The sequence below is a fragment of the Bdellovibrionales bacterium genome, assembly GCA_018266295.1.
GTDB lineage: Bacteria > Bdellovibrionota > Bdellovibrionia > Bdellovibrionales > Bdellovibrionaceae > JACMRP01.
The window spans coordinates 513989-571659 of the sequence record JAFEAQ010000011.1; the positions used below are offsets into that span (position 1 = coordinate 513989).

General features: G+C 48.1%; 54 protein-coding genes, 1 tRNA gene, 1 pseudogene and 1 riboswitch (2 of these 57 running past the window's edge). Of the genes and pseudogenes, 23 read left to right on the plus strand and 33 right to left on the minus strand.

Annotated features, from left to right (window positions below; all coding sequences use genetic code 11):
* Positions 1-712 carry the 5' portion of a TolC family protein gene (locus JSU04_11205; protein ID MBS1970869.1) on the minus strand. Its footprint begins 647 nt before the window's first position, so 712 of the gene's 1359 nt are visible here — the first part of the coding sequence; it begins with the start codon at positions 710-712; its stop codon lies off the left edge, out of view.
* Positions 713-844: 132 nt separating this feature from the next.
* Here JSU04_11205 and JSU04_11210 point away from each other — a divergent pair, with 132 nt between their 5' ends.
* Genes JSU04_11210 through JSU04_11225 form a run of 4 tightly spaced genes read left to right on the plus strand, consistent with a single transcriptional unit; the run spans position 845 to position 4708 of the window.
* Positions 845-2158: a TolC family protein gene (locus JSU04_11210; GenBank protein ID MBS1970870.1), complete on the plus strand. Its 1314-nt coding sequence runs from the start codon at positions 845-847 to the stop codon at positions 2156-2158.
* Positions 2155-2871: a hypothetical protein gene (locus JSU04_11215; protein MBS1970871.1), complete on the plus strand. Its 717-nt coding sequence runs from the start codon at positions 2155-2157 to the stop codon at positions 2869-2871. The genes JSU04_11210 and JSU04_11215 overlap by 4 nt, the downstream gene beginning before the upstream one ends.
* Before the next feature lie 24 nt (positions 2872-2895).
* Complete coding sequence (locus JSU04_11220) at positions 2896-4266, plus strand: hypothetical protein (protein ID MBS1970872.1); 1371 nt, start codon at positions 2896-2898, stop codon at positions 4264-4266.
* Complete coding sequence (locus tag JSU04_11225) at positions 4238-4708, plus strand: MarR family transcriptional regulator (GenBank protein MBS1970873.1); 471 nt, start codon at positions 4238-4240, stop codon at positions 4706-4708. Before JSU04_11220 ends, JSU04_11225 begins: the two co-directional genes overlap by 29 nt.
* Before the next feature lie 22 nt (positions 4709-4730).
* On the opposite strand, the gene JSU04_11230 is transcribed toward JSU04_11225, so the two are convergent.
* Positions 4731-7442: a pyruvate, phosphate dikinase gene (locus tag JSU04_11230; protein ID MBS1970874.1), complete on the minus strand. Its 2712-nt coding sequence runs from the start codon at positions 7440-7442 to the stop codon at positions 4731-4733.
* Between the two features lie 254 nt (positions 7443-7696).
* Here JSU04_11230 and JSU04_11235 point away from each other — a divergent pair, with 254 nt between their 5' ends.
* On the plus strand, positions 7697-8002 hold the full coding sequence (locus JSU04_11235) for a hypothetical protein (GenBank protein ID MBS1970875.1): 306 nt from the start codon (positions 7697-7699) through the stop codon (positions 8000-8002).
* A gap of 24 nt (positions 8003-8026) precedes the next feature.
* On the opposite strand, the gene JSU04_11240 is transcribed toward JSU04_11235, so the two are convergent.
* Positions 8027-9370 (minus strand): glycine--tRNA ligase, encoded by a 1344-nt coding sequence (locus tag JSU04_11240; protein MBS1970876.1) that lies wholly within the window; start codon positions 9368-9370, stop codon positions 8027-8029.
* A gap of 127 nt (positions 9371-9497) precedes the next feature.
* Between JSU04_11240 and JSU04_11245 the strand changes: the two genes are divergently transcribed.
* Positions 9498-9866: a hypothetical protein gene (locus tag JSU04_11245; protein ID MBS1970877.1), complete on the plus strand. Its 369-nt coding sequence runs from the start codon at positions 9498-9500 to the stop codon at positions 9864-9866.
* Here the strand turns inward: JSU04_11245 and JSU04_11250 are convergent, their stop codons facing one another.
* The 4 genes from JSU04_11250 to JSU04_11265 all read right to left on the minus strand — a co-directional run bounded on the left by JSU04_11250 (position 9867) and on the right by JSU04_11265 (position 12973).
* Positions 9867-10841 carry a hypothetical protein gene (locus tag JSU04_11250; protein ID MBS1970878.1) on the minus strand — a complete coding sequence of 325 codons (975 nt, stop codon included), beginning with the start codon at positions 10839-10841 and terminating at the stop codon, positions 9867-9869.
* Positions 10822-11727, minus strand: coding sequence for a hypothetical protein (locus JSU04_11255; GenBank protein MBS1970879.1), 906 nt, complete (start codon positions 11725-11727; stop codon positions 10822-10824). The genes JSU04_11250 and JSU04_11255 overlap by 20 nt, the downstream gene beginning before the upstream one ends.
* Positions 11727-12551: a hypothetical protein gene (locus tag JSU04_11260; GenBank protein ID MBS1970880.1), complete on the minus strand. Its 825-nt coding sequence runs from the start codon at positions 12549-12551 to the stop codon at positions 11727-11729. The genes JSU04_11255 and JSU04_11260 overlap by 1 nt, the downstream gene beginning before the upstream one ends.
* Positions 12552-12652: 101 nt before the next feature.
* Positions 12653-12973, minus strand: a complete 321-nt coding sequence (locus tag JSU04_11265; protein MBS1970881.1) for a J domain-containing protein — start codon at positions 12971-12973, stop codon at positions 12653-12655.
* Between the two features lie 159 nt (positions 12974-13132).
* On the opposite strand from JSU04_11265, the gene JSU04_11270 reads away from it, so the two are divergent.
* A complete protein-coding gene (locus JSU04_11270) occupies positions 13133-13927 on the plus strand; it encodes an Mrp/NBP35 family ATP-binding protein (GenBank protein MBS1970882.1) in 795 nt (264 codons plus the stop codon).
* 661 nt (positions 13928-14588) lie between these two features.
* Positions 14589-14681: riboswitch (cyclic di-GMP riboswitch) on the plus strand.
* A 141-nt stretch (positions 14682-14822) separates the two neighbouring features.
* On the opposite strand, the gene JSU04_11275 is transcribed toward JSU04_11270, so the two are convergent.
* From JSU04_11275 to nirK, 3 genes are read right to left on the minus strand one after another with little or no spacing between them, the layout of a single operon-like run.
* Entirely contained in the window at positions 14823-15377 is a 555-nt protein-coding gene (locus JSU04_11275) for an SCO family protein (GenBank protein MBS1970883.1), read from the minus strand.
* Positions 15374-16123 carry a formylglycine-generating enzyme family protein gene (locus JSU04_11280; protein ID MBS1970884.1) on the minus strand — a complete coding sequence of 250 codons (750 nt, stop codon included), beginning with the start codon at positions 16121-16123 and terminating at the stop codon, positions 15374-15376. Before JSU04_11280 ends, JSU04_11275 begins: the two co-directional genes overlap by 4 nt.
* A gap of 3 nt (positions 16124-16126) precedes the next feature.
* Positions 16127-17545 carry a nitrite reductase, copper-containing gene (gene nirK / locus JSU04_11285; GenBank protein ID MBS1970885.1) on the minus strand — a complete coding sequence of 473 codons (1419 nt, stop codon included), beginning with the start codon at positions 17543-17545 and terminating at the stop codon, positions 16127-16129.
* A gap of 106 nt (positions 17546-17651) precedes the next feature.
* Here nirK and JSU04_11290 point away from each other — a divergent pair, with 106 nt between their 5' ends.
* The 5 genes and pseudogenes from JSU04_11290 (at position 17652) to JSU04_11310 (ending at position 23155) form a co-directional block, all read left to right on the plus strand.
* Complete coding sequence (locus JSU04_11290; protein MBS1970886.1) at positions 17652-18326, plus strand: Crp/Fnr family transcriptional regulator; 675 nt, start codon at positions 17652-17654, stop codon at positions 18324-18326.
* 101 nt (positions 18327-18427) lie between these two features.
* Positions 18428-18898: pseudogene (nrdG, locus tag JSU04_11295) on the plus strand (anaerobic ribonucleoside-triphosphate reductase activating protein).
* Positions 18898-20805, plus strand: coding sequence for an anaerobic ribonucleoside-triphosphate reductase (gene nrdD, locus JSU04_11300; GenBank protein MBS1970887.1), 1908 nt, complete (start codon positions 18898-18900; stop codon positions 20803-20805). Before nrdG ends, nrdD begins: the two are co-directional and overlap by 1 nt.
* A gap of 1074 nt (positions 20806-21879) precedes the next feature.
* Positions 21880-22707 (plus strand): Crp/Fnr family transcriptional regulator, encoded by an 828-nt coding sequence (locus tag JSU04_11305; GenBank protein MBS1970888.1) that lies wholly within the window; start codon positions 21880-21882, stop codon positions 22705-22707.
* The gene (locus tag JSU04_11310) at positions 22640-23155 is read left to right on the plus strand and encodes a hypothetical protein (protein ID MBS1970889.1); all 516 of its coding nucleotides are present in this window, start codon (positions 22640-22642) and stop codon (positions 23153-23155) included. The genes JSU04_11305 and JSU04_11310 overlap by 68 nt, the downstream gene beginning before the upstream one ends.
* A 7-nt stretch (positions 23156-23162) precedes the next feature.
* On the opposite strand, the gene JSU04_11315 is transcribed toward JSU04_11310, so the two are convergent.
* From JSU04_11315 to JSU04_11340, 6 genes are all read right to left on the minus strand, one after another.
* On the minus strand, positions 23163-23423 hold the full coding sequence (locus JSU04_11315; GenBank protein ID MBS1970890.1) for a DUF2249 domain-containing protein: 261 nt from the start codon (positions 23421-23423) through the stop codon (positions 23163-23165).
* A 124-nt stretch (positions 23424-23547) separates the two neighbouring features.
* Positions 23548-23937, minus strand: coding sequence for a high-potential iron-sulfur protein (locus JSU04_11320; GenBank protein MBS1970891.1), 390 nt, complete (start codon positions 23935-23937; stop codon positions 23548-23550).
* Positions 23938-24092: 155 nt separating this feature from the next.
* Complete coding sequence (locus JSU04_11325; protein ID MBS1970892.1) at positions 24093-25718, minus strand: LysM peptidoglycan-binding domain-containing protein; 1626 nt, start codon at positions 25716-25718, stop codon at positions 24093-24095.
* A 56-nt stretch (positions 25719-25774) separates the two neighbouring features.
* Entirely contained in the window at positions 25775-28039 is a 2265-nt protein-coding gene (locus tag JSU04_11330) for a transglycosylase SLT domain-containing protein (GenBank protein MBS1970893.1), read from the minus strand.
* A gap of 6 nt (positions 28040-28045) precedes the next feature.
* The gene (locus JSU04_11335; GenBank protein MBS1970894.1) at positions 28046-29728 is read right to left on the minus strand and encodes a hypothetical protein; all 1683 of its coding nucleotides are present in this window, start codon (positions 29726-29728) and stop codon (positions 28046-28048) included.
* Positions 29725-31266: a glycosyltransferase family 39 protein gene (locus JSU04_11340; GenBank protein MBS1970895.1), complete on the minus strand. Its 1542-nt coding sequence runs from the start codon at positions 31264-31266 to the stop codon at positions 29725-29727. The genes JSU04_11335 and JSU04_11340 overlap by 4 nt, the downstream gene beginning before the upstream one ends.
* 42 nt (positions 31267-31308) lie before the next feature.
* Between JSU04_11340 and JSU04_11345 the strand changes: the two genes are divergently transcribed.
* A complete protein-coding gene (locus JSU04_11345; protein ID MBS1970896.1) occupies positions 31309-32013 on the plus strand; it encodes a glycosyltransferase in 705 nt (234 codons plus the stop codon).
* On the opposite strand, the gene JSU04_11350 is transcribed toward JSU04_11345, so the two are convergent.
* From JSU04_11350 to JSU04_11380, 7 genes are read right to left on the minus strand one after another with little or no spacing between them, the layout of a single operon-like run.
* A complete protein-coding gene (locus JSU04_11350) occupies positions 31984-34038 on the minus strand; it encodes a protein BatD (GenBank protein ID MBS1970897.1) in 2055 nt (684 codons plus the stop codon). The two genes, JSU04_11345 and JSU04_11350, sit on opposite strands and share 30 nt — an antisense overlap.
* Entirely contained in the window at positions 34022-34822 is an 801-nt protein-coding gene (locus tag JSU04_11355; GenBank protein MBS1970898.1) for a tetratricopeptide repeat protein, read from the minus strand. Before JSU04_11355 ends, JSU04_11350 begins: the two co-directional genes overlap by 17 nt.
* A 32-nt stretch (positions 34823-34854) precedes the next feature.
* Positions 34855-35919: a VWA domain-containing protein gene (locus JSU04_11360; GenBank protein ID MBS1970899.1), complete on the minus strand. Its 1065-nt coding sequence runs from the start codon at positions 35917-35919 to the stop codon at positions 34855-34857.
* On the minus strand, positions 35916-36929 hold the full coding sequence (locus JSU04_11365) for a VWA domain-containing protein (GenBank protein ID MBS1970900.1): 1014 nt from the start codon (positions 36927-36929) through the stop codon (positions 35916-35918). The genes JSU04_11360 and JSU04_11365 overlap by 4 nt, the downstream gene beginning before the upstream one ends.
* Positions 36926-37861 (minus strand): hypothetical protein, encoded by a 936-nt coding sequence (locus JSU04_11370; GenBank protein ID MBS1970901.1) that lies wholly within the window; start codon positions 37859-37861, stop codon positions 36926-36928. The genes JSU04_11365 and JSU04_11370 overlap by 4 nt, the downstream gene beginning before the upstream one ends.
* A gap of 18 nt (positions 37862-37879) precedes the next feature.
* On the minus strand, positions 37880-38746 hold the full coding sequence (locus tag JSU04_11375) for a DUF58 domain-containing protein (GenBank protein MBS1970902.1): 867 nt from the start codon (positions 38744-38746) through the stop codon (positions 37880-37882).
* 1 nt (position 38747) lies between these two features.
* Positions 38748-39740, minus strand: a complete 993-nt coding sequence (locus JSU04_11380; GenBank protein MBS1970903.1) for a MoxR family ATPase — start codon at positions 39738-39740, stop codon at positions 38748-38750.
* Positions 39741-39867: 127 nt separating this feature from the next.
* Here JSU04_11380 and JSU04_11385 point away from each other — a divergent pair, with 127 nt between their 5' ends.
* The 5 genes from JSU04_11385 (at position 39868) to JSU04_11405 (ending at position 43198) form a co-directional block, all read left to right on the plus strand.
* Complete coding sequence (locus tag JSU04_11385) at positions 39868-40701, plus strand: M48 family metalloprotease (GenBank protein ID MBS1970904.1); 834 nt, start codon at positions 39868-39870, stop codon at positions 40699-40701.
* 12 nt (positions 40702-40713) lie between these two features.
* Positions 40714-40962, plus strand: a complete 249-nt coding sequence (locus JSU04_11390; protein MBS1970905.1) for a DUF1844 domain-containing protein — start codon at positions 40714-40716, stop codon at positions 40960-40962.
* A 25-nt stretch (positions 40963-40987) separates the two neighbouring features.
* Positions 40988-42433: a trypsin-like peptidase domain-containing protein gene (locus JSU04_11395; protein ID MBS1970906.1), complete on the plus strand. Its 1446-nt coding sequence runs from the start codon at positions 40988-40990 to the stop codon at positions 42431-42433.
* A gap of 245 nt (positions 42434-42678) precedes the next feature.
* Positions 42679-43002 (plus strand): septation regulator SpoVG, encoded by a 324-nt coding sequence (gene spoVG, locus JSU04_11400; protein ID MBS1970907.1) that lies wholly within the window; start codon positions 42679-42681, stop codon positions 43000-43002.
* Positions 43003-43122: 120 nt separating this feature from the next.
* Positions 43123-43198, plus strand: a tRNA-Gln gene (locus tag JSU04_11405).
* A 979-nt stretch (positions 43199-44177) separates the two neighbouring features.
* Here JSU04_11405 and JSU04_11410 read toward each other — a convergent pair.
* A complete protein-coding gene (locus JSU04_11410; GenBank protein MBS1970908.1) occupies positions 44178-44780 on the minus strand; it encodes a hypothetical protein in 603 nt (200 codons plus the stop codon).
* Positions 44781-44898: 118 nt separating this feature from the next.
* Here JSU04_11410 and JSU04_11415 point away from each other — a divergent pair, with 118 nt between their 5' ends.
* Complete coding sequence (locus JSU04_11415) at positions 44899-45669, plus strand: hypothetical protein (GenBank protein MBS1970909.1); 771 nt, start codon at positions 44899-44901, stop codon at positions 45667-45669.
* Positions 45670-45796: 127 nt separating this feature from the next.
* On the opposite strand, the gene JSU04_11420 is transcribed toward JSU04_11415, so the two are convergent.
* The 3 genes from JSU04_11420 to JSU04_11430 form a co-directional block, all read right to left on the minus strand.
* The gene (locus JSU04_11420; GenBank protein ID MBS1970910.1) at positions 45797-46867 is read right to left on the minus strand and encodes an alkene reductase; all 1071 of its coding nucleotides are present in this window, start codon (positions 46865-46867) and stop codon (positions 45797-45799) included.
* A 303-nt stretch (positions 46868-47170) separates the two neighbouring features.
* Positions 47171-48646 carry a hypothetical protein gene (locus tag JSU04_11425; GenBank protein ID MBS1970911.1) on the minus strand — a complete coding sequence of 492 codons (1476 nt, stop codon included), beginning with the start codon at positions 48644-48646 and terminating at the stop codon, positions 47171-47173.
* A 259-nt stretch (positions 48647-48905) separates the two neighbouring features.
* A complete protein-coding gene (locus JSU04_11430; GenBank protein MBS1970912.1) occupies positions 48906-49430 on the minus strand; it encodes a hypothetical protein in 525 nt (174 codons plus the stop codon).
* A gap of 211 nt (positions 49431-49641) precedes the next feature.
* Here JSU04_11430 and JSU04_11435 point away from each other — a divergent pair, with 211 nt between their 5' ends.
* The 3 genes from JSU04_11435 to JSU04_11445 all read left to right on the plus strand — a co-directional run bounded on the left by JSU04_11435 (position 49642) and on the right by JSU04_11445 (position 52110).
* Positions 49642-50424 carry a TIGR02147 family protein gene (locus JSU04_11435; GenBank protein MBS1970913.1) on the plus strand — a complete coding sequence of 261 codons (783 nt, stop codon included), beginning with the start codon at positions 49642-49644 and terminating at the stop codon, positions 50422-50424.
* A 3-nt stretch (positions 50425-50427) separates the two neighbouring features.
* Positions 50428-51087 carry a hypothetical protein gene (locus JSU04_11440; GenBank protein ID MBS1970914.1) on the plus strand — a complete coding sequence of 220 codons (660 nt, stop codon included), beginning with the start codon at positions 50428-50430 and terminating at the stop codon, positions 51085-51087.
* Between the two features lie 84 nt (positions 51088-51171).
* On the plus strand, positions 51172-52110 hold the full coding sequence (locus tag JSU04_11445; GenBank protein ID MBS1970915.1) for a hypothetical protein: 939 nt from the start codon (positions 51172-51174) through the stop codon (positions 52108-52110).
* On the opposite strand, the gene JSU04_11450 is transcribed toward JSU04_11445, so the two are convergent.
* Genes JSU04_11450 through JSU04_11465 form a run of 4 tightly spaced genes read right to left on the minus strand, consistent with a single transcriptional unit; the run spans position 52094 to position 55369 of the window.
* Positions 52094-52912 carry a metal ABC transporter permease gene (locus JSU04_11450; protein ID MBS1970916.1) on the minus strand — a complete coding sequence of 273 codons (819 nt, stop codon included), beginning with the start codon at positions 52910-52912 and terminating at the stop codon, positions 52094-52096. The genes JSU04_11445 and JSU04_11450 overlap by 17 nt on opposite strands.
* The gene (locus tag JSU04_11455; protein ID MBS1970917.1) at positions 52913-53812 is read right to left on the minus strand and encodes a zinc ABC transporter substrate-binding protein; all 900 of its coding nucleotides are present in this window, start codon (positions 53810-53812) and stop codon (positions 52913-52915) included.
* A gap of 12 nt (positions 53813-53824) precedes the next feature.
* On the minus strand, positions 53825-54940 hold the full coding sequence (locus tag JSU04_11460) for a hypothetical protein (protein MBS1970918.1): 1116 nt from the start codon (positions 54938-54940) through the stop codon (positions 53825-53827).
* Positions 54941-54997: 57 nt separating this feature from the next.
* Positions 54998-55369: a hypothetical protein gene (locus JSU04_11465; GenBank protein MBS1970919.1), complete on the minus strand. Its 372-nt coding sequence runs from the start codon at positions 55367-55369 to the stop codon at positions 54998-55000.
* Between the two features lie 414 nt (positions 55370-55783).
* Between JSU04_11465 and JSU04_11470 the strand changes: the two genes are divergently transcribed.
* Positions 55784-56218 carry a hypothetical protein gene (locus JSU04_11470; GenBank protein MBS1970920.1) on the plus strand — a complete coding sequence of 145 codons (435 nt, stop codon included), beginning with the start codon at positions 55784-55786 and terminating at the stop codon, positions 56216-56218.
* A gap of 134 nt (positions 56219-56352) precedes the next feature.
* On the opposite strand, the gene JSU04_11475 is transcribed toward JSU04_11470, so the two are convergent.
* Together JSU04_11475 and JSU04_11480 are read right to left on the minus strand one after the other, a co-directional pair.
* Positions 56353-57114 (minus strand): thioredoxin domain-containing protein, encoded by a 762-nt coding sequence (locus JSU04_11475; GenBank protein ID MBS1970921.1) that lies wholly within the window; start codon positions 57112-57114, stop codon positions 56353-56355.
* A 10-nt stretch (positions 57115-57124) separates the two neighbouring features.
* Positions 57125-57671, minus strand: partial view of a M56 family metallopeptidase gene (locus JSU04_11480; GenBank protein MBS1970922.1) — the 3' portion only. It continues 461 nt past the right edge of the window; 547 of the gene's 1008 nt are visible here — the last part of the coding sequence; the start codon falls outside the window, past its right edge — the gene reads right to left on this strand; it ends in the stop codon at positions 57125-57127.

Consider the following 57671-nt stretch of genomic DNA (forward strand, 5'->3'; position numbering starts at 1 on the left):
TTTCTGCGTCGGCATTCTCGTAGCCATCAACCCGGTCCGGATGAAGAAGATCAAAACGGATATCAACACTCAGATCAAGTCCCAGCATTTGCCGGATAGAGGCTCGCTCCTGCGCGATCAACTCTTCAAACTGGCCGACTTGAGTTTTCATCATCGAAGTCTGTGCTTGAGCAGAATAGAGATCCGTGGTCGGACGAAGTCCCAGCTTCACCGCGAGATCGACATTGTTTTGAATATCTAAGAGATTCTTATACTGAGAATACAAAACGTCTCGCAAAGCAAAGTCGCCAACGATGGTCATATAGAGTGAATAGGCCGAGGCATATTCATTGAGTTGCAAAATATAGTAGGATTTTACTTCGGCATTTAGAAGGTGCTGGCTTTCACGCAGATTGATCCAATTGCTGGGTAACAAGAACGGCAACAGGAACACCGCAGAGGCTAGAGAAAAACCGCCGCCGCTCACTCCTATACCGAGATTCAACGAAGGCAATAACTGTGCTCTGGCAAGATCAACATTCACTTTTGCTTTGTAAACATTGTTGAGCTCTTGAAGAAGATTATTGTTCTGCGCCAGAAGTAGAGTTTGTAAAGATTGAGGATTGACCCGCACTGTCTTCACCGCCATCGGCCCTACATCGTCTCCTGCGAAAGCGGATTGCACTCCCAAACTCAAAGTCAGCACACACGGAATGATTCTTCGTCTAAACATGTCGCCCCCGCGTTGGAGATTGGGACGACTTTTCCCCACTGTCAAATCCGGGTTGTATCCTGAAAACGCGAAGAAATAGTTGCGCCTTGCAATTACAAAGTTGTGCTAGCGTGAGGTCACAAGGACATTATTATGAAAAGGTTTTTCGTCTTAAGCATGCTTTTTCTATCGGTGGCTCATGCCCAAGCGCCGGTACAAGACCTGAGCATTCACGATGCTGTCCAGCTTGCTATAGAAAATAATCCGTCTTTCCGTCAGTCCCTCGAAAAAATCACGCAGACTGAAACTGAAGTTCCTTTGGCCCGAGCTCTGATTTTTCCAACCCTCACTGCGGTGGGTGATGCTCAGCGGGTTAAAGATGCCAATCTCAATCAAGCTCCGCGCTTTGACGGCAAGCCTTTTAATCAATACGACGCGTCCTTAAGGTTGACACAAATTGTTTTTCAAATGGGAACCTTGTCGGGCATCAGTGCGGCACAAAAAGACGTGGGCATTAGCAAACTCAATGCCCAAATCTCGGCCCGCAATCTGATGAGTGCGACCATTCAAGCCTACTATCAAGTAGTGCTCAGCTCCCGCAACATTGAAACTCTGCTTCGCCAACAACGTATCGTAAAAGAATCTTTAGGTGTGGCTCAGCACAGAGAGCGTAACGGCCGTGGCCAGCTCTTAGATGTTTTACAAGTAAAGACACAGCTAGCTCTGCTTGACGGCCAGATCGCAACAGCCCGCAATCAACTAGCTATTGCCGTTGCAAATCTTGCCAATACCATCGGAGGAACAACGAAGAATTTGATCCGTGTAAAAGATCACTTAGAGGCCCCGGATATTACTGAAGTCGATCAGGATGTGGATCTTAAAAACTATACGATCCCGGAAATCGAATCGGATCTCCTTTCGATCCAGCGTATTGATGATCAACGTCAGGTCATGTGGGGGCAAAACCTGCCTAATATAAGCCTTTTTGGTAATTATAATTTTACCAACTACAAACAGTCCGATCTTTTTGATGATAGTGCGAATTCTTGGAACTTTGGCTTACAGCTCACGATTCCTCTGTTCTCGGGTCTCTCGACGATTTATCAGAACCGTTCTTTACTGTCGCAGCGTCTGCAATTGGAGTTCGATAAGAAAAACGTCGAGAACCAAGTGGCCTATCAACAGATCACCAGCCGCAAAAACCTCGAGACTGCCAAAGACTCCATTGTCACCGGTATCGACGCCCTTAAATTGGCGGAGGCTTCTTCAAATGAAGCTCGCCGCAATTTTCGTAATGCAACCATCGACTTCGTTCAGCTCCTTACGGTGGAACAATCCTTCGTTCAAGCCGAGCAAACCCTCAACGCCTCTCGCTATAATTACATTACGGCATTGGCAAACTATTATGCGGCCTCTGGGCAGGACATGGCCAAGCTTGTGGCGCTGTTAGAAAGGACCAACAAATGACGCGCATGAAGTCCTTACTGATATTCTTGCTATGGATCGCGGGTTCGACCGTCCTAGCCGCCGCGAAGACTCCGACAGACATTGTCGTGCCTATTCCGCAAAGCGAGATCGTCTATCCAGAAAGTCTGACAACGCCGCCGCCGCCGATCTCGAACTATTTTTTTCAGCTTCAAGTCTCGTCATGGGCTCCGAACCAGATTCTCCAGCCCAGTTACTTGCCAAACACAACGGGCTTCAAAAGCATTTCACCGCAGTTTTCTCTGCTGATGGGAAGCCCCTTGAGTGAAGGCGAAATCGTTCGCTGGACCACCCTCATGGGAGTTTCCTATGTCGAAATGCAACGCTCAGGAACCCTTGGCTATGACGTGAATGCGTTTACGGTGTCGCAGAATCTCAACCTGTATCAATTGCAGCTCGGAGTTGAAGCGACTTTTAAAAAAATATTTAAAGATCAACTGCATCCTCTGATCGGACTGAGTTTAAACCCCACTTGGAGCCAAGCCCCGGCTTCAGAATTTAACGATGGCATCAGTCAAGTGGACTGGCTCGTGCGTATGACGGCCGGTATCTCTTGGAGCTTTCCTAAGTTTGCCGCTTCCATCGGCCTTGCTGACACATCTCTTTTGTTAGGAGCGGAGGCTACGAAAAACATCAGCGCCGAGGATTACTCCGGATCCGGGTTGTGGATCGCGACCCGGGTGAATTGGCACTAAAGAATTAATTATAAGGAGCTTTTTATGAAAACCCTTCTCTTCCTTCTTCTCGCCTCAATGCTCGGGCTACTGGCTTGTAGCAAAGATCAATCTTTGGATGATTACAAACAAACGCGCCTTAATCAGAACTTAGCTCAGCTCCAAGCCGTTCAGGGACGTTATTCAGGGATCATGACTTCAAAGCGCAATGGAAAAACTCTGGGTGCTTTGCAGTTAACCTTGAAAGCCACCACTCAAGTTCAGCCGAGTCCCGATGAATCGAAAGCCACAGCTCAGCCGGTGCTTGTTGCCAACGTCGACTTTCAAGGCGCCTCTCGCATTTCAGTCGTCGCACAGAATAGTTATTTTGATCCCAACAGTGGTAAGTTTCAGGCAAATATCCCGGTTCAAGAAACCGATGCCTCTGGCCAAACTCAAACTGAAAACATCAGCATCACCGCCGCTATTCAAAACGGCGCAATCTCAGGAACTCTCGAGGCCGCCGGCTATTCCGATTATGGCAGCACCTTTCTGCTAACCAGAGACGGCCGGGATATTGGAGCCCTCGCCGGGGAATCCGATATCGATCCAAGCACCGTGTTTACGCAAAAAAACTACGTGGGTACGACCCAGTTTGCCGATGGAACATCGAAAGCGGTGGTGATGATTTTATTAAAGCCGCCGACGACTTCGGAAATTGATTTTTTAAGCCTGCTAACGCCTGAGCGCGCCCTTCAGATCAATCTCAACTATGGTAATGGCGCCCATATTATTTTTAACAATGGCACCTGGGATCAGCGCACCGGAAGTCTGACTGGTCAAACACCTCTGTCACGCACCCTGATTCCTGGAGACAATACCAGCACTCAGACAATCACCTTATACCTGAACCCTTGTCAGGTGTCCCAAGACACGACTCGCATTGATTGCTCGATCTCAACCAGCAGTTCGCAAGGTCCCGTCGCGCACCTGCAATTGCAAGCAAGTTCCAGTTCAAACCAAGAACCACCGCAAGATAAAAACAGCCAAGTTGATGCCGTCATTCGCGTCTATAATGGCTCGGCGCAGTTAACTCCGGGGGCGTCGTGGATTCCAGCGACGATGAATGTGGTCGATCCGGCGCAAACTCGCATGCAAGAGATTACGGATCTGCTTTTCCCTCCTTCAGAGAAAATCCTGCAAGTGTCTATTTCTTTTCCGGGCGCACAAGTCGGTATCAGTTTTCCGACCACAAAATGGGATGTGAACCGGCAGACCTTAGATGCGAATCAGACCATGGTTGTCGACAATCAATCCAACAATCTTTCGCTGTCCTGTCAGAACTTTGGCTTCTCGGCCACTAAGTATTCATTTACTTGTACGTACATAAGCAGTCTCAGGAGCACTTATGTCCAATTTAAGTTTGTTTCCAAATGAGGAAGCCGGATTTGATATTTCAGCACTAATGATCGAGATCATCCCGCGCACGATGCGCGAGATCCGTCGTCATAGCTCTTTCCAAGAAGCTTCTTTAAGCGTTGTTCAGTTTCGCGTGCTTGCGAGACTCTGGCATGGAACCTATACCAATAAAGAACTGGCCGATGATATTGGGCTGAGTGTGGCAGCGATGTCCCGGCTGATCACTGGCCTAGTTCGCCGTGAACTGCTCATTCGCACCGAAAACCCTGACAATCGCCGTGAAATGAAAATTAATCTGACAGAACACGGGCAAAAACTATTTCAAGATATCCGCGGAACCACCAGCCGAAGACTCGGCGAGCGGCTGCAGATGCTTTCGCCCGCAGAGCGCAGCGATTTACGCCGCGCTCTTATGCTGATTTCAAGGACCCTTTTAAGTTCATCAAAGCGAGATGTATGAACATCTCGCAGAACCTGGCACCTTAGTGCAATTTCTTGCTCATCAAAGTTGCGCGAGCCGCTGCCAAACGAGCAATCGGTACGCGGAATGGAGAACAAGAAACGTAGTCCAAACCGACAGAGTTAAAGAACTCGATAGAATCTGGATCACCACCGTGCTCACCGCACACGCCGACTTTCAAGTGCGGCTTAGAGCGACGGCCCAATTCAGTAGCCGTGCGAACCAAAGAACCTACGCCGACCTTATCGATCGTCACGAATGGATCTTTGGCGAAGATCCCGTTGCTCACGTAAGAGCCCAAGAATCTGCCGGCATCGTCACGAGACAAGCCGAGCGCTGTTTGCGTCAGGTCATTCGTACCGAAGCTGAAGAAGTCTGCACAGTCTGCAATCGCATCCGCAGTCACAGCCGCACGTGGAAGCTCGATCATTGTACCAACGAGGTAGTCGAACTTCACACCCTTCTCTCTTTGCACTTTTTCTACTTCAGCCACAGTCAAACCACGAAGCATTTCGAGTTCTTTGTCTGTCGCAATGAGTGGAATCATGATTTCTGGAACAAGCTTCTTACCCGCCTTCACCATTTCAGCTGCAGCTTCAGCAATCGCACGAACCTGCATTTGATAGATTTCAGGGTAAGTGATCGCCAAACGGCAACCACGGTGACCCAACATTGGATTGAACTCGTGCAAAGATTTAACTTTCGCGCGGAGTTTATCAACGTCATAGCCAATGCGACCTGCAAGCTCGATCATTTCTTTATCTGTGTGAGGAACAAACTCGTGCAATGGTGGATCCAAGAGACGGATTGTCACTGGCAAGCCATCCATGATTTTGAAAAGCTCGTGGAAGTCTGAACGCTGCATTGGCAAAAGTTTCGCCAAAGCTTTTTCGCGCTCTTGCTTACTTTCAGCCAAGATCATTTCACGAACAGAATCGATACGATCAGCGCCGAAGAACATGTGCTCAGTACGGCAAAGACCGATACCTTCAGCCCCGAACGTACGAGCTGTTTGCGCGTCTTTCGGAGTGTCTGCGTTCGTGCGAACTTTCAAGCGGCGAGTTTTATCAGCGATTTTCATGATGCGTTCAAAGTCTGCATCAAGTTTTGGCTCGATGGTTTTTACTTCGCCCAAGAACACTTCACCCGTACCGCCATCCAAAGTGATCACGTCGCCCTTTTTAAGAACGTAACCTTTCACTTTCATGGTTTCAGAGTTGTAATCGACTTCGACTTCACCGCAACCGGCAACGCAGCACTTACCCATACCGCGAGCAACAACCGCCGCGTGCGATGTCATACCACCGCGAGTAGTAAAGATCCCTTGAGCTGCCACCATCCCGGCGATGTCTTCCGGAGAAGTTTCAATACGCACGAGGATCACTTTTTTGCCTTGCTCTTTCCACTCAACCGCATCTTCCGGAGTGAACACGATTTGACCGTGAACACCGCCCGGGCTTGCTGGAAGACCTTTAGCCAAAATAGTTTTTTGCGCTTTAGGATCCAGTGTCGGATGCAGCAACTGATCCAAAGAAGAAGGATCCAAACGCAAGATCGCATCTTCTTCGCTGATGAGTTTTTCATCGATCATGTCGCAAGCAATTTTCAATGCAGCTTTCGCCGTCCGTTTACCGTTACGAGTTTGCAACATCCAGAGTTTGTCTTTTTCAATCGTGAACTCAATATCCTGCATATCGCGGTAGTGAGCTTCAAGTTTTTTGTAGATCGCAACGAGCTGAGCGTAAGCTTCAGGCATTGCTTCTTCGAGAGATTTTGCGCCCGACTTCGCAGCTGCCGCAATCGTGATCGGCTGCGGAGTACGGATACCAGCAACCACGTCTTCACCTTGAGCATTGATCAAGAATTCGCCGTAGAAAGCTTTGTCACCCGTGCTTGGATCGCGCGTGAACGCCACACCCGTTGCAGAGTCATCGCCCATGTTGCCGAAGACCATCGACTGGATATTCACAGCCGTGCCCCAAGCCGCCGGGATGTCATGAAGTTCACGGTAAGTGATCGCGCGCGGAGTATTCCAAGAATGGAAAACCGCCGAGATCGATCCCCAGAGCTGCTCGTAAGGATCCGCCGGGAACGTACGACCTGTCATTTGGTGAACGAGGTCTTTGAATTTTTTAACCAAGTGTTTGAGGTCATCGACTTGAAGTTCTGTATCGAGTTTATAACCTTTTTCGTCTTTCAGGTCCTCGAGAGTCACTTCAAGCAATGAAGAGTTCATACCCATCACAACATCAGAGTACATCTGAATGAAACGACGGTAAGAATCCCAAGCAAAGCGAGGGTTGTTAGAAGATTTAGCAAGGCCCTCAACCGTTTGATCGTTCAGGCCAAGATTTAAGATTGTATCCATCATGCCCGGCATAGAAGCACGCGCACCCGAACGAACAGAAACCAACAACGGATTGGTAACATCGCCGAATTTTTTGCCGATTTTAGCTTCGACTTTTTTCATCGCTTCCAGAACAGCGGGACGAACCCACTCAGGAAGTTTTCCGCCGGCTTCATAGAAGTGCGCACAGATTTCAGTTGAAATCGTGAAGCCCGGAGGAACCGGAATACCCAACGAAGTCATCTCAGCGAGGTTCGCACCTTTGCCGCCAAGGATGTTCTTCATACCAGCGTTTCCTTCAGAATCGCCAGCTGCAAAAAAATAAACGAACTTTTGTGGCACGGCTGTTTTCGCGCCAGAGCCAGTGGTCGTTGTTTGTGTGTGCATTTTTGTCTCCTGTTATGCGCTCTCACAAGACCATAGGAGATGCTGCGCTATCAAGGATTTTCGTGAACACTTCCGGTCATTTAGCACCTTGTTCCCTAGAGCATTTGCTAAAACACTTGCCACCAAAGCGAGCATCTTTTCCTAGGTGCTTGAATTCACGTGTTTTTAGGGAGCATAAGCGATGGTGACCCCTTGTCAAAATCTCAGCGGCTCGCTTAAAATGAGGGACGCACCCACTGACAAGGATGAACGCCATGAAAATCACGCTCCTACTGATTGCAGCCTTCTTTGCAGCCCCGGCAAGCTTCGCCGCCGAATGCGATTTGACGATTGATAGAACACCCTGTGCCGGTAAAGAGTCCGAGGCTTTAAAACCTTACGAAGGTAAAAATCCCACCGTTGAAAAAGCCCCGGCCAATGATGCTGAAACCTGCCTTAAGAAAGCTGAAAGAGCCGCTAAAATCATCCGCAAGGGCACTCTGACCCAAAAGACAGTCAGTGCAAAATTTGAAGGAAAAGATCTCGGCAAATCCTTCACCGACAAAGCCGCCTGCAAATAGTTTCAAAAAATTCCGGGCATAAAATTACTTCGCGTAGAAATTTTTAAGTCTCTTCGCGATGTATTCGTTAAGACCTTCCATGGGAACGCGTTCCTGCAACATCGTATCGCGATGGCGAACAGTCACGGCTTTGTCGTTCAAAGTATCAAAGTCGACAGTCACGCAGAACGGAGTCCCGATCTCATCCTGACGACGATAACGTTTACCGATCGACGCCGCTTCATCGTATGTGACATCAAAATCCGCTGCGAGCTGATCACGCAACTGATTTGCCGGCACGGCGAGCTCTTCTTTTTTAGAAAGCGGCAACACCGCCACTTTCATTGGCGCGATATCTGGGTGGAAGCCCATCACCACACGAACGTCTTCACTGCCCTTTTCGTCCGACGTGATTTCTTCGCGGTAAGCATCGCACATGAACGCCAAGATCAAACGATCACAACCAACGGCAGTCTCAATGACGTAAGGAATGAACTTTTCTTTGGTCGCTTCATCGAAGTACTCAAGGGACTTACCAGAGAACTTCATATGTTGAGACAAGTCGAAATCAGAACGGTTATGAATACCTTCCAACTCGCTAAAGCCCATTGGGAATTTGTATTCAACGTCCACAGCTGCTTTCGCGTAGTGAGCGAGCTTTTCGTGTGGCTTGAAGTTCAGGTTTTCTTTTTTGATACCGTACTTCAAGTAGAACGCCATACGCGTTTCTTTCCATTGATCAAAGAAACCAGCGTCTGTGCCCGGTTTTACGAAATATTGCATTTCCATTTGTTCAAACTCACGCGTACGGAAAATAAAATTACCTGGCGTGATTTCGTTACGGAATGATTTACCGATGGCTGCAATACCGAATGGCACTTTGTAACGAGAGCTCTGTTGGCAGTTCAAGAAATTCACGAAGTGACCTTGAGCTGTCTCAGGACGCAAGTAAATGACGCTACCAGAATCCTCGACAGGGCCCATATGAGTTTTGAACATCAAGTTGAAGCTGCGCTCTTCAGACAAGTTTTTGCTACCGCAGTTCGGGCATTTCTTTTCATTGATGTAAGACTCTGTGTTGTCAGCGCGGAAGCGAGTTTTACAGTCTTTACAATCGACCAAAGGATCCGAGAAACCATCAACGTGACCCGAGGCCTTCCACACCATGGGGTGCATAAGGATCGCAGCATCAAGACCGACGATGTCGTTTCTGCGAGTCATCGCATTCCACCAAATACGCTTTACGTTTTGCTTCAGGATTGAGCCCAAAGGACCATAGTCCCAGCACGAAGCCAAGCCCCCGTAGATCTCACTACTTGGAAATACAAAACCACGACGTTTGGATAGTGAAACGAGAGTACTTAAGTCCTCGAGATGCTTGATTTTCATGAAATCCCCTATGGCAGAAAAAAGGCCTTCTATTTGGGTAACATTGAGCCCTGGACCAGTCAAGAAATCAGACTTGTGTGGCGAGAGGGGTTCACTGAAAATAGAGGAAGTAATTCCAGGATGGAAAATGAAGAATAACGCAACATATTACAAATCCCTCGTCGTCTTCGGTGCCGCGATTTTCATCATCATGATGATCCTTTCTCCGAAGGGCTACACTGAATCTGCGAGCAAAATCAAAACCAGTGAAGACAAAGTTCGCCAAGACATGATCGTGATCTCTCGGCAGCTCGGAGTGACCTGTTCGGAGTGCCACAACGTTCAGAATTTCACATCGGATGAAAAGAAAAGTTTTAAAGTCGCTAAAGACCATATGCGCATCGTAGAAACTCTGCGCACCAGCGGCTTTGATGGCAAAAAAGGCCCCGAAGCCAGCTGCTACATGTGCCACCAGGGCGAGCTTCGCCCCGACTACAAAGAAACTGTCGAAAAATAATTAATAGCTGGTCGGTTTGACCACGAATTCATAGGTTGTGGTCTCAGACTTTTTTAGGCCCGAGGACTCAGCCCACGCAGTGATGCGGTAACGCCCCGGCTTCATGGCTTTGTCTAAAATCACTTCCTTGGCATTCTTCGAAGTGAATTTATCAACCGGAATCCATTCATCACCAAAAAAGTATCGATACTCGAGAGTTCCGACGGTATCCGCCACCGCCGAAGCATCTTTCCAGCGAAGGGTCGGCACCCCTTTGGTTTGCGGCAAGCGCTGGGTTTTTAATTTTGGATCAGCAACGTCCGGTACTTCTTCAAACGCAAAGACCGGTTTTTCCAGTTGCACGGTTTCGATCACAACTTTTCCCGGCAATGTCACAGGGTCAGACTCGATGCCGTCGGCACCGATCGAGGTCAGCGTCGTTGTATAAACGCCGGCGGCAAGCTGAGTTTTGTACGAAAACCCCTTCACGATTTCATCACGCACAACTTTTTCATTGTGGTCGATGACCTTCACGCGGAACTGCGTCGCCCCTGCGGCCTCTCCCCAGTGCCATACCACTTCCGAGGTGAGCGTCTTTGGATCGATCACACCTTTGGTCGCCACGGGCTTTTCCGGGAGCTTCACAGGTTTTGGTTGCACTGTAAACTCAGTCAATGCGGACCAGTCACCGAAGACCTTGCGTGCATCCGCCACACGGCTGCGAACTTTGTACTTTCCGACTTTGAATTTAAATTTGAAAGTATGATTCGGAGATTTAAAGACAGCGAGGGTTTTCCCGTCGAAGTTCTGAAATTCGGTTTCATAAACTTTGGCCCCAGAGATTTCTTCCCACTCCAGCTCCACGGGAACTTTCTCGCTCTCTACAGCAAGATGAACGCCTTTCAGCACCGGGCCCGGTGCCGCCGGTGGGTCTTCAGCAAGGGCGGCTGAAGACATCAATAGCATAAAAAGGATGCTATTTCTTTGCAGGCTCATCGATATCTTCTTTGCCCGGCGTCCGCAGGGATTGCTTTGCTAAACGCAGAGCAAGGTTCATGGCATTGGTGTGATCAATCGTGATCTTACTTGAGCTCAGTGCGTATTCCATCGCCGCCTGAAAGTTCTCAGGAGCTTTCGGCCCGTAGGCAAAAACCTTTGGCACCAAATTAAGTGAATCAATCACCGAAAGTCCCATGCGTTTATCGGCACGTAAAAAAGTATAAAATTTTTCAAAAGAATTAAACAGCCCACCCGGAAACTTCGGAGTATGATCAACGATCTTCAGCGCCAGCTCTGCACACTGACGCAGTGGCAATGCTGCTTTATCGTTGTTTGTGCAGAATTTAACTAGCTTAATGAAGTCTTCCCGCACGTCCTGGGCTTTGCCTTCGTAATCGCGCGACAGTTGAAAACTCACTTTGTAAGCTGTGGCGAAATCAAAATCGAGAATGCTTTCAAGATACATCTTGGCGAAGACTTCGTTAAAGTTTTTCAGGCGCTCATCATCCAGGCCCGAGAAATCCAACCCGACTTCGACCGCTTTTGTCAGAGCCACGCCGGTTTTTTTCATCATCTCGTAAGCCTTAAAGAACCTTGCCGAAGAACCGTTGCAGCCTTTGCTGATTCTTAGAGCCAAGCGCGCGGATTTTTCTTCACCGAGAGAAAGATCTTCGTCTTTCATCAAGGCTTCATAAGCACTTTGAAATTCTTTGAAGCTTTCACAAGGTTTACTTTTCTCGGCTTCTTTAGCGGCGGCCTGAGCCTGCGCTATCGGACCGTCTGGATAGGTGTTTTCTCGCTCTTGCGGAGTTTTCACCTCGGCATGTGTACGCAGCAGAAAGAGCAGGCTGATAAGATAGAGGGCCGTTCTAAGGGACTTCATTAGAAGCTCCAGTTAGCGCTCAACTGCGGAGTGAACTCACGAGTGTCTTTGTGGTATTGCCAGTCAAAACCGATGAACGGCGTGTAGATTTTGCGTTTGTATTCAAGCTGCTTATTCCAATTATCAACATAACGATTGCTGAACATCCATGGTAAGAACGAGGACACCAACCCCACCGCCGCATAAGCACGGACGTCGCCGTTGGCCTGAGAAGCCACGGCAACGTTGGCTAATGCATTCAAAGTCACAGACACGGTCGTGAGCATATTGATCAGATGTGCGGGCTTTTCCAAAGCCTCTTCCGACATGCGCTCACGCAGAAGCTCACTACGTTTATCAGTGACCTTCATAGTTTTGATGCGTTTGTAAGAGTCCCCATAAAGATCACTCTTAATCAGATAGACCGAAAGCCCGATACCGCCGATACCGATCGCCATGGCGGTCATACCGATGTTGTCGCTATCTTTCTTTTGCTGATCAGTGACCACATCGTCTTTGTAGTTGCCGCGCAGGCGATTCCCGGCAAGCAAAGTTGCAATCGAGGAAACTTGGTAAGGCCAGAACGCCACCCAACCGTATTCTTTTTCGTTCTGCGTTTCCATCGCCAGGCGATCCGACGCGCGCGGAACGACCTGCAGTTCCGGATAGTCGAGGCCTTTCAAAATGTCTTCTTCTTTGCTTTCACGCGGTGGAATCACCACGCTTTTTGCAGCCTCTCTTGCAGCTTCTTTCGCGGCAGCGGCTTCTTTTTTCTCTTGCGCCCAAATTGGCTGAGTAGAAAGGAACAACGACAGTACAACACCAAAAGACACAACTCTTTTCATACACTTCCCCTACGCGTGTGAGCGTTTTGCTTTTCTAGAATAGATGAGGAATGCTTGAGTGTGTACTGGACCGGAGACCAAACGTGGCTTTGGTAAGAGCTCTATTTTCTCGAAAGAATTGTTTTGAACGCGGTCTCTAAAAACTCATGTGAATCTGGTTCAGAAGTTTTCAGCATGCCCTGATAGGCTTTGGTAACATCCACGAGACTTGCCCCCGCCGGCAGGCCAAGGACCTCGTAGGCGTCCCAGGTGTGACCGTTATAATTAAACAAAATATTGAGATCTTTACTTTGATTGCTCGGAAGTGGAGCCTCTTCAAGATACTTCTGATAGCGTGGGTGACTGTAGCGACCGCTCTGGGTTCGGACCCCGTTCTCGGTCTTTTGCAATACACCGCCAGGGGTCTGATTCCCCTCCCTCATTTTCAGCTGAGTGGTCTTTTTAGACGATCCTCGCCGCCCAGCGAGAAACCAGATGATGAAGAACGACAAAATAGCGATGTTGATAAGCAAAAACTGTTGGCTATTCACTTAATTTTTATTATTGGTGTTGAGCGCTTATTTAGCAAGTAGGAGTTCTCGATGGCAGCCCCCAATCCTTTCGACCAACAAGTCGCTATTCCTGGAGTTAAACACATTATTGCTGTGAGTTCGGGCAAGGGAGGTGTTGGCAAAAGCACGGTTGCTACTAATTTAGCCACGGCTCTTGGGCAAAAAAACAAGGTGGGGTTGCTGGACGCTGATATCTACGGGCCGAGTATTCCTCGCATGTTAGGTTCGTTGAATCAAAAACCCGGTATCACTTCAGCACAACGCCTCGAACCAGTTCAACGTTATGGTATCAAATTGATGAGCATTGGCTTTTTGATCGAAGAAAACGCTGCAGTTGTTTGGCGTGGTCCCATGCTCTTTAAAGCAATGGACCAATTCCTGCGCGATGTAGACTGGGGCGAGCTCGATTACCTCGTGGTCGATTTGCCTCCAGGCACCGGTGATGTTCAACTTTCATTGGCACAAAAAGTTCCAGTGGCAGGCGCCGTGATGGTTTGTACGCCACAGAACGTGGCACTCACAGATGTAAAGCGCGGCGTGGATATGTTCCAACGAGTGGGCATTAAGATGCTCGGCCTCGTTGAAAACATGGCGTACATGATCAACCCAGCGAACGGCGAAAAGATTCAGATGTTCCCTAAGGGCGAACTCGAGTCTTATATGGCCTCGAAGAACATCCCTAAAATCGGCGAGATTCCATTCAACCCGTCTGTGGGCCTTTCATGCGAAGCGGGTATTCCGATCGTCGAGAGCAATAAGAACGGCGTCGAAGCACAGGAATTCTTCCGCATCGCCGATCGCGTTCGCGAGTTGTTGCCGGTCTAAAGTACTGATGGGGAGTACTGGCTCCGCCGGGCCGGCCCGAGGGAGTTAGTAGTACTTCCTGCGGGGACGGGCATCCAGCACCCACAAAGCATGGAAATCATAAAATCCAAGCCCCTCTCTAGCGCCAAAAATTACTAGCTCCGCACTAGCACCATAAAACTTCGAATTCACAACGGTCGCCTTCCCACCCCTCTGATTATTGTCAACTTATAGGTTGACCAAAAACAGAGGGTGCTTCGCTGTGCCCTGCTTGTTCCTTTTCCCTTTTTTCCCGGAGCTGATTTGGAGGACAAAAGAGGATCAAAGCGAACAACATGAGTACATCGTAAACCCCCGTGGCCTCGTGAATTTTCCCAATGAAAAACATGATTCTCAAAGTGAGATTTAACTTCGCGAACTTATTTGAGAAAATGCAGAGAGAAACTTTCAAAAAGACTTTGGTCTAGGTATTCTATGAATGTTGAAACGATGAGGCCCGGTTAACTTCCGCTCTGAGGGCCGGCATAAGGGGGTTCAGAATGTTGATTCGCCATCGCGATCACAATGACAAGTCACCAAAGTGACGATGCGGTTTGAAAGTTCTAAGACTCTTTAAATAATTAACCCAGGATATCTTATAGGAGGTTCCTAGCGGTCATTCTCTAAGGATTTAGATCCTTCTTTTGCCTCAAGGTAAACCATCGGAAACGGTGGGGCACAAAGCTACAGGGACTACAGCTCGTACACTATGAGCCAAGTCAGCCAGTCTGCCAAAGGTAATGAGTCACCCGAGGAATAGGTGAGCAAATGGAAGGTCAAGTTTCTAAAAATTCTATCACGGATTGGTTTCATTCCCCTAGCCTATGAGTTATTAGGATTATTTCTCATAGGCACTTTTTTTTGTGTCTACTCTGGACTAAGGTTCAGCCAAGGTCTTCTTCAGCAAAGCCAAAAAATCATCCGCCGAAGCATCGTAACCTTCAATCGTTTTCAAAATCTCGCCTTCTTTATTCAGCAAAATAATATTATTCGAATGAACATAAGCGCCACCCGCTAAGCGTTTATATTGTACACCCAAAAGACCCGCAAGTTCCGCGACGGCCGTTTTATCACCGCGATAAATATTCCACTGCGAAGAAGTGATTTTGTACTTTTTCGTAAAATTCTTTAAAGACTCCGGAGTCTCTCGCTCATGATCAAAAGAAAACAAATCCACTCCGACCTTTTCGGCCTCTTTCGCTGACAGCTTCGCGAGGAAATGCTTCACATCCCCAACCAACATGGGACATGCGGAAGTGCACTGGGTAAAAATCATCGAGACGATCCTTACCCGGCCCTTGAGATTTGCGAACTCCTCCGTTTTACCGTCTTGGTTGGTCCACTTTCCTTGCAGGTGATATACCGAATTCGGACTCAGCGCCTGCGCACTGAAAGACATTAGTAATAAAATGACGACGCCTAGTGATTTCATGGCTGCATGTCCTTTCCACAACGGAACCCTAAATTTTCAGTGACGTAATTTCCTTTAAGACTGCTCCGAAAAGCGAAACGCATGAAGGTCGCATACTCCTCTGTCGAGGCCGCTCCGAGAGCGCCACTGCCACAAAAAAGATTTTTTTCACGGGTATTATCCGAGCGTGAATCACCTTTGATCATTACCGAGGCATAGTCCTCGACCCACTCCCAAATCAGCCCATGCATATCGTAAACGCCGAATTTATTGGCTTTCCCAGTCTTGATCGCACCCAGTTGCGAGTTCGGGCGGCCATACCATTCCAGGATTTTTTCCGAATGAGCGGGATTCTCACTGTCGCTGGCATACTCCCATTCGTTCACGGTTAACAAACGTTTGCCCTTGAATTCGCAATACTTTCTTGCGGCAAACCACGAAACCGAAACCACTGGATGATTTTCTTTGTTCGCGGGGATCACTTCCGCGCCCGGCCAGCTCTGGAGATAATTCTCGGTCGCAAAAACCGTCGGCACCGCCGCCCTTTTCCATTCAGGATTTTTCTTTACAAACTCTAAGTAGTCTTTATTGGTGACGGGAAATTTATCAATAAAAAAAGAACTTACCTGAGCAAGTTCCTTTTGATCTTTTTCTCTATAAAATAATTTATAAGCGCCGGCTTTGACTTCCACCATGCCGACAGGGGGAGCCTTCGCCCCCGCCACACCTGCAAGCAAGAGAATAAAAAACAGCGCCGTTAGCTTCATAAACTATTTTCCGCGAAGGGCTTTAACTTCTTTCATATTCACAAGATCCCCTTTGTTGCCCCATGAGTTACGCACATAAGTCAGAACATTGGCAACATCGTCGTCACTCAAGCCCAACGCCGGCATCACACCATTATAAGTTTGACCGTTCACAGTCACATTTCCAGTGAGACCGTTCAACACCACCCCGATGGCTCGCTTTTTATCTTTCATCAAGAAATCAGATTTCGCCAGTGGCGGGAAGGCATTTGGAATTCCCTCGCCTTGCAGCTGATGGCAGGCCGCGCAGTTTTGTGTGAAGACGGCCTTACCGGCGTCCATACGTTGCGCAAAAGTTTTCTCTGTGATTTCTTCTTTTTTCTCAGACACCGGGATTTCTTGGATCGCGCCACCTTCCGGCAGATAGATTCCGTCTTCAGTTTTACCACTGTAAATGGTTGCATCTTTATCGCCTTCGACTTTCAGCATTCCCAATGCGCCTTTGTTAAAGGCCCGGAAGATCGAGTGATCGACCAGAATATAAGTCGCTGGAATCTGAGTTTTGAATTCAACAATCGAAGAGCCGCCCGCCGGGATCAAAGTCGTCTGGACGTTTTTTTGATTCGGAATGACGCCGCCTTCGGTGTAAACCTGATCAAAAATCTCACCAATGATGTGAAATGAAGAGACTAAACTCGGTCCACCGTTGCCGACGAACATACGAATAGAATCACCCGCTTTTGCCTTTAAGGCATTGTCGTTAGTAATGGCACCGACGGAACCATTAAACACCACATAGTCCGGCTGTTCTTTCACGGCTTTATTCATATCAAATGGTTGCAGGCCGCGTGCACCGTATTTGCCTTTCGTGTAGAACTCACTCTGAAGAATGTAGAACTCTTTGTCCACCGGTGGCAGGCCCTTTTCAGGCTCCACAAAAATCAGACCATACATTCCGTTGGCAATATGCATCCCCACCGGAGCTGTTGCACAATGATAGATGTAAAGGCCCGGGTTGAGAGCACGGAAAGAAAATGTCGAGCTATGCCCAGGAGCCGTGAAGGAGCCTTCGGCTCCGCCACCTTGGCCAGTCACCGCGTGAAGGTCAATATTGTGTGGCATTTTGCTGCTAGGATGATTGGCCAAAGTAAAGTCGACATAGTCCCCTTCACGAATACGAATGAAAGGTCCCGGAACAGAGCCGCCGAAAGTCCAAAAAGTATATTCAACTCCGTCGGCCAGCCTTTTAACAACTTCTTTAGTTTCAAGATGAATTTTCACACGCGCCGGTTTTTTTCTTGTGATGGGCGGAGGAACTTCCGGAGCATGGGTCAGGGTCGCCTTCTCCACAGGTAGAGAATTAATATCGATCTTTTCCGCACTCCAGGCAGTTTCCAGCGCCAGGATGACAGCAACCGACGAGACAAGTTTCAGGGTTTTCATTTGAGCCTCCGATGACTATAGATTAATATAGTATGTGTAAGAGCAAATTGATTTGAATCAAATTGTTTAAATTAAACTCCATCTGGACTGCCTGAGGAGAGAGCTTGTGACAAAAAGTCCCAACCCCGCCCTTTTTAAAACCCGCCCTACGGATCATTGTCCTATTTGCTCGTCTCAAGAAGAGACAGTGACAGACCAGATCCTGAAAGCTATTCAGCATAAGACCTATCCCAAAGGAACGATTGTTTTCAGCCAGGAGCAAGCCAGCAGCGGGCTTTTCCTGATCTACAAGGGCACTGTCAAAGTGTCGCGCATTTCGCCCGCGGGAAAAGAAATTATCATCGAGATCTTGGGCTCCGGAAAAACCCTTGGCGAAAGCAGCCTCTTCGGCCAAGGCCAACACTCCGATACGGCCGTCACTGCTGAGAATGCAGAGCTGTTTCTTATTCCGAAAGATGATTTCAAAAAACTTCTGGCGGATCATCCTCAACTTTATCAAAACGTTCTCCACAGCCTGGTTCAATGGATGGATAAGCTCAATGCGGTGATCGAAAATATCAACATTTCGTCCGCCAAGGACCGAGTCTATGCCTACCTTATGAAAATACAAAAAGAACAACAGCGAACCCTGATCCATCTCACAGGTAAAAAACACGAGGTCGCTTTGATGTTGGGACTTCGTCCTGAAACCTTTTCGCGCACCCTGGCGGAACTTGAAACTGAAGGCCTGATTAAAATGAATCACAAGCAGATTCAGATTTTGATTAACAAAGAAACTTAGACCTAAAAATCAATTACTAGTGAGATAGATCAGGGATGGATACAATCCCTAGTGTGTTTCTTACATGAGTGGGTATCGTCAGAATAACGAAGGCGGTTCCCATGAAGATCTACAAGTTCGATATTCTCTTCCAGGAAGTTCCCGGTCACATGAGTCTGGCTTTTTACGTATGTGGCTGTCCGCTCCGCTGCCAGGGCTGTCATTCTCCGGAACTCTGGTTTGAGCACAACGGCTTTACTCTGACTGAATCTCTCTTCAGATCTCTTCTCGATAAATACGCCGGCAAAATCAGCTGCGTACTTTTTCTTGGCGGTGAATGGTGCCCTCAGGAACTCATCCTATTTTTACGCCTCGTGGAAGATAGAAATCTAATGACTGCTCTTTATACAGGTCATTAAGACGTCTCTGAAAATATAAAGTCACATCTTCATTTTCTAAAATGTGGCCGGTGGATCGCCGCGCTTGGCGGCCTTTCATCTCCGACGACTAATCAGATTTTCTGGGATGTAAAAAATAAAATTAAACTCAATCACTTGTTCCAACAAGCTGCACAACCAAAGGAGACCCCATGATGGTTCGACTCTCTGCTGAACAGATTCAGCAAAAAATGGATTTTATAAACAGCTATCTTCATGCCGCTAATGCGGCGGATGGCTCTCGGCTCGATGCGAATGCCAATGTCACACATAAGAACGTGGCGACTCTCGAGGCTGAGATCAATAAGGATATCAATATTCAAGTCAATCGCGCGCTCGTAGCCGATAAAATCGCACGGCTTTTTGGCGCGGAGCTCAGCAAGGAATATCTGCGCCAGATCGAAGAACACGAAATCTATGTGCATGATGAAACGTCTTTGAAACCTTACTGCGCTTCGATTTCAATGTATCCGCTGTTGCTCGAAGGCCTTAAAGGCCTTGGCGGCGAATCCGCGGCGCCAAGGCATCTTGAAAGTTTCTGCGGCTGTTTTGTGAATTTGGTCTTTGCTATTTCCTCGCAATTTGCCGGCGCTGTAGCGACGGTGGAGTGGATCATGTACTTTGACCACTTCGCTCGCAAAGATTACGGCGATAACTACTTGGAAACCCACTCGCAACTGATCAACAATCATCTGCAGCACGTAGTTTACGCCCTCAATCAACCTGCAGCGGCCCGTGGCTATCAATCAGTGTTTTGGAATATCTCCGTCTATGACGAGTCCTATTTCAAATCCCTCTTCGGCGATTTTGTTTTTCCCACCGGAGAAAAACCCGTTTGGACCAGTGTTCAGAAACTCCAAAAACATTTTATGTCCTGGTTCAACGAGGAAAGAAAAAAAGCTCTCCTGACCTTCCCCGTGGTGACGGCGGCGATGTTAATTAAGAACGGGAGCCCAAAGGACACCGACTTCGCAAGAATGTGCGCTCAAGAGCTCAGCCAGGGAAACAGCTTCTTTATGTACATGAGCCCTTCGGCCGACAGCCTGGCCAGCTGTTGCCGGCTGCGTAACGAAATTTCCGACAATACCTTTAGTTACTCCCTTGGGGCCGGAGGTGTTGCGACGGGGTCTATCAATGTCATCACGATCAATATGAATCGTTTGGTACAAAAGAAAATCGACCTCTTGGCCACCGTTGAAAAAGTGCAAAAATACCAGGTGGCCTATCGCCATTTAATGCAAGAGTATTTCGATGCCGGCCTCCTGACAGCCTATCGCGCGGGCTTTATCTCTTTAGAAAAACAATTTCTCACAATAGGCATCAATGGTATGGCTGAGGCCGCGGAATCCCAGGGACTTTGCGTTGGTAACAACCAGCCTTATAAAGACTTCGTGCGCGAAAAGCTGAAAGTCATTTATGAAGCCAATAAAAAGGCGAAGAAAAATTTCCAATTTATGTTCAACACCGAGTTCGTACCGGCGGAAAACCTGGGAGTAAAAAACGCTCAATGGGACCGACGCGATGGACTGAAGGTCCCCAGAGACTGCTATAATTCATACTTCTATATTGTCGAAGACGACTCGGTCAACGCTCTCGACAAAATGGATCTACACGGACACGAGATGATGCAATACCTTGATGGTGGTTCGGCCCTGCATTTGAATCTGGAAGAAAAACTGACCGCCGAAGGTTTTCAGAAACTCATTAATGCCGCTGCCCTCTCTGGCTGTAATTATTGGTGTGTGAATATCAAAATCACAATCTGCAACAAGTGCGACCATCTTGACAAACGCACGTTGTATGCCTGCCCTCAGTGCGGCAGTGAGGATGTGGACCATGCCACTCGCGTGATTGGCTACCTGAAGCGGATCTCCAACTTTAGCGCCGCCCGCCGCAAAGAAGCCGCGCGCAGATTCTATCACGTTACGGCATCGGCTTCAGACGCAAAATCTTCGGTAGAAATACGCCACCCCATACGAGCAGCCCTAGAATCCATGCATACGATGCATAGATCAGATGCGACTGGTAAATATGCGGAGCAAACCCCGCCGATAAGCGTGTAAGACCCGCAAGGATCACGAGAAGAGCTCCGAAGAGCAATGCTTTGGAGTTCTTCTCGAGATTCATATCATGCTTGCCATGAGATAGGCACACTCGAGTCGCGATCATCAAAGTCATCAACGCAAGTCCTGAAATAAAAATCACATGCAGCAAATGAATGCGATAGTCCGGAAACAAAGCAACTCCCCATTGGCCGAGAATTAAAAACCACGCTGAGACCCACAGCCAGAAAGCTTGACGGTCTTTCCGTTTCGGCAGCTTATATAGGTACCAGAAATTAAATCCGATCACGGAATACACAATCGCGCGCAAAACATTGGCCGCCTGAGAATTATAAAATACTTCCAGTATATAAGTCGCAAAATAGACCACGGCTAAAGCCACAAATACTTTCAGCTTCGGCGGCAAGCGTCCCTCCAAGGGCATCGGTGCCCACCCCAGCAGAGCCGGAATCAGGCGGCTGCCAACCCCCATCACCAACGAAAGAATATAAGCCTGAAGAAAGAACAACCGGCCGAGAGTAAAAAGACTCCCGGGAACATTCATGAATTCCGCACACAATAGGATTCCATTTCCGATGAGGCCCGAAAGCAAGCCAAACCCGACGAATACGAATGCATCCGGAGGATTTGCCTTACGGGCTAAAAAGCGGCGGCACAAGAACTGTATCAAAAACAAAAACAGCAAAAAATCGACGCTATAGAAAAAAATCTTCCCTGCGGCAACAGAGCTCACAAGAAGCAACGCTATCAATCCCTGAGCGATAATATGTTCCCAGGATTGCGGCCCAAAGGATTCGGTAAAACGCGGGGCTGCCGTCATCAAAAATCCGCACACAAAACAGAGAAGAAAGCCTCCCATCATGACTTCCGGATGAAACAGGCCGGGATAAACACTCCATTGGTGCGGAAATAAAATCCAGAGCAAAACGCCCCAAATTCCCAGTATCCAGCCGGCCGGAAAAAAGTACCTATAACCGTCAAGTTGCGCTGATGCACTCATAAGAACCTCACTTCAAAACCAACGTATTAAACGAGTGCAGGAGCCGTCCATGATCCAGGTCAATAAAAGACTCAATGATAAAAGAATGGCAAAATATGATCTGGATCATGTTTTCTGAATCCCTGTTCAGGCATTCTATCGATAAGGAGACCAAAATGCCTGACCATTCGATCCTACGCAAACTACAAAGTTTCGATTGTTTTCAGAAGCTTTCCCCATTGGAGCTTGCCACCATTGCCTCCCATACTGAGCTGATGCACGTCAATCACGGCCGGACTTTGTTTAAGGAAGGGACGGCGATTGACGCTGTTTATCTTATTTTGTATGGGTCCTTTAAAATTCAGCAAAAGACCCGCAGTGAAGAAGCCGTGGTTTTTTATTTTTTAAGTCGCGGAGATTTTCTCGGAATCGCCATGGCGGGCCTTAGCAACGCCCTTTATCCGGCTTCAGCCCTCGCCAATGAAGAGAGTGCGGTTCTTAAACTGCCGTTAAGATTTTACAACGACAGATTTTTGCAACATCCTTCCCTGAGAGAAATCGTTAGCCGGCAAATTTCAGATCGTTTTTTTGAGTTTCAAAATGACCGTTGCATGACAAAAGCGCTGACACCCCAAAAACTGGCGGATCTTCTGCTTCGTACTTTGGACCGACAGCCGAAAGAGCACGGCCATCGCATCCATATCCCCCTCACGCGACACGATATGGCCCGGAAAATCGGCTCGCAGGCCGAGACGGTCATCCGCTTTATCAGTGAATGGACGAAGAATGGTTGGATCCGCACAGAAAACAAACATATTGAAATTATCAACCGCGCCAAGCTCGAGGAGGTCCTCAATGAAAAGTGTTCTCGCAGATCTTCGCGAACAACATCAATTTATTCTGCAGCGACTCGACGATCCTGACAACTTAGTTGGACTGATTCAGTTTATAGAAGAGATCCATCATCCTTTGGAAGAAAGCGCTCTTTTCCCACTGATCAGTCAAGCTCCCTGGATCTGTCAGGGCGGCCCTCGGTGCTCTTTGCACATGGGGATCAGGCTGGAACAAGATCCGCTAGGAAAGATTGAGAAACATCTCTTAGACTATTCACGAAAATCAGGATGGATACCGACGCCATTTGTGAGCCCACGCTGGCTTACGCCGCAAAATCCTCTGAGCGTGCCAATGGAAGAACACGCTGTCAGTCATCGCCTCTCTGAAGCCCTCAAGGAGCTTTGTAAAGACCGTGAAGCTTCTCTCGCCCGTGAATTCTTTCCGGTTCTGTATAACGATTTTTGCGAACTGATGAAAATGCACATCGACAAAGAGGACCATTGCCTCTTTGTCATGTGTGAAATGAATCTGAAATAAATGTCGCTTAAGATCCGCAGAAACCGCAGCAGCCTTCTTTCGCCTTTTTGGTAAGGCGCAGACGCCAGGTTTTCGGGCCCTGCTCCAAATATTCAAAAGCGAACTGCTCTGGGCGGACTTCCTGAAACTGTCTTAAGAGAGGAATGGGATCGTGATTATTAACGATCACCAAACTGTCGCCGCCCTCTAAATTATCAAAACTTTGGAAAATAAAACCATGACGCTCCCGAGGTGGGATGGTTTGTGCTTCGATGATAAATTCTTTCATTTGAGACTCCTCTGGTAACTTTTAAAAAGCATACAGGGCACCTCAAGAATCTTCCTTGATCAGAATCAATTTCTTGAACTTTACGACCGAGGAGAACCGTGGCCCTCCTCGACGCTTCTAAAAACTAAGCCTTCTTATTCCAAGAAGCACACCAGCCGTTACCAACAACCAATTTGCCGGCGAAAATAGTGCAAGTGCCGACCTCTTTGCCATTACGATCTTCTTTTTTCGCATAGAAGCCGCAAGTAGCGCACTTATTTCCTTTGGAATCAGCCGCTTTTGTATGGTCTTCAGTGTACTTTACGGCCTTTGCCACGGAGTCATTTGGATCCACCATTGGCATCGCACCGGCCGCACTACCACCGCTTTCAGCAGGACCTGCTTTACGTCTTCTTTCTTCAGCCGCAGCTTTGGAACCGAAAACAGTATTTAAAACAGTCGGTGCCACCAGAGTAACTCCAGCAAGTGAAGCAGCCGCTTTGAAAAACTCACGACGATTTAAATTTTTACTCATTCTATAGCCTCCATTTGATCTATTTAAATATCCTATGACTTTTCATTTGGTTTTCAATTAGAAAGTGTAAAAAGCATGATCGCGCTGCGCACAAGCAGAAATAAAAAAAGCCCCGAAGGGCTTTTTTAGCAATGAGGCTGTGTGGACGTGCGCGATTATTCTGCGGCTATGGCCTGAGGAATAAAGATCTTCGCACCTACGTATAGTTTTGATGGGTTGATCTTCTTGTTGGAATTCTGGATCGAAGCCAAAGACACTTTGTATTTGTCTGCGATGCTTGCGAGGTTGTCGCCTTTTCTAACAACGTGGTATTTGTTTTTCAAAGCCACTCTATTTTTAGCAGTTGCCGGCATACGTTTCGCGCCGTCGTTTGAAGAGTTCTCGGTGTTGCCAGGGATCGACAAACGAATGCCCACTTTCAACATACGACCGCGGCGGATATTATTCGCACGCTTTAATTGATTGATGCTCACAGAGTATTTCTTAGCAATAGAAGACAAGGTGTCGCCAGATTGAACCGTGTAGAAACGGCCGTTTCCTGCAACGATGTTTTCAGGCGTCGCTGATGGCGACGGCTTAGGATCTGTTTTCTTTCTTGCCACGACACTGCGCTTAGGAGCCACTGGAGTACGGTCAGGAACATAGAGCTTCATGCCGACTTTCAAGCGCTTGCCTTTTGGAATGTCATTGAGGTCACGAAGGTACGCCACCGTCGTACGGTACTTACGAGCCACCGTGTGGAGAGTATCACCACGGCGAATGCGGTAAACTTCTGTGTCACCGGCATCAGCAATGAATTCCGCTTTTTCTACGATACTCTCGTTCGCGGCCACTGTGGCTTGCTCAGACATTCCCGGTGGAATACGAAGTTCCAACTTATTATCAGCCATCAAAGGAGCGACCTCGCCCTTGAACTTTGGATTCAAGTCTTTGAAGTCTTCGTAGTTGATACCCATTTTTTCAGCCATCACACGAAGGTTCACTGGCTTATCCATTGTCACGTGGTCAAACTCGATCGGAGTCATGTAATCGATTTCGCCAAAGCCATACTTCACTGGATCTTTTGCAATCAACTTTGCCGCGATAAATTTAGGAATGTAGTGAATCGTTTCTTTCGGGAAACGTTTCTTTTTTGCCAATTCCCAGAAGTCACGCGTGTAGTGATTCATCACTTCACGTTTTACGCGGTTTTCACCCACGTTGTAGGAAGCCATCGCCAAGTACCAAGAACCGAAAACGCTGTAGAGACCTTTGAAGTATTCAGCCGCTGCTTGAGTCGCCAAAACCGGGTCTTTACGCTCATCCAACATGGTATTGATTTGCAAACCATAGCGTTTACCAGTTCCGCGGATGAACTGCCAGTAACCCACTGCCGCCGCATGTGAACGCGCCTGCGTGTTGAAACCGGATTCGATCAAAGCAATGTAGAAAAGATCTTCAGGAAGACCGTTGTCTTTCAAAACTTTCTTCATGAGCTTTTCATAGCGAGTCGAACGCGCCAAATAGCGTTCCATGTGGCGACGGCCACGGCCTTGAAAATAAGAAATCCATTGTTCAACCAATGGGTTTACTTCTGTGGGAATAGATTCCAATTCTTGGTCGACAACTTGAGGTCCGTCAGCATCTTTCACGCGGAAAGAATCGAGGTCTTTCAATGGAGTGGCATCGCCGTCTTTTGTCGTCGCAGCTGTTGAACCCTTAGTCGCATCTGGCGCAGTCGGATTATGAGCACAAGCGCTCAAGAACGCCAGGACCAAGGTCAGGGTAATATACTTCCGCATGAATCCTCCAAGTAATTTCCAGGCTACAAAAAGGACTCGGGATTATCAATAAAACATCACTTGATAATTGCTTTTTTATTATGCAAGTCCTGCCAAAGGACCAGGTTCCACTCTACTTTCGTGGAATCTAACAATTTATAGAGCAATGTATTTCGCAGAATGGCTTTGATATAGAAGCTCGTTTCTGTCCACGGAAGTTCGTCAAACCAGATTTCGTCCATCGGATTTGACGATGGTTTTGTCATCAGATCTTTCACTTCATCACGCGCTTCCGCGAAGATTTTCATCTTCGTCGGTCCCGCGTTATAGGCTCCCAGAGCGAAAGGCACGCTGCCACCGAATTGATCGAGCATCATCGAGATGTAGGTCGTACCGAGAGGAATATTAATCTCTGGACGGAACACGTCTTCAGGAATTTCGAGTTTTTTAATTCCCAAACGGCGCGCCACTTCTTGCGCCGTCGGTGGAATGAGCTGCATGAGACCTTGTGCGTTGGAAGTCGACTGCGCACGGATACCAAAAGCACTCTCTTGACGAATGAGGCTGCGTACCAAAATCGGATTTAGATTATATTTCTTAGCTTCAGCATCAATCCATGGCCCAAAAGCCTTCGGATAAATGAAAGACAGGGTCTCAGGACTGCGCAGAGAATTTTCTAAATCCATAGCGTCACTCATCCAACGAATCGCCGTCGGGAACTGATTGCTTCGCGACATGAACTTTGCGTAGTGATACTCAAGCCAAGGATTTTTGACGATGGGTAAAAGTTGAATCTCGGACTGTGCTTCCAACAACCAGCCGGCTTTTGTCAGTCCCTTAAAACGATTCCAGGCATTTTTCTGCTCACCTGAAACCCAGATCTCGCCGGTATTTGCAGGAATCGTGGTGCTCGCGTTGGGCCACAGGTATTCGCCTTTGTTTCCCTCTGCGGTCAAACGCAGGCCATAGTATGAAAAGGGATATCTTTCCACCAAGGCTTTTGCTTCAGAAGTCGCGCGCTCTTTTTCTTTATCGATATTTTCAAGACTGCGAACCAGCCAGTAACGAGCTTGAAGATCATAGCGGTCTTTTTTCTGGGCCAGCAATTTTTCAAATTGCGATTTCGCCGTACTAAAGTTTTTCAGACGCAAACTGATAAGCCCTGAACGCAACATCGCTTCGGCGGCCTCATCGGTTCCTGCATGAAACTCAATGAGTTTTGCAAAATGCATTTGGGCGCGTTCATACTGCCCGACCAGATGAGCAGAGCGGCCCGCGATCCAGTACAACACAGTCGCCTGCTGGCTGTGATGAAGATCCTTTAAGGCACTTTCAGCAAAGATCAGAGCTTGATCATAATCCGCACGTCGGTGCAAAGTTTGCGCCCATTCCGCGCGACGGAGAGAATCGATTTTTTCAAGTTCGGCAAAACCCTTTTCGTCTTTTTCATCACTCGGACTGCCTTCAAAAACCTGCTGATAAATTTCAAACGGCTTATCCCGCAGTCTGCGAGCCACTTTACTGCCGGCGTATTCCGTTTGAATCACCACAGAAGTTTTTAACGCCCCCATCAGGTCGCCGGCCTTGAGACTTTTATTCATTTTCTCTTCTAAAGCCGCCTCAGCACCTTCATTTTCAAGCACGCCTTCGATTTGCGGTGAGCTTGTATTGAATTTCAGAGAGAGCGCATTTTTCATCGCTTCAAAGCGATCCCGCGTCGGCTTGTTATCCCGCAGTTGCAAACTTTGCTCGTAATAGAACAAAGCTTTGCGATTGTCTTTTTTCTTTTCCGCAAACTCGCCGGCGTAGAAAAGCAAAGTCGCACGCGCGTCCTTGGGAATTTGTTCGGTATAATCTAAAAGCTCATTCACGCGCGCTGGCGTGCGGCTGGTGTCCAGCAAAGTCATCGAGGCCGTAATATAATCCTGCCACAAAGCTGTGCGCCAAGGACCGCTGTTCACGAACTCTTTGTGTTTGTGAATCCACTCCACTGGTTTTGTGAGTGATTTTTTATCCTTCGCTCCGTCGGTGTTTTTGATCTCACAGCGGATCCAGCTGCTCGCAATCCAGCCTTGGAGATCTTTATTGCCGGCAATAACTTTCGCTCCCAAAGCACCGCATTCCTTCCAGCGCTTTTTGATTTCGAAATACTTCATGCGCGATAGAACAGGCAAACCTGATTCTTTCACTTTGGGATCAAGATCATACAAATTCATCGCAGAGAGCTTCGACAGCTCTTTGGTTAAATCCACTTTCTGCGCTTCCCCGTTCGCCGCAAAAACAGCTTGAGATAAAAAGACAGAACCGATGATCGCATTGAATTTCAATCCACGAAAAGTCATACCCGCCTACTTCTGTTCGAAAGTGTACAGTTCATGATCCAAAGCTTCGCCCACTTTTAACAGATTATTAGGTGGAAAAGGTAGTTTTTCTCGACGCTTTTCCAGGGGACCGCTGTAAATCCATTTCACCTGGTCTTTCGGCAGGCTGTCGACGGCTTCGGATTCTCCGTCGTAAACCCGATTCACCAAGGCTTCACGTGCGGTGTAGTTGTAACCATGCGACCAAACATGCCCTGGGTATCCCATAAATAATTTGTGCCCGAGAAGCATCACGGGATGATCGTAGGTCGGTGTAATCATCACCGCTTCATTCACGTCGCGGTCTTTCATGAGGACCGCGGTTTTATTGAGCTCACGCTCCGATCCCCACTGAATGCCATGAGAGTACATCGGCAGCGAACGCACGAACACGATAAAGCCCGGAATTAAACAGAAGCAAACAATTGCTTTAAACCAGCGATTGCGGTCGTACCATAAAAAGTCCGTGAGGCCCATCAGCGCAAAGAGGTAACACCAAACCAAGAGCTTAATATTGTCCCAGTCCCAAGGCGCCAGAATCAGATGCGAAAACAGCATGAAGAATACAAAAGACATCGCCGTCGGTACAAAGAGATTCCATTTCTTTTGGCGTGCGAAAGTCACCAAGGCCGCAATCACTGCCACGATCCAGAAACCTAAGTTCAGGCTCCAGTAGGCGAAGTAATTCACCTCTGCAGGGCGGTTCCAGCCGCGCCAGTTCCAGTGAATCAGAGAATTCGTGCCGGCCTCGGGAATCAGGGCGTTCACCACAAACGGAAGGCCCAAAAGACCTGCAATCACGATTGGCAAAATCCACAGACGCAGGGCCCGTCGCGATAAAATCCAAAGTCCCAAGAACATGCTGACAAAGAAGAATGTGTGTAGATGGAAAAAACCCAGAGCGCCCCAGACAATGCCAACAATGATTTTTTCAATCAACGACGGCACCCATTCTCCGGCGAAGGACTTTTGAACCGCACGATATAACAAAACCCCCGCCGGCATCGCATACAGAAATCCCCGCTGAGTCAGAAGAATCGTTAAGAAGATATTTTTAAAATCCAGCGGCTGTTGGAGCTGAAAGTAATCAGTGCTGGGGATTCCACCGATAAAGTTAAAATAACCGCAGCTAAAGAACACGGCAAAAACCAGCAGCGGGCCACCCACGCTGTGCAAAGTAAAAAGCACCACGAGAAGCGCCAGCAAAGTCACTAGCGGCAAGTGGTTCATGATATCAAAGCCGAGATTTTCAAAGAACGAATTAAAGAAATCCATACCAAACGGATAACGGAAGCGATAGCCGCCATAGATTGGATTCTCGGGCCAGAAGTGCATGCCTTTCGCGATGGAACGAATCGCGCTCCAGTGGAAAGACATATCACCCAGATTAAAATTGTTCTGAATCCAGTAATTGCCGCCTTTAAAATACACAAGAAAGATGGAGTGGAAATAAATCCCAACAACAATGAGAGCATAGAGAAAAAACACCGGAAGACTGACCGGCGGAACTCGCAGCTGGAGTTTCCAGTGGCGCGAAAGCCAAAGAGCCGCGCCCGCACCCCCCACAAGACTTAAGAGGCTCACCGCCGGCACCAGATGACCAACGAGCAAAGCCCCCAAGCAGCCGATAAAGGCGCTCAGAGACAGAAACAGCAACGAGAAGATGATCATAGAGGGGCTCCGATGTCCTTGAGTTCCCAAGAGAATCTGTTTTGGAATGAATCGCGTTTCACATACACATAAATCGGCGAGCGGCTTTGGCGTACGTCCAATGTAAACACCCCATACTCGCCCGCTTTTCCGGTTTCTTTTAATTTATCTTCGATGATCTTTTGGTCTTTGGTGTCCACCATGTAGATCAAAGCGCCGTCTTCAACTTTCTGGTTTGTTTTGAAGTAGCTCAAGTTATAAAACTTCGCGAAGACAATCGGAATCGGCCAAGATTCTTCGGTGCCGACCTGAACCGTCTGTTCACGCAAGAGCGGTTGCTCACGCACGAGCTCCTGCGTTTTCGCGATGAACTCTTTCATCTGATAAGTCGAATTGACATAGACATAAGGGTGGGTCATGTCGATCGGATTATTATACACAATCTGATACTGAATCTTGGCTTCCCACGCACACATGCCAAAGACAAGCACACAGGCCACAGCACGCTGCCAGCCCGGCCAGCGCGTTGTGATGTCCTCGAGGACCAAACCGCTGACAATCGCAAACGGCCAAATGATTGAGATAATACACCACGGAGTCTTATACGGGATCGCCGAATAGATCAGCCACAAGAAGAACGTCATGACGAGGTAAAAGCGGATCCACTTGTTTTTAAGCGCAAAGGGAATGGCCACCAAGTAGCCCACAAGCACGGCGAACTCGTTCACACCCATCAGCTTTGTCCAATGCAGGAATTCTTTTTCGTGACCGCTGCCGCCCACGCCGGTTTTCAACCAAGGCATCAATGCAACAAAGAAATCACGCAGGCCTTTGGGATTACCGCCAAAGCCCGAATAGACGCCGATAAAAAGCAACAGCATCGCAAACAGCGGCATATAGACTTCGCGCTTTTTAAAATTTAATTTCAAATCTTTCCACCACACCGAGTACTTGATCGTCTTACGCTCGGTCAGCATCACCATCAGGAACGCCGGCACCAGTGCCAGAATCAAAACCACGAAGGTTTCTTTAAGAGCCATCATTCCAAGGAGGCTCGCCGCAAACGCCCACCAGAATTTTTTAAATTCTTTTTCGGTGAGGTAATGAAACGACATGAAGCCCAAGACTTGGAAAAACACAAAAGAGGATTCGTGAATCCCCGAGCGTCCGTAAAAAGACATCGCGGGACTCACCAGAAGCAGCAAACTGGCCCAGCGAAAAGCCGTGCGATGTTTCACCGGCCCCATCCACAAAATGAAAATCGTCAGAAAAGAAAAGATCGACGCCACAATGCGTGTACTCAAAAAATCAAAGCCGGTGAAAAACTGCACGAAGTGGACCATGTAAAACATCAGTGGGCCGTGGTAATTGGTCGGATCATAAGTGAAATATCCGTCCTCCCAGATTCTTTGTACGAACCACATGTTGATGCTTTCGTCGAAATGAATCGGCTTGTTGTCGAGAAGAACAAAGCGCAACATCGCCGCAAACAGCAAAAAGGTGATACTAAAAATGCAGGCCAGTGGTTTTTCTTTGAATTTCGCCATAATGTTTGTCATGAAATTATTCTAAGTTTCGATAGTTAGAAGGAAAAGTGAAAAATGACTCCACGCCCACAACTCTCTCTCTGCATCCCGGTGACAATGGATACCGGCCTGATTCAAGAGTTTGTGGAAAACGTCAGTCAATTCTTTCAAAAGTTCCCGTTGTTGTATGAAGTTCTCTTCTCTGTGAATCCGAATCAGGATCAAAGTCTGTCTTTACTGCAATACTTAGCTGAAAGAAATCCCCATTACCGAATCGTCGAGAACAAATCCAAGCTCAGTCGTGCTCAAAACATATGCAATTTATTTTCTCAAGCGCGCGGTGATGTGTTGATCGCAACCGACCTTGATCTGGCTGCGCCGCTCAGTGAAGTGTTCAAGATGCTCGAGGTTTTCTACTCTGATAAAGAAACAGAGGTTGTTTTCGGCAATCGCTTTAAATCGAAGAAAAATCTCGAAACTCTGATTGTCGAAGCCGACAAGATGGAAAGCTTTTTCCGAGACGTGCTGAAGGATAAAACTCAGTGGCCTTTTGCCGATCCCTTCTGCCCGCTTGTGGCCATTCGCCGCACGAGCTTTGAAAAGATCAAAGCTGCTTTAAAACCTCGTGGCTGGCACTGGACGCAAGAGCTTCAGCGCGTCGCCCTCACACACGAGTTGAAGTATCAGGAAATCCCGCTCTACATGGGCTCCCGAAAAGGAACAAAGCCCCCGAAATCGGAGGCTTTGCATTTACTTCACTTCGTTTTGTTCCGGGTTTGAGTTGATCAATTTTTGCAGCAACTCTTTAGCCTGTCCCACTTGTTTCTGAACGGTGGCGGCGTCTTTGTATGTTCCCAGCATATCTTCCGGCGCAAAACTCATCACTTGGAAGACCTCATACTGTTTTGTGATCGCATCCCCGTATTCACGGCGAAGACTTGGCGGAATTCGCGCGAGCATGCGCTCCAGCTCAAGCCCCGAAGCCTCTTGGCCTGAAATGTTTCCGAGCACGAGGTTAAAGATATTCATCATCTCTGCACCAATGCCGCGATAATCGTTTTTCTTTAAAAGCGCATCCAACTTCTTGTAGCGCTTATTCACAAGATCACGCAGATTTTGCCGACGGCGTCCCCAGCCGAGCTCCACTTTTGAGCGCCATACGAGGAACAAAGCCACCAAACCATAAATGCCGCCCCAGAAGCCCGGCATCGACGCAAAACGGAAGCTGCTTGGATTATCCCAAGTCAGAATCAAATCCGGCAGAACATTGCCTGAAAGTTTGTTCGGCGCAGGGGTTGCCGGAGCTTTTCCCCCGGGAGTCGTCGCACCAACAGCTCCCACATTACCAGAAGGCGCGTTTGGATTTGGTTCGATGTGCAAAATAATTTCCTGAGTCTGGCGTTTTTCGTATTTTTTCGCCTGCGGATCAAAAGTGCCAACACTGATCGCCGGGATTTTCAATTCACCTTCTTGGCGCGGGATCAAAAGAATTTCAAACTCTTTATAACTGCGGCCGTTTTTAAAGAACTTCGCATCTGATTTGGTATCGTAAACTTCGACGGTCTTTGGCCAATCAATCGCCGGGAGTTCAATCAGTTTTGCATTGCCGGTTCCCTCAAAGCGCACTTTCAAACTGAAGGGTTGATTGACCAGAAAATTCTGCCCATCGGCCGTGGCATGCACGTCAAATTGTCCCACCGCGCCCGAGAAATCAGACGGACGGCCTTCTTGCGGAAGTGGCTTCACGTTGATCTTTACGCGCTGAGAACTCTTGGTGTATTCATAAGCTTGGCCAAAACCAAAACCGCCAAAGCCACTGGTCGGAAGACGCACGCGGGATTTGATTTTGTATTCATCAATCACCGCCGTCCCCGCTTTGATCGGAAACAAAGCGTGCGAAGCCAGCAAAGCTTTCTTATAGACCACGCCGTTGATAATTTCTTCGCTGAACTGGATGGATGGAACTTCTTCGATGATCTCTTTCCAGAAACCTTTTAGATCCGGAAACTTCAAACGATCCAGGCTCTCCATCTGCCCGCGTGTGTAAATGTACCAGCTCGCAGTGACTTGTTCGCCTTCGTAGACATCGGTTTTATCCACTTCGACCTGAATAAAGAAAGCTTCGTTCGGATTTGAGGGCATGGATCTATATTGCGGTTCTGCCTGAGGACGGCCGGTGTTGACCCCGGGACCCATTCCACCGCCCACGCTCGGAGGCATCCCGCCCCCACCGCGGCGTTGAAGCAGCTGATTGAAAAGCTCTTCTTCGGCACGATCCATTTCATCCAGCATATCTTGGCCAGGCACATTGCCGCCAAAACCTTGCTGCATCTGACGTCGCAGCTGCTGCGCACGCGAGCCTCCACGCGGTTGAGCACCACTGCCAGATCCGGCTTCGCCGACTGAAATCGTCACAGGCTGAGTGTTATAAACTTTGCCTTCAACCACAACTTCAAAAGCGCCGACGCTGTAAGTGCCTTTTTTACGAGGAGCCAGGAGGTAATTAAAATCTTTGCGGCGCTGAACTTCAAACTGCATGCCGCCGGAGCCGTTCACTAATCTTTGTGAGGTGCTGCTCGACTGCCAGCTATTGAGAAGCTCAAAGCCGTCCATGTCCGGAGCGCGCGGCTCTTTGATATCGACAGACTCATCAGAACTCACAGAGACGGCGAGAGTAAATGAATCCCCCACAGCCATTTCATTGCGATCGACCGTGGCTTGAACGCTGACTTTGGCCATCGCCGCCGGTGCCGCGAACGCCGCTAATAAAAGAGCCTGACACAAATGTTTACCAATCTTTGTCACGAGGTTGCTCCTTCACGTCCTTACGATTGTACTCAGAACGAATTTTTTGTTCTTGCTGCTTAATTTCACCGAGGATCTTTTTCACATCCCCTTCGGAAAGTTCTTGGCCTTTGAAAGGACGCGGCTGGTATTTCTGGTTCTTACCATACTGCTGAGGCTGCTCTTTTTTCTTATCCTTGCCGTCTTTATCGTCCTTCTTTTGATCCTTATTGTCTTTCTGGTCTTTCTTCTGATCTTTATTATCTTTTTGATCCTGCTTGTCTTGTTGATCTTGTTTGTCTTTTTGATCCTTTTGATCTTTCTTATCGTCGCCGCCGCCTTTTTGGTCTTGCTGCTGCATTTGGATCAAAAGTTCAATATTGTGTTTGGTCTCTTTTGAAGCGGGCTCAATACCGAGAGCTTTTTGATAGAGCTCTAAAGCCTCATCGACTTTCTTATCTTTACCAAGAAGTTGAGCTTGATTGAAATAAGCCATGAATTTGACGTCGTCGTTCTTAGCATACTTTAATGCGTTCTCGTAAGACGGTGCGGCTTTTTCAGGCTGCTGTTGGCCTTCGTAAGTTAGACCCAAATCCAAATGCGTTTCCGCCGAGAACGGATCAAACTCGAGAGTTTTAATATAATTATCAAATGCGGTTGCGTAGTTCTGCGCTTTCAACTGCGTATTCGCCTGACGGTTGAGCCACAGAGATTTCAAATGCGGAAAATTCGGAGAGTACGCCCAGGACGGCGAAAAGCGAATGATGCCGCTCCAGTTTAAAAAACACAGCGACAAAACCAGCATGACGATTACGAGAACGGCCACAGTCAGCTTCTTCATACCGGCGGCACCTCATAACGGCCCTTCCACAAGCGGAAGCCCGCACGTCGTTCACCCAGGAACAATTCCACAAGTCCCAATAAAATCCCAATCAGCAAGAACAACTGAAAACGCTCTTCGTACTGAACGGCCATCTTGGATTCAAATTCCGCTTTTTCGAGTTTTTCAAGATCGCTTGCGACGTTCTTAATATAGTCACTGCCGTAGGTGGCAAAATAGAAAGAGCCTTCACCGGCGGAAGCAAGCGCACGCAGCTCATCCCCCTTTACGGTGGTAATAATCGTTTGACCTGAGCGGTCTTTTTTATTGGCTTTCCAGAACCCCATGCCGTCTTTCATCGGAATCGGGCCGCCTTTTTCAGTCCCGTAAGCCAGAGTAAAGATCTTCACACCGGATTCCGCGAGCTTCTTCGCCGCTTCAATCGCGCCGGGCTCGTGATCTTCACCGTCAGAGGCAATCAAGATCACACGAGTCACTTTTGTCGTGTCATCGTTGGCAACCCCGCCGCGCTTAAACGAATCCACCGCAAGTTTCAGAGCCTCTTCAAAGCTAGTCCCTTGGCTGCTGACAGAAGAAGGACTTAAAGATTCAAGGTACATTTTAATTGCGTTCGGGTCATTTGAGAGCGGCGAAAGCACTGCTGCCGATCCCGCAAAGGCAATAACCCCCACGCGATTGCCCGGCATGCGGTCGAGCAAGCGGCTTAAATCCGTCTTTGCTTGTTCCAAACGGCTGGGGCGGACGTCTTCAGCCAGCATACTTTCAGAGACGTCGACGGCGAACATGATCTCGACGCCTTCGCTTTTAATCTCTTGCATGCTTTGTCCCATTTGCGGGCGCGCCAGAGCCACGACAAAGAATAAAATCACTAAGCTCTGCAAAATGCGCTTGATGTTGCGTTTTTTCGAAGACACCGAGCTTGAAAGAAACGGATACAAACGCGTGCCGATGACTTTAGCCATTTTTGCGTGGGCGCGTTTTTGGAAAATCACGGCTAGCACCCACAACAGCGGGATCGCCCAAAGGAAGTAAAACGCCATGGGATTTTCAAATCGCATTATGGCACCCTCCTTAAGAATGTTTTCGCCAGAAGAACCGCAATCAGATAACAAATCAAAGCGGCTTGCAGGTACGGCGGAAACAATTCTGTATAACGAGTGTACTTATTCACGTCGACTTTGGTTTTTTCCAAAGAGTCGATTTCTTTAAAGATGCCATCAAGAGAGTCTTCTTTCGAAGCGCGGAAGTATTTACCACCGGTGTCCTTCGCCATCCGCGAGAGCAGGTCTTCATTCACCGTGCTATCAAACGGCTGATAGGTTTTTACTTTATTACCGAAGAGGTCGCGCTGATAAATCGGAATCTTCGTCGGACCGTCTTTACCGATCCCGATCGAGTAGATTTTCAAATCATAACCCTTTGCGATTTCAAGCGCGGTTTCAGGGTCAATCGTTCCGCTGTTGTTTTCCCCGTCCGTCATAAAAACAATGATACGGCTTTTCGCCGTGGAGTCTTTCAAACGGCCGGCGGCATTCGCCAAAGCCACCCCAATCGCCGTACCATCTTTGATATTGGCATTTGCCGCTGTTGTGATCTCTTTGACGCGCTCAAGGATCAGTTGATAATCCAACGTCAGCGGCACGAGGGTAAAGCTTTCACCGGCAAACACCAAAAGACCGATACGGTCCGACGTCCGCTTTTCGATAAACTGCTTAATCGTTTCTTTCGCAGCTTCCAGGCGGTTTGTCGGCTTCATATCTTCAATGAGCATACTGTCAGAAACGTCGAGAGCGATCACGATATCAATCCCTTCAACGTTCTTTTTCACTTTTGTATTCGCTTCCTGCGGACGCGCCAGCGCGATGATTGCCAGCCCCAACGCTATAGCCTTTAAAAGCGACGGCAACATCATAAAACGTGTGCGCGGGCTTGGTGGAATCGACTTGATGAGTTTTAAAGAACTAAACTGCAAAGACGGAATCTTGCGTTTACGATGCAAGAAGTTCCATACCAGAATCGCAATCAGAGGAATGAAAAGAGCCAGCGCCCAAAGGGTTTTCCACGAGGTCATCGCGCCCCCTTCTTCACAGTCTCTTCACGGTTCATGAAGCCATCAATGCCCTCAAGAGTCTTACGAAGAGTCTCAGACAGCTGACTCACGTCGCTGGCTGAAAGCTTCGCCTTCGTCGCCTCTGCTTTTTTAAACTCATTGAACAACGTACGGATTTTACTCGCATACTCCGCATAGACCAGCGGATGATAGCGGCGGATGTCGTTTAAGATCAATCTTTCGCCCCACTCGAATGCCGGCACATGCAGGCGACGGCTCACGAAAACTTTAAACATTCGCGAAAGTTCTTTCACGCCGTCATGAAGTTCTTCCACCGTGCCTTCTTTGCCATAAAAAACCGGATTTGCACGCTGAAGTTTGCGCATCGATTGGTGAAATTCCTGTAGGGGGCTTAACGCCACATCGTGCTCTTTCAAGCGGAGCAACATTTCACGGCGCTGATTAAAGCGCCAGATGCGTAAAAAAATCATCAAGGCCATAAAGCCGATAGTTCCCAACAAAACCAACCAGTAAAGCAAAGGCACCGGAATCACCGCAGGACCGAAGGGACCAAATGGTTCCGGCTTTGCCGGCTGCTGCTGACCTTGTTGCATGGCCGCCGCAGGATCTGGCTTTGGCAAAACGCTGGTGACTTCAAACTGCAAAGGACCAAGATCCACTTCTTTGGCTCCGTCGGTCAGCACCAACTGCGGCACTTGAACTTTGCCGGCGATGTAGGTCGTCACTTTGATGTCGGCTTCTTCGGGCGAACGGAACTCAAAGCCTAAAACTTTAAGCACGTACTTCATATTGGCATCGCCCTTAAAGCTTAACTTTTCTTGATTGAGATCCTTTGGCCAGTCGCCTTTGCAATTCAAATAGAATTCCCGGCCCACAGTGAGCTGATTGTCCTCAAGACCTGAGATTTTAGGAATGTCCAAATTGCACTGCATATATATCTACAATCTCAACTATCTCTTTTTGAAGAACGCGACTAACGGATCCACGTAGTTCCCGCTCGAGTTCACATCCACTCTTTCCACTTGTGCCAGACGAAGCTGTTTATCACGAACCTCTTGACGCTTTTTAAGCTCACGCAAATAGTCGCGCTTAAACACCGAAGAGGAGGTATCGACTGTGAGCACTTCGCCGGTTTCAGGATCTTGGAGTTCCACCACTCCCAAATCCGGCAACTGCGCTTCGGCCGCATCATTCACAACACACGCAACGACTTCATGCTTTCGTCCCAAAAGACGCAAAGCCTGCTCATAGTTATCATCAAAGAAGTCCGAGAAAATAAACACGGTGGCGCGCTTTTTCAATAAACCCTGCAAGTATGTCAAAGCCGAAGAGATCTTGGTTTCATGGCTCTTCGGTTTATAGTAGAACAAGTCGCGCAAGATCCGATGAACGTGACCACGGCCTTTTTTCGGCGGCACAAAGTGCTCTACTTGATCGCTAAACAATAACAAACCCACTTGGTCATTATTTTTGACGGCAGAAAACGCAAGCAACGCCGCCAAGTGAGTCATCACTTCGCCTTTAAAGTAGCCACCGGTACCGAAATCTGTGGAACCGCTGACATCCACCGCAAGAATAATGGTTAATTCACGTTCTTCCTCGAAGGTTTTGATGTAAGGCTTTCCGGTACGGGCAGTGAGTGGCCATGAAATCGCGCGCACATCATCGCCCGGAACGTATTCACGGAAATCCGAGAAAGTCATCCCCTGCCCTTTGAAGTGAGTATGGTACTCACCTGCAAAGAGATTGTTCACAAGCTTTCTTGTGTTGATCTCAAGAAGTTTAACCTTCTTGAGGACCTCAGGAGGTAGGCTCAAACTAATTCACCTCAATTTGTGTCAAAATTTCTTTGATCACATCGTCCGTTTTAATATTTTCAGCTTCGGCTTCGTAAGTCAGAATCAAACGGTGACGAAGAACGTTGTAAGCAATCGCCTTCACGTCTTCTGCCGTGACGTAACCACGTCCACGAATAAACGCGTGGGCCTTGGCGGCACGGAAAAGTCCAATCGTCGCACGCGGCGAGCCGCCGACGTTCACGAGGTTGGCAATACGGCTCAAGCCATATTCCCCCGGATGACGAGACGCCATCACGATTTCAACGATGTAGTTTTTAATTTTATTATCAACATAGATTTGATCCGCGCGCTCAGACACCCGCAAAAGATCTTCTTTTGAAATCACCGGGCTCACGACCGGTTTTTCATTCGTGCCCATGCGATTAAGGATTTCAAGCTCGTCCCCCTTTGTCGGGTAAACGACGTTGATCTTGAACATGAAACGGTCCATTTGGGCTTCAGGCAATGGATAGGTTCCCTCTTGCTCGAGCGGATTTTGCGTCGCTAGAACCAAGAACGGATTTTCAAGCTTGTAAGACTGCTCGCCGATGGTGACTTGCTTTTCAGCCATGGCTTCAAGCAGGGCTGATTGCACTTTTGCCGGCGCACGATTGATCTCATCGGCCAGAACGATATTTGTGAACACAGGACCCTTGCGCGGATTGAATTCACCCGTCTTCGGATTAAAGATCATCGTACCAATCAAATCTGTCGGCAACAAATCAGGCGTGAACTGAATGCGCTGGAAATCCAGAGAAATTGTTTTTGAAACCGTCGCAATCGTCAGAGTCTTAGCCAGTCCAGGCACACCTTCCAAAAGGATATGTCCACCGGTGAGGAGACCCATCATGATTCCCTCGACCATCTCTTTCTGGCCCACCACGACCTTGCTGATTTCTTGCATCATCTTATCAACGAATTGGCTTTCTTGTTTTATCGCAGCATTCAACGCCAGAATATCGATTTCGCTCACAAAATACCTCCGATGAGACCAAGGTTTATTTCACAATTTTGCTGTGATATTCGCAAGCTAAGTCTTACTGCTGCTACGCACTACTTACAGTTGCCAACAACTTCTGTGCATGGGACAAAATAAGAGTATGACAGTGAACTCTACCAAGGTCTGGATTTTCATTCTTATAAGCTCCCTCACACTGCTGATTCTCGGCTATGAAATCGGCGAACGCTTAGGACTCTTCATTGGGTTTCTCTGTGCGGTGGGCCTGAACTTCTTCGTGTTCTTCTACGGAGAGTCGCAAATATTGAATTCACTCCACGCTAAACAAATCAAAGGCCAAGACGCCTGGGGCCTTGAAGAGATTTTAGAAAAATACTCGGCCCACTTGGGTATTGAAGCTCCGGATCTGTACCTGGTCCCTTCTGAAACTGAAACCGCGTTCTGCGTAAATCACCTGTGGCGCCGAGGATCGCTGGCGATCACAACAGGATTATTGAAGAGCTTCCACAAAGAGGACCTCGAAGCGGTCCTTGCTTACCAACTTTGCTCATTGAATAAGCTTGATTCTTTCATGGTGGGCGTAACCAGCACTCTGGCGAACGCGCTCGTGGGCCTGGGTCTTTTGCTCGATCACTTCTGGCCGCCGAATTATTTCTTACTCAAGGGCCAGAAACAAAAACCCTTCTTGAGACTTTTCACTCCGATCGGCTGGGGGCTGATTAAGCTCGCCAACGGTCACAAACGTTTTTACCAAAATGACTTGCAAGCGGCAGAGCTTATTCACGACCGCTTCCGCCTGGCTGAAGTCTTGTGGCGCCTTGAGGGCTTGGCACAAACCCAGCCTCTGCGTCCGCCGCCGTGCTCGAGTCATTTGTTTATTGTGAACCCAGAAGGTTATCGTCAGAAATTATTATTCAAATCCCATCCTTCGATCGAAGTGCGTTTGCAAAAACTGATGGGATATTATCCGATCTAAAAGAGGTTGTTCATGCCTGACAAAATGGAAGCATCGTTTTCAATTCTTGCTATGTCCATCGCTTCATCCGCTGTGATGTCCATGGGCCTTGCGCCGGATCCCAACACCGGCAAAACCAGCAAGGATAAAAACATGGCTCGCTTCAACATCGACCTGCTCATGATGTTGCAAGAAAAAACCAAGAATAACCTCAACAAGGAAGAGCAGCAGTTCCTTGAAAATATCATTAGCGATTTGCAAGTTAAGTTCGTGCAGTCATAAAGCACGTTTTTAGGAGAAGATACCCATGAAAAAAGCATTTTTTGCTCTCATCGTCGTCCTCGCAGCGGGATTGGGATACGCTCAAATTCCGCAAAGAACTCCGCCGCCAATGAAGCTGTCGGATCCATTGCCGGCCAACCTCTTTGTTGAGCTTGGCAAAGCCATCAATCCGGCGGTTGTGAACATCTCTACCCTTGCCATCCCCCGCGTCCCGAGAGGCGGCATGCAACGCGATCCTATGCTCGACATGCTTGAGCAATTCTATGGCGTGCCACTCCAGCCACGCCAGCAAGCGCCGGTTCAACCGGGCAAACCACGCCCCTACGGTTTGGGCACAGGCTTTATCATCCGTGAAGACGGTCTTATCGTCACAAACAATCACGTGATCCAAGGCGCTGACGGCATTCAAGTTCAGCTCACGGAAAAATCCGACAAGCTCTATGATGCCAAAGTCATCGGTTACGACGAGCGCACGGATATTGCGCTGATCAAAATCAATCCGGATGGCAAACTCCCGGTCGCAGCTTTGGGCTCAAGCAAAGACCTCGAAGTCGGCGAATGGGTTGCAGCCTTCGGGAATCCTTACGGCCACGGTCACTCAATGACGAAGGGGATTATTTCCTCCAAGGGTCGTGAGATCGGCGAAATCAACAAGATCCCTCTGCTGCAAACAGATGCGAGCATCAACCCGGGGAACTCCGGCGGTCCGCTCGTAAACACCAAAGGTTATGTGATCGGCGTGAACTCAGCGATCGATGCGCGCGCGCAAGGCATTGGCTTTGCGATTCCGATCGATGAAGTGAAAGCCATCATTCCGCAGCTTGAAAAATCAGGCCGCATTGAAAAAGGCTTCATCGGTGTGAGACTCGGCGATTTGGATCCGAGCGTGGATCCATCGTACCTGGGCCTTGAAGAGGCTGAGGGAGCTGTGATCACGGGCTTAGAGAAAAACGGTCCTGCCGCAAAAGCGGGGCTTCGTGCGTACGACATCGTCGTTGAATTCAACGGCCGCAAAATCAAGTCCTCCATGGATTTGATGGATGCTGTGGGCGATGCAAAAATCGGCAGCACGGTTCCCGTGAAACTGATTCGCGAACGCAAGCCGGTCAACGCACGCGTTGCCGTGCTTGAGCGCCCGGATTTCAATGCTGCGAAAAATGCTCCAGCACCTGGAAACTACAAGGGTCAAAAAGCTCCCTTCGGCTTGGGCTTTTCGGTTGCAGATCTGACGTCGGAACTTCGCACCGAGTACATGATTCCACCGGATGTCCAAAACCCGATGATCATCGAAGTTGAACGCAGCAGCGTTGCCTCCATGGCGGGGCTTAGAGTCGGAGACCTAGTCTTAGACATAAACAAAAAAGAGGTTACTAAAGCTCTGGATGTCGCTAAGGCATTGAAGAAGGGAACCAATACATTGCGTCTGGCACGCGGGAATCGCTTAATGATTGTGACTATCGACACAAAATAGAATTTGATTTATAGATAAAAAAATGTTTTCTTAAAAAGCTCACGTTGATACGTGGGCTTTTTTTATGTTTTTTGTACGCATTCCAAAATGAGACATCTTTCGCATAAACCCGGGATGGGACGCAGTTAATTTAGACTTAGGTCTTAAGCTTTAACCCGAAAGAGCCGTTGGTTTATATGGAAGAAACAAAAGAACATAACAACAGAAGTCCCCTAATTAAGCACGTAACAGCAAAGGATGGACACATGAAGATCACCGAAGTTAAGGTCTTTCCCGTAAACGAAGATCGGTTGAAGGCCTATGTATCAATCACCATCGAGAGCAGCTTTGTCGTCCGAGATCTAAAAATCATACAAGGGCCCAGTGGGCTTTTTGTAGCGATGCCCAGTAAAAAGCGAAAAGATGGCCAATTCCGCGATATAGCTCACCCCCTCAATCAGGAAACACGGACGATGATCGAAGACATGGTCTTCGAAGCCTACGAAAAGGAACTCAAGTCGATGGGCGCCACTCTGGTAAACCTCAAACGCCAAAAAGCCCCGGTAAATACCTACGACGATGAGCTCTAGAGGCCCCTGAGGCTGATTTCGCAATGCATAATGATGCTTGATATTTAAGCGGTTTCAAGAAACTACTTGCTCTTGAGACCGCTTTTTTTTAATTTACGAGCTTCGTAATCAGTCCACTGTTGGGGCGTCGACAAGTTGGTAAGTTAGCAGATTTTGATTCTGCCATTCGCTGGTTCGAGTCCAGCCGCCCCATCCATTTTTAAACCCGCCGCAAGCGGGTTTTTGTTTTTTCAGATATAGATCTTTAATTTCAACAACATAGATAGCAAAAGGTTTCTGTTAACCACTCCTCGACTTACTTGTTCCAACTCCAACCTATTCGCTCTTGCAAGGGTTTGTAGTGGGCGGCTGTAGTGATCGTGATTTTTGTAGTGATTGATCACTACAAAGCAAACTTAAGGAAGTTTGAACTTATAGCAGTACAATTTGGTCTTCTTGTCATAAGTAAGTGAAGTCAAACGCCATAGCAATTACAACATATTTCCAGATAGATTTGCGCATAAGACTCCTATTTTAGTACACACACGAAGGACTAAACGTCCCGTCGTTACAAACCAATTTTCCAGAGGAGGAACCATACAGTGCTTCACCGGCAGCACAGGAGCCGCCGAACCCTCCGTGAGATGAACAGCATCCTGAATGTGAGTGACGCTGGGCCAAGCAGCTCGTTCCTTCAGAGCTTGAGGAGCTACCCCCATCTTTCGCACACGCTGACAAAATTACGAATAAGATCAAGAATGCAAATTTCATGTCGGTCTATCTCTTAGATTTTCTATAGCCGTTTTTCACCGCTTCTGACTCCGTATTAAAGCAGCGACGATTATCGCGGCCTTTATTCTTAATCAGCATGCGTTGGTAAAACTGCCCGCCTGGAACATGATAGATATATGAATTTGTGTTCCCAACGACAGGGCAACTCTCTGGGGAGTAGTTCTGTGCATAAGCTCTCAGGCTAAAAAATGAAGAGATGAAAAGAATTAGAAAAATACTCGCGGCTTTTTGTTTTAAATTATTCATTATTTATAAACGGATAATTATTAAACAAGCTTGAGGATACCATCAAGGAACTAGACCAAGGTTCGAGACTCAAAATTCACTCAATCACTATAACCACAGCGGAGTCTTATATAGTTTTTCCAAAATTTTTTCAGGCTCGCCTGTCAAAGGAAGCCACTCTACTCCACCAGCCGGCGTTCTTCCGGGAGAACGGCATCTTTATCCGGCGCTTTTGGCTGCCATCGCAATTTATAGTTCCAAAGCGTGATCCGGCCGAGCATGAAAAACAAAAAATTTCCAAGCGTCGCACCAACAATAGCCCATATGCTGTAATCGGATCGCAAGAACGTATAAATGGTAAAGGCCGGAACAACAATCATCAATACCATCACAATATAGGAAAATATTTTTGGCCAAATGCCTTCTATCAAGGCTATCAAGCAATAGCTTGAAAGAAAGACAACGGAATCAATCGCTAAAATATTTGGATAAAAATAAGAAAGAACTGCTAACCCAATGATGAGTTCACGGCGAAGAACATGCACTAACACCTGCGGCAAAACCAGAACTCCCAAAAGGGCCGCCACGTATTTCGAGAACCAGTGAGTGGCGGCCTCTAAGCCAGCGAATCTATCGGCGTTACACAAAACTATGAATACAAACCACACTGAAATCATACTTGGCGAAGAGATCCCGGACTTTAGTATCGATGCCAAAATCGTTGAGACCGTCAGCTTAAGCCAAACGCTTTCCACCTGAAACATGGGCGCTTTTTCAATCATAGACTTTAATGAACTAAATCGAGACATGCTTCCTCATGCTATATACAAATTTATCGGTAATTTTATGATTATAGTTTAATTTTTGTTTAAAAATCCGAAGAGCCTACGAGGAGAAAACATGTCGGTAAAATTACTTCTTGCGGTACTTCTATTTTCAATCTTGTCCCCCCAAATTTCAGTGGCCGGGCCCGCCGACATTGCCGCTTTCTGTGGAGAAAACTCCGACATCGGCAAGTGCGATTTACAAAAGCTCGAGGATCTTAATCGGATCACAAAAAAACCTTATGTTGCCGATGAAAAACCATATAGCGAACAGCAAAAGCTATTTTTTAAATCCATCGAAAAAAACTGCGGTGAATTGCAAAACACCTGTATGGCTTATATTCACTGGCAAAGAGCCTCACTGCCTGAACCAGAACGATCTCCCGCATCAGAGAAAAGTGGCCTCGGTCTATGGGGCAGCATCTTCACGTTGTTAGGTCTTTATCTTTTGTACAAAGCTTTCGTTAAAGGAACACGCGTTGCCTTTGGCGGTCTTTCTCGCGTCTGGAATGCAATGGATTCAGAAATAGGGCGAGAAGCAAGAAGACTTGAGAAGGCAAATCGCCAACAGAACTTCTCAAGCAGCGATACCGATCCAAACTATTTCGCAAATGATAAGGTCAATATTGATTTTGGTTATGGAAATAGCGACAGCTCCTCACCAAACCCTGCCTACTCATCCTCGAGTGAACCAGAAATTACCCAGTGGCGGGTTGAGGGCCACTATGTTGGGCAGAAATCCTACACTATTCACTTTCAGATCAACGCAGACAGCGCTGACAGCGCCCGAGCTCAAGTTCGCCGTGATAAAAAGGACTTTGTTATCGTTCGAGTTTCTCGATACTAGCACTTTGGTTCTCGACCATTTTTCTTAAGTTCTGTCGGGTATCTTCAATAGAAGTTACGGAGGCCGGTCTGAATCCTATTCGAAAGCTGAGGCTAAATAATCCCCAGCTCTCGAAACCTCTCCGCAGCTACGTATAATCGTTATACCCCTTCTCCCCCGGAGTGTACGAGGTTGTGAGGTCCGGCGGCGTTAATGGTATTCCGTCGCGCAGTTTTGCTACTAAATGAGGATTGGAAATAAATGGACGGCCAAAGGCTACGAGGTCGCCTTTTTTCTCTAGCAGATCTTGCTCCGCTCTTTTGGCGTCGTAGCCGCCGGATAAAATGTATTTACCTTTGAAGTTCTCACGGATCGCGCGCTTGATCTCGGGACTGACCGCCGGGGCCCCCATCGCGCTGTGATCGACGACATGGATATAAAGAAGACCGAGGGCCGAAAGTTTCTGGCTGAAATCAATATAGAATTTCTCAATCCCCTCAAAGGCGCCGGTGTCGTTGAAAACACCATACGGAGAGACACGAATACCCAAGCGGTCGGCGCCAATTTTCTCGATGGTGCCCTTGGCGATTTCCAAAGCAAAACGCATGCGGTTTTCCGCTGAGCCACCATATTGGTCCGTGCGCTTATTCACATTCGGATTTAAGAATTGTTCAATCAAATATCCATTGGCAGCGTGAAGCTCGACACCGTCAAAGCCCGCTTGGATCGCAAGCTCCGCTGAGTGAATGTATTCCCGAATCGTTGCCTTGATTTCAGCATCACTCATTTCATGCGGAACTGGGTGATCTTGTTGACCTTCACTATCAGTCCACATTTTTCCAGAAAGAGCGATGGCCGAAGGTGCCAAAATTTTAGTGCCTTGAGGCATATTTGCCGGATGAGCAACTCGCCCCGTATGCATCAGCTGAATAAAAATATGAGATCCCTTGGCATGAACAGCGTCAGTGATCTTTTTCCATCCCGCCACTTGCTCTTGATTAAAGAGCCCCGGAATGCGGGCATAACCCAAGCCATTTGCCGAAGGAGAGGTGCCCTCGGTGATAATAAGTCCCGCACTAGAACGGTCGCTATAGTACTTTACCATAATATCATTCGGCACATTACCAATAGCCCGCGATCGGGTCATCGGTGCCATCACGATGTGATTTGCTAATTTCATACGGCCAATTTGTGTCGGTTGAAAAAGAATACTTTCCATAATGTCTTTCTTACCCCTTGAGAATAGAAAACTTCCATCAAATAAGTAACAATTATAAGCACATTATAAAACAATGGCAAGATGGTTTTTAAGAGGCCCGCTCGAAAGCGAAATAAATATTTCGTTTATATTCCGAAAACTGCATAGATAAGCCATCCCAACAGCCTCGCCGTCGCGGGCAGTGTCGACTGCGTTGGCTGCGTCGGATGTGTGGGGCTTCGCGGGGCCGTTGGCAAAGTCGGCGTGACTCATTAAAAAAAAGAGCCCGGACTTTCTTGTCCTGGCTCCGAAAATACCGCTCACCTACTGCTTAATATCAAAGATCGGAGTCGACAGCGCCGGCAAGATCGAGCCCACCGGGATCGAATCGAATCTGGCGTCGTAGAGGAATTGTTCGAAGACTTTTGACGATGGATTCCTTGCGAGCATCGCGACCTCGGCAATGATCACACCCTTAAAGTCACCGAAGTAACGGCTATGAATATGCGGAGCATTTAGCAACAGCCCCTCGTAGTTCACTGCAATGCGATTGCCACCCACACCCGCGTTTTCACTCGAAGGATCCTCATAGATCACACTCTCGCGCCCCGCAACGGGGTTGTCGGTGTAAGCCTTGTCCCCCACGTCCAGCAATTCACTGCCGATGGATTTTGCGTCGCTCACGATATTGTCAAAGTACTTCGACATCGCAACTCCGTTAATCGCTCCACCGCTGGGGTCGTAGGCCGTGTCTAAGTCACTCATAAAACGTGGCCATGGACCGCCCGCTGTCGTCAATGGCGTGTCCGTCACGCGCACACTGCCACCCGAAGTCGCTGCGCCCATGCGCTCGGCACTTATGCCCATCGTGATCGCGCGCGGACTTGTGATTTGTAAGTTGCTCGCACCGCCGTTGATGTACGTAATCGGACCCTGGATAAAGACCGATTGAGAAACATACAGACGACAGCCGTTGCTGTCGGTGATGAGATTGAGGTTTTTTAAAAAGAGCGGACCTTTGACGACCACATCACCATAACAAGTGACATTACCCGAGTTACGAATAAATTTGCCGCTGCTATCGGCAACAAAGCCCGACATCTGTGTGGCAGGCTTACCCGCTAGTTGAATCGTCGTCACACCCACCGCTTGGGCTTGTATCGCTGGGGCTAAAGATAAAATCTCGGCCTCGGAAGGATAACCGATCACGATTTTTGACATCTCCACCACCCGCGACGGACCCGCAGCCGGCGTGACCCCGTCCACCATCGAGCGGCCGTTGGCATAAAGCCCCCCGTTCCACTGAAGAACCTGGGCGAGCGTCGTCGCCGCATTGAGGCCAAACAGATTTGCTGAGTCTTGAGCCGAGAAACTCACCTTGGGCACGTGGATAGAACCTCCGGCCACCGTCATCGATTGCCAGCCGCCGATACCGCCACCAGCATCGACGTTATTGTAAGCCGTGCGCTCAGAGCCTTTTGTACTTGGTAAGAAAGGATTGCCGTTCACTGAGAAGTTCGGACCGCCATAGCCGAAGTCCGTGACAATGCTTGCACCGAAAGAGCCGTGACAAGCCACGCAGTTCATCGCTCGGACGGCAAAAACGGGTTTCAGGGTTTTGATCGCCACAGCGGCGTCTTCACCTGAAGAGCGGCCGCTATCGCCATTGCCGTTGGCGTTGATCCCGTCGACGGCGGAGTTATCGAGAGTGAAATTTACTTTTGAACAGTTTTGAAAAGTAAAAACTAAGGCCACTGCCGCTGGCACCGCAAATAACCATAACATTCCACGCTGTTTCATGTGTTCCCCCGTAATAATAGTCTAAGTGGGAGCACGATTTTGTAAAAGGATACTTTTGCACACGGACGATCAAAGCAGCGCACAATCGAGAGGAGGATTTTTTTTCTTTCCTCGCCCGTCTCACGTCGAGACTGAGGAAAGGAGCTGCAAAAAAGTCCGACACCCGAAAAAAATAAAATGTTCCAAACGTTCCAGACTTCAAAGCAGTCTATTATGTAGGAAGTAAATTATTAAAACTCGCTCATCTGAGATCGAAGAGTTAATTATCTTTGCAAGTTTGTGGAGCGGTATTTACTTTCCAAGTCTTAGCTAGCGATCCAAAAATATTGCGTTTTTTGACGAATTCAGTTTCTTCGGCAAAAATAATTTTTCCGTCACTGACCCTTTTAGCAATTGTATACTCAAATTTAGTAACTCCAAGATTGCGGCCATCGTTATCTGGAAGTGCTGGGGCCCATGCCTCACGATAAAGACTCATTCTCAGTGTTTCTAAATTATTATTTTCCGAAATTGAAAATTGGGTTTTAAAAATTTCGTTATCTGAAGAGTAATTTTCAAAGCTATGGCCTTGAGGGTTTTGAGGTACCTTGCCCTTGATTCCAAAGAAGAAGGCTTCAGGCTCGCCATAACAGAATCCGCTATCGCATTTCGCTAGAAAAACATAAGCACACTTTGCAGGCACAGAGTTTAATAGAAACTCTTTAATCTCTAACGGCGCTTGACCAGCATAAGCTGAAATTGATTGCATGGCTAAAGCGCAGAGAACAAACAATGTTTTTTTCATAAACATCTCCTGACGTTTGAGTTTCATATTTAAAATTTTGGTCATTACTATATGAGTAGTAGCGACAGGTCAATAGAGGGGTAAGCTCTGTGATATCATGATTGAACCCGTTTCACTCACAATCCAAATATCCTGGGAACGATATGTGCCTCGCTCGTTGATTCAAAATCCAATTCGTCTTTACAAGTGATTTGTTCCTTACTAGCTTTTTATGTCGATGGGAAAAACGGACGTCGGAATTTTTTTACTCAACGAGCTGAATAAGCGTAAACTTCAGGATCCGAAATATTCCTTAAGAGCCTTCGCCCGCGATCTTAAAATTTCCTCCGGCAGACTTTCTGACATTCTCAAAGGCCGCCGCGGTCTTGGGCCGCAAGTAGCCCAACGGATCGTCGAAGCCCTTCATCTTTCCGTCGCAGAGAAAGAGGAATTTGAACTCCTTCTCGAAAAACAAATTCATTACTTTTCTAATCTCGGCCGTCCCCTTTATAGCCTCAATCAAGATGAACTCAATGCCATGGTCGATTGGGAATACTTCGCGACTCTGAGCCTGCTTGAAACTCGCGATGCCGGTATTACCACCGCTTGGGCCGCGGATCGCCTAGGGATCTCTGTGGCGCGAGCTGAAGAAGTCCTCGCACGACTTGAGCGGATGAAAATGATCGTGCTTAAGAAGAAAAAGTACTACCTCACGCATAAACGTGTTGTCACAACCACCGATATTCCGTCCGCGGCTTTAAAAGAATCTCATCGCCAGAATATTCAGCAAGCACTAACCTCGTTGTACGAAGATCCCGTCACCCTGCGGGAGATCTCGAATATCTGCATGGCCATTGATGTGAATCAGATTCCACAAGCCAAACAGATGATCCGAGATTTTCGCCGTAAGATGAGCCGCTTTCTTGAACAAGGCGAAAAAACCGAGGTGTACCTTTTGAATGTTCAGCTCTTTCCTGTGACTAAAAATTCCCGTTCACAAAATCTTCGAGGTTAATCTATGTTTCGCACACTCATTGCCATTTTCATGACACTCTTTTCTGTCAGCACTTGGGCGCAAGTTTCTGGACACGAAAAAGGCAATGGCGGGTATGGAGTTTCCTGTCCGAGCGTCGATGGTACGAATGTTTTCCTCTATGACACCGTCGAGGCCAAACTTCGCTATAACTTGTCTGTTCAGGATCCCCGGCCTTCCCCCTATGCCGGAATCTCGCTGATTGATACGGCTTTGCTGTATTTAAACAGCATTAAAAATTTAGATCCAAACCGCTACAAGAAATATAAAACCTGGATCGAAGATTTTCCAAAGAATGCCCGTGCACTCCCCTCAGCAGAGATGGGTCCAGTCGGTGATATTGGCTTTAGTATTCTGCCGAAAGGCTGCCGCCTTGAACAACTCGTCATTCAGCATGAGCCCGTGGGCCCCGAAGATCGACGTTACTTGATCAACAGCGACCTTTGGCAAAAAATGGGGGTTCTCGACCGAGCCGCGACCATGCTTCATGAAGTGATTTACCGGGATCTGCTTGAAATAAATCCGGCCGTGCGGACTTCTGAAAAAGTTCGCTATTTGAACGCACTTATTTTTTCCGGCGAACTCGGCAAGCGAACACCTTCACAGTACAGAGATCTGATGAAGCACTTGGGTTTTACTCGATAGTCTCACTATCTGTTGGGACAGTTTAAAATGCTCCCCCGGTTTTTGCGATTCAGGGAGCGCGCGCGCCACTTTTAAACTGCCTTCATGAAAGTTCAATTCATAAAAATTTGGCTGCTCTTTGGGCTGGCATCCTATTCTGAAATTTCGTCAGCTCAGTTGATACCGTTTGCTTTTTGGAAAGCGCCTTGCCGAATACAAACTGTCTTTACCTCTGGCAGCGGAACATGGAACGTTCCCGCGACTTGGTCTGCGGCTAATAACACAAACAATTATGTCATTCTCATCGGTGGCGGTGGCGGCGGTTCTTTGTCGGATACAAGCACCGGGGCCTATGGCGGCTCCGGAGGTGGGGGTGGTGCGTTTGTGAAGGTGACGAACTTTTCCACAACAGCCAATGCTTCCATTTCTTATAGCGTCGGAGCCAGTGGTGCCGGCGCAGCGACTTCGACAATGTCTCCCACTCCCGGCGGCGCTGGCGGAAACACGAGCGTCACGATCGGCGGCACCACCTACACCGCCGGTGGCGGTGGAGGCGGCGGAACTCTCATCAATGGACAGGGCGCTGCGGGCTCTGCAGGGTTGCCGACTCCGAGTTCTTCCTCCGGCAACGTCCTTGTCAGCAAGGGCGGCGCCGGTGGATTAGGAAATTCCCGTGGCCCCAATAAATCCGGAGGTGGCGGCGGCGGTGGCGGTGCCGGCGGTCCCGAGGGCGACGGCGTGGCAGGAGCTAACGCTGTCACTGCAAATGCCAACGGAGCCAACGGCGGTGCCGGAGGAGCGACGAAAGGGGGGCCCGGAGGAATTGGCTCTACGACGAGTGCCACTCCCTCAACACCGGCTGCTGGAACCGATATCAGCTCACTGTACGGAAGTGGCGGCGGCGGTGGCGGCGGTTGGAATAGCTATAATGGCGGCAGCGGCGGAAACTACGGCGGCGGAGGCGGCGGTGCCGGCTCCGTCGATGCCCCTGTCTCCAACAGCGGTGGCAGTGGCGCCTCCGGAATAATTATTTTCTGCTACTGATTGTATTCGCAACACGTCCGCTTCGCTTAAGCAGTGCCAAGAAAAACAAACTCGTCAATGTGCACACCACCGTCGCGCCCGAAGGCAGATCGAGGAAATAACTCAGGATAAAGGCCAAAGAGATTCCTAAAGAACCCACGGCCCAGGCAAAGAGCAGTCGCGAACTCAGGCTTGTGAAAAATCTTGAGGACAACGCCGCGGGCGCCACAAGAATCGAGAACACCACCAGCACGCCTGCGTGACGAGTTGAAAATGTGATCACAATTCCAAAGAGAAAATAGAAAAGAAAATCCCACCAAAACACTCCCTCTTCGCCTTGAGAGGCCCGCCAGAATTGCTTTCTAAAACGCCAGTGCAAAGCGCCGATGATCGCATAGATCACCGCCGTTTCTAAAACCTGAGGCCAGGTGATAAAAAGAATATTTCCGATTAAAGCCTCTTTCAGATGCTCGGCACCATGCGGGAGCTTGTCGGCAACTAGAATGAGAGCTCCGCTGGCCAGAGCGTACGTCATCCCGATGAGAGCTTCTTGCGAAGTTGATTTTTCATAGCGCTTTAGAAGGGCTAATGAAAACGCCACAAGCAAGCAAAGCCCCAACGAGAAACCGAGGCCCACAAGGCCCCCGTCTTCGCCATGAACCACGAAAAGACTGATTGCGCCTCCTAGCGCGGCCACCTGAGAAAGACTGATGTCGACAAAAATCACCTCACGCTTAAGAACATGCAGGCCAAGATAAGCATGAATGCCAATGAGTAAAAAACCCAGAACCAGTGGCGCCGCCAGGAATTGCAATGCTTCCATCTATTTTGATCCTTCTTCAATCGATTTAACGATTCGTTCGATCAACTGTTGATTCGTGGTAATGCCCGGCTCTCCTTCCACAGAGACCGGCACGCGCTCAACATGTGCATTCGGAATGTCCGTTTTGATTTTAGCTCCGACCGAATCGTCATAGAGATTCTCGATGAGAACGATCTTGATTTTTCTTTTCTTCATTTGATCAATCACCGACATCAAATGGCTCGCCGTCGGCGGAATGCCCGGCTTGGGCTCAAGCTGTAGCTGGCATTCCAAGCCAAAACGCGCGCAGAAATACGCAAAATTCTTATGATACGTTACGAATTCTTTAACTCCGGTTTTTGCGATGCGAGCCTGCCACTCTTTGGTCTTTGCCTCCATCTGCTTTTGAAACTGATCTGCGTTTTTGTTGAAAAAATCTTTTTGCCCAGGATCGAGCTCTGCCAGTTTTCCGGCAATGATGACCGCCGCCTTCCCAAGGCGAAGGGGGTCCAACTGAAAATGCGGATTTCCGCCGGGATGCACATCCCCTTCCGCGCGGGAGATATTCCCTTTTGGAATCTCAATAGGGTCCAACTCTCCGGCGAGCTCGAGGACTCCGCCCTTTGCCGCAAGCTTTGGATTGCGGGCTCCTTGGATCAAAGGATCGATCCATGCGGACTCCAGTTCAAGTCCGTGAGCAATCACCAGATCTGTCGACCGGAGCTTCACCATGAACGAAGGCTTTGCTTCGATCTGGTGTGCATCTTGTGTGCCTTTCCCAATGGCAAAGACATCGACTTGATTCTGGCCAACTTCTTTAACAAGGGCCGCGATGTCCGTGGTTGTCGCCGCCACTTGAATCTTCGCGAAAGCTATTGGTGAAAATAAGCTTAACAGTAAAATGAAAATTGTATTTTTCATAAATGATTTTCCTTAATACGCATGAGCGGGATGAGACCCGATTGTGAAATTCGCTTGCAAGAAAATGGCTTTTTCAGTGTCTTCGCCGCTGGAGCTTGGGACGCCCCCATGACGCTGATCATATTCCAGTTTGAACGAAGAAAACTCCGACGGCATATAAGCGATCGCGAGGGAATTTCGCTCCGAAGGGCCGTTTGGCAGCGTCGCAGGATTAAAAGTATTTTCAACATTCAGATTGTCGTAGCGATAAAGGGCCGCCCATCGCTCTGCGAATTGATATTGAATGAAACTTGAAACGCCATAGGACTTCTCATTGTCACTCACGCCACTTTGGCTTTCGTTTCTTGCTAAGTACTCGGTGGACCAAATTAACGAGTGATAACGGCCGCCTTCATTTGGACGCCACTTAAATGTCAAATCAGCACCCGACAAAGCCGTTGTTCCTTTGAGTGAATTACCACCTGTCGCATAAGACAAACCTAATTCCATCGTAAGTGCATCTGAAAGATCGAAAAGATTTTTCCAGTGCGCGAGCCCGACCCCGTCACTTGGCGAAGGAGAATTGAACTCTGCATTTTCGCCTTCACCACGCAGCGCTTGCAATGTCAGTTCACTGAACCACGGAGCCGGCAGCATAATGGCGCCAGAAAGACCCACATCATTCAGGCCTTCGTCACCCAAGAGCGCTTGATTCGCAAGAGGGGCTTGAATAAACGGATACGCATGAGTGTGTAGCATATTGTGCTTACCCATCGCCGCTTTGAATTTACCCAGTTTTAGCAAAACACTTGGCAGGCTTGTGGATTCGACAAAAAGCTCTTCGGGCTCTAGAATCCATTTTTCTTCCACTTTCGTGCCGTCGCTTTCATATTCAGGATGGACCGAAAGCAACATGTTAAGACGCGTATAAGGATCGACGTCCGAGTAAAACTGCAGCTCGGCTTCTTGGATATCAAAACCGTTTCGATTCTGGTCGGGATTCGCAGGATCCACATCGTCTTTATGAAAATTCGAGTTTTGATAAAGAAATAAAGTGTTGGCACTGATGTTTGGAGTTTTCAAACTTGAGTCTGCAGCAAATGCAGAGTGGGCAATAGAAAGACACAATAACGCAAATAGAATACGCATTTAAAAGTTTCCTTTAAAAATAATGAAAGAGACGTAATTTAAATTTTTGGGGAAAGCTTAAGCGTCGCGTGGAGGCCGACGTGGAGTCTCCAGATCTGGAGACTTAAATCGGCTTTCGAGTTTTAAAACGTATTTGAAATTAACTTTAGGAATTGGGTTTTCCCAAACGAAAACTTGAACAGGTAAGAGCGACGCACTAAAAAGAGACTGCGCTGCGTGGCAGTTATCATCGTCATCATGGCTTTCACCACTGGTACTGATCACTGGGACCGAAGAGGTGTTTGTCGAGAGCTTACTGAGAGTGAATCTGTGAATATGCGCGAACTCATTACAATCATTCAGACCTGTCGATGGCAGCAATGCCTTTAGCAACAGAGTGCTCAAGACAAAAAGAAGTGCGTAAGTAACCAGCTGCCGAGTTTTGCGCATGGTTAATGATTATTCCTTTTAAATAACCGAGTCAAGGCCGCGACAGCGATTCAGCAGAAATCAAACGATAAATAAATTCGCGCGATTCTTGTAAACCGGTTCCTGCTGTTGATGATGGCGCGATTACCGGCCCGTCCGGGCCGTCAGGTCCTTGTCACTTTAGGACCCTTCGGCATATTGTTCATGTCATGCACAGCCTGTGCACTACATGAACATGATGGTAAGAGACCATCTCACTAAAAGCGTCCTTCCGAGCGAATCGTCTATAAGACAACCTGGTCGTATAATAGACGATTTGATCGGATGGATCTTTGCAATCAAACCTTCATTGCGAGTCAGCAACGTCATGAAAACTTCGCATGACTCTCGGACTGACTCTCGCTGCAATAAGTGAAAACAATTTAGGAGTACGCCATGAAATTCATCGTGTTTCTTTTTGCGTTTGTGACTTTGACATCGCCTTTGTCATTTGCAATGGTCAAACCCTTTGGTCACTGGACACTGAAGGACTTGACCTGCGCTTCAGGGGCCGTCCCAAATCCAGGAATGCCTTCGACGGTGCGAGTGGATTTTCATCTCTACGATGATACGAAGTTTGAACAAATCATGTTGCGCGCTGATGGCTGGATCGTTGCACGCGGGACCTATACCAATACTGATAAGCAGATGTGTTTTAGTACCACCGAACTCATCTTTCCAAAACAGCCCCCTTTTACACAGCCGGGCCGCCCCACATGCTGGGACTTCCAACTCAATGCTCAGGAGCTCTCTTTTCAATTACCTTCCAATTCGGATTGCCCACCCGGCGATACTCTCCGCTGGAATTTCATGTTGATGGAACCGTTGTGAGCCCATGTTGATGTAATTGTGGCTTCGTGGGCCTTTCTGGCTGCCGCCGGCCGAATGAGAAGCAATTCCTCAGAAAGGTCCTTGTCTTATGTTCTCAGTATATACTTTGACCCAATGAAGGCTCCCTAAGGAGCCTACTTCGTCGTTGTTAACTGAATGACTTTTTCAAGTTCAGCCGTTGGCTGGGCACCTTCCAGAGCGACACCGTTGATGACAATCGCCGGAGTGCCCGAGAAACCGAACTTTTCAAACTCCGCCGTGTCGTCGCTGATTTGTTTTTCAGTGGCCGCTGATTTCATGTCAGCTTCCATTTTCTTCATATCGACACCGAGCTTTTTCGCAGCGTCGTTTAGGAACTTCTCATCCTGCATCTGTCTTTGGTTTTCAAAGAGATAAGTATAGTACTTGCGAGCTTTTTCTTTATCCTGCTTGTAGACCGCTTCGTAGCGGATCGCCGCAGGCATCGCCATCTTATGGAAGCTCAGTGGAACGTGCTTATAATAAAACTTAATGCGGTCTTTGTATTTTTCTTTGATCGGTTTTAGGTTCTTGTAAGCAACTTCACAGTACGGGCATTCGAAATCCGCATACTCCACGATCGTGATGTCCCCCTTCGCATTCCCGAAGAGCAGGCGATCTTCTGACAGCGCAGGCTTGAGTGGATTTTTCAACTGATCATCTTGGCGGCGTTTCATATCGGCCATTTGCTTTTCTTGCGCGCCCTCTTGAGCTTTGCGAGCCGCTTTATTCACCACTTCGATAAATTGCTCGGGGTTCTGCTCGATCGCATCAAAGACAAGCTTTGGATTTTTCTTGAGGGCCTCAGCTACCTGCTGATCCGTCGTAGAGCATGCACCTAAGGCAAGGGCGAGACCCGCAATTAAAAACTTCTTCATCTGTTAACTCCTATTCACACTTGTTTGTGCGTGTTTCCATATTTAGCATGCGTTCAATGATCTTTTCATGCTGAACCTGATAGCACATATTGGCCTCAGGCGACTTTTCAGAACTAAGATTCATTGAAGCAAAGGCCTCACTGATCCCGATAAACCAGCCGATGCACATCACTGCTAGCACAGTAACGCGCAGAGCTTTTGGCTTTTCGTTGTTTAAGGCTTTGAGATTTTCTAAGCGGAATTTCATTTCATTAAATCCAAGAGCCGCGCCCACAGCAAGATGTGGAGCTTGCTGTGGGCCACTCATCTCAAGAACTCGCAACATCGCTGTCGCGTATTCCGCCGGATGGAACGAGTGTCGCTGAATGACTTCTTCGTCCGTCGCCATTTCCATGGCAAGGCGTCGACCGTGCTCAAAGAAAATCACGATGGGATTAAACCAGCAAAGGCGAGACACCAAAAGCGCGATCCCCGTCCACAGACCATCGCGATTGCGCACGTGAGTTTTTTCATGGCTCAGAACAAAGTGTTTCAGAACTTCGCTGTCAGCCACTTGC

Bases quoted from the DNA above. Each gene is read 5' to 3' on its own strand.
- JSU04_11450 (MBS1970916.1), bottom strand. From the start codon at position 52,912: ATGGAAGCATTGCAATTCCTGGCGGCGCCACTGGTTCTGGGTTTTTTA.
- JSU04_11240 (MBS1970876.1), bottom strand. From the start codon at position 9,370: ATGAAAATCAAGCATCTCGAGGACTTAAGTACTCTCGTTTCACTATCC.
- JSU04_11250 (MBS1970878.1), bottom strand. From the start codon at position 10,841: ATGAGCCTGCAAAGAAATAGCATCCTTTTTATGCTATTGATGTCTTCA.
- JSU04_11215 (MBS1970871.1), top strand. From the start codon at position 2,155: ATGACGCGCATGAAGTCCTTACTGATATTCTTGCTATGGATCGCGGGT.
- JSU04_11440 (MBS1970914.1), top strand. From the start codon at position 50,428: ATGTTTCGCACACTCATTGCCATTTTCATGACACTCTTTTCTGTCAGC.
- JSU04_11465 (MBS1970919.1), bottom strand. From the start codon at position 55,369: ATGCGCAAAACTCGGCAGCTGGTTACTTACGCACTTCTTTTTGTCTTG.
- JSU04_11355 (MBS1970898.1), bottom strand. From the start codon at position 34,822: ATGCTGGTTTTGTCGCTGTGTTTTTTAAACTGGAGCGGCATCATTCGC.
- JSU04_11245 (MBS1970877.1), top strand. From the start codon at position 9,498: ATGAAGAATAACGCAACATATTACAAATCCCTCGTCGTCTTCGGTGCC.
- nirK (MBS1970885.1), bottom strand. From the start codon at position 17,545: ATGAAAACCCTGAAACTTGTCTCGTCGGTTGCTGTCATCCTGGCGCTG.
- JSU04_11220 (MBS1970872.1), top strand. From the start codon at position 2,896: ATGAAAACCCTTCTCTTCCTTCTTCTCGCCTCAATGCTCGGGCTACTG.
- JSU04_11305 (MBS1970888.1), top strand. From the start codon at position 21,880: ATGATAAAAGAATGGCAAAATATGATCTGGATCATGTTTTCTGAATCC.
- JSU04_11325 (MBS1970892.1), bottom strand. From the start codon at position 25,718: ATGCGGAAGTATATTACCCTGACCTTGGTCCTGGCGTTCTTGAGCGCT.
- JSU04_11425 (MBS1970911.1), bottom strand. From the start codon at position 48,646: ATGAAACAGCGTGGAATGTTATGGTTATTTGCGGTGCCAGCGGCAGTG.
- JSU04_11270 (MBS1970882.1), top strand. From the start codon at position 13,133: ATGGCAGCCCCCAATCCTTTCGACCAACAAGTCGCTATTCCTGGAGTT.
- JSU04_11330 (MBS1970893.1), bottom strand. From the start codon at position 28,039: ATGACTTTTCGTGGATTGAAATTCAATGCGATCATCGGTTCTGTCTTT.
- JSU04_11430 (MBS1970912.1), bottom strand. From the start codon at position 49,430: ATGAAAAAAACATTGTTTGTTCTCTGCGCTTTAGCCATGCAATCAATT.
- JSU04_11340 (MBS1970895.1), bottom strand. From the start codon at position 31,266: ATGACAAACATTATGGCGAAATTCAAAGAAAAACCACTGGCCTGCATT.
- JSU04_11255 (MBS1970879.1), bottom strand. From the start codon at position 11,727: ATGAAGTCCCTTAGAACGGCCCTCTATCTTATCAGCCTGCTCTTTCTG.
- JSU04_11475 (MBS1970921.1), bottom strand. From the start codon at position 57,114: ATGAAGAAGTTTTTAATTGCGGGTCTCGCCCTTGCCTTAGGTGCATGC.
- JSU04_11455 (MBS1970917.1), bottom strand. From the start codon at position 53,812: ATGAAAAATACAATTTTCATTTTACTGTTAAGCTTATTTTCACCAATA.
- JSU04_11345 (MBS1970896.1), top strand. From the start codon at position 31,309: ATGACTCCACGCCCACAACTCTCTCTCTGCATCCCGGTGACAATGGAT.
- JSU04_11395 (MBS1970906.1), top strand. From the start codon at position 40,988: ATGAAAAAAGCATTTTTTGCTCTCATCGTCGTCCTCGCAGCGGGATTG.
- JSU04_11225 (MBS1970873.1), top strand. From the start codon at position 4,238: ATGTCCAATTTAAGTTTGTTTCCAAATGAGGAAGCCGGATTTGATATT.
- JSU04_11230 (MBS1970874.1), bottom strand. From the start codon at position 7,442: ATGCACACACAAACAACGACCACTGGCTCTGGCGCGAAAACAGCCGTG.
- JSU04_11320 (MBS1970891.1), bottom strand. From the start codon at position 23,937: ATGAGTAAAAATTTAAATCGTCGTGAGTTTTTCAAAGCGGCTGCTTCA.
- JSU04_11435 (MBS1970913.1), top strand. From the start codon at position 49,642: ATGTCGATGGGAAAAACGGACGTCGGAATTTTTTTACTCAACGAGCTG.
- JSU04_11280 (MBS1970884.1), bottom strand. From the start codon at position 16,123: ATGAAGCTAACGGCGCTGTTTTTTATTCTCTTGCTTGCAGGTGTGGCG.
- JSU04_11235 (MBS1970875.1), top strand. From the start codon at position 7,697: ATGAAAATCACGCTCCTACTGATTGCAGCCTTCTTTGCAGCCCCGGCA.
- spoVG (MBS1970907.1), top strand. From the start codon at position 42,679: ATGAAGATCACCGAAGTTAAGGTCTTTCCCGTAAACGAAGATCGGTTG.
- JSU04_11445 (MBS1970915.1), top strand. From the start codon at position 51,172: ATGAAAGTTCAATTCATAAAAATTTGGCTGCTCTTTGGGCTGGCATCC.
- JSU04_11390 (MBS1970905.1), top strand. From the start codon at position 40,714: ATGCCTGACAAAATGGAAGCATCGTTTTCAATTCTTGCTATGTCCATC.
- JSU04_11370 (MBS1970901.1), bottom strand. From the start codon at position 37,861: ATGCAGTGCAATTTGGACATTCCTAAAATCTCAGGTCTTGAGGACAAT.
- JSU04_11470 (MBS1970920.1), top strand. From the start codon at position 55,784: ATGAAATTCATCGTGTTTCTTTTTGCGTTTGTGACTTTGACATCGCCT.
- JSU04_11385 (MBS1970904.1), top strand. From the start codon at position 39,868: ATGACAGTGAACTCTACCAAGGTCTGGATTTTCATTCTTATAAGCTCC.
- JSU04_11260 (MBS1970880.1), bottom strand. From the start codon at position 12,551: ATGAAAAGAGTTGTGTCTTTTGGTGTTGTACTGTCGTTGTTCCTTTCT.
- JSU04_11460 (MBS1970918.1), bottom strand. From the start codon at position 54,940: ATGCGTATTCTATTTGCGTTATTGTGTCTTTCTATTGCCCACTCTGCA.
- JSU04_11335 (MBS1970894.1), bottom strand. From the start codon at position 29,728: ATGATCATCTTCTCGTTGCTGTTTCTGTCTCTGAGCGCCTTTATCGGC.
- JSU04_11315 (MBS1970890.1), bottom strand. From the start codon at position 23,423: ATGAAAGAATTTATCATCGAAGCACAAACCATCCCACCTCGGGAGCGT.
- JSU04_11410 (MBS1970908.1), bottom strand. From the start codon at position 44,780: ATGATTGAAAAAGCGCCCATGTTTCAGGTGGAAAGCGTTTGGCTTAAG.
- nrdD (MBS1970887.1), top strand. From the start codon at position 18,898: ATGGTTCGACTCTCTGCTGAACAGATTCAGCAAAAAATGGATTTTATA.
- JSU04_11310 (MBS1970889.1), top strand. From the start codon at position 22,640: ATGAAAAGTGTTCTCGCAGATCTTCGCGAACAACATCAATTTATTCTG.
- JSU04_11265 (MBS1970881.1), bottom strand. From the start codon at position 12,973: ATGAGGGAGGGGAATCAGACCCCTGGCGGTGTATTGCAAAAGACCGAG.
- JSU04_11365 (MBS1970900.1), bottom strand. From the start codon at position 36,929: ATGACCTCGTGGAAAACCCTTTGGGCGCTGGCTCTTTTCATTCCTCTG.
- JSU04_11275 (MBS1970883.1), bottom strand. From the start codon at position 15,377: ATGAAATCACTAGGCGTCGTCATTTTATTACTAATGTCTTTCAGTGCG.
- JSU04_11210 (MBS1970870.1), top strand. From the start codon at position 845: ATGAAAAGGTTTTTCGTCTTAAGCATGCTTTTTCTATCGGTGGCTCAT.
- JSU04_11415 (MBS1970909.1), top strand. From the start codon at position 44,899: ATGTCGGTAAAATTACTTCTTGCGGTACTTCTATTTTCAATCTTGTCC.
- JSU04_11420 (MBS1970910.1), bottom strand. From the start codon at position 46,867: ATGGAAAGTATTCTTTTTCAACCGACACAAATTGGCCGTATGAAATTA.